We start from the raw sequence: 57,671 nt of genomic DNA, 5'->3' as shown, positions 1-57,671 counted from the left end.
TGACCAGAAGGTAAAAGTTTCTGTGCGAGTTCATAGTCTGAGTAAATACTACTTGGTTGAACAAGAACACTTTTACCCAGACTACGAATATTATCAACGCTCTGTAGCGTTACTTATTCCAACTGCCTATGCTTTCGCTGATCCGGAGGCTTCTGGTTTTATCTTGCATCGAATCACATTCTGGAAAGCAGATAGAACTGTTACCCACGGGAAACTTCAGATTGAAGACTTTGGTGCTGAGAGTATGAACATCAAACGTTTACTCGAAGCCAAAGCAGGCAACCTAAAATCATTTGATCGGGGAATGAGCTATCTACCAAAAACTCAAGAGGAGCTAGTTATTAGTTATTAGTCATGGGTCATTAGTCATTAGTCAACTGACAAATGACAAATGACAAAGGACAAAACATGAAACTCAAACAAATTACTATTACTTTCATCACTTTTTGTGTTGCCACTTTTTCTGAAATGAAAGTTGCGTCAGCTACATCGTTTTCGGTAATCGCTGACGGTCTATATAATGCCGGTGGTCTGAGCTTTGGCCCTGATGGTAATCTCTATGTTACAGAAGCGGGAATCGGGGGAAGTGGAGCTTGTGTTCCACCACCAAGTGGTCAAGGCGATTCTTTATGCTATGGCACAAGTGGTGCAGTTACCAAAATTGAGAATGGTAAGACCAAGCGGATACTTACAGGACTTCCTTCCTTAGCATTACCTGATGGTAGTGGAGGCGCTGGTCCTCGTGATATTCAATTTGATGCTACAGGTAAACCTTATGTTCTGATTGGGTATGGAGCTAATCCAGGCTTTCGCGATCGCAATTTGGGTAACACTGACCTCGGTAAAATCATTGCTCCCGACTTTAATACCAATTCCTGGACGAGTGTTGCAGATTTAGCTAACTATGAACTCGCCAATAATCCCGATGGTGGTGATGTCGATAGCAATCCCTTGGGTTTTGTCATAGATGGAAATAAGTTAGTTGCAGCTGATGCAGGTGCAAACGACTTACTGGGTGTCAACATTGGTGGCAGTAATTTGCAAGCTATTACCACCTTCCCCAAAGACATCTTGACGAATCCAGTCTTTCCACCTTCTGATACTCCATCCAATGAACCGGCACAGGTTCCATCTCAAGGTGAAGTGGGGCGATCGCAGTTTGCAACTCAAGCAGTACCCTCAAGTGTGGCAAAAGGCCCTGATGGCGCTTATTACATCAGCCAATTTACCGGGTTTCCTTTTGCTGAAGGTGGCGCAAAAATCTATCGAGTCGGTGCTGATGGCAAGCCAACAGTCTTCGCCGATGGTTTTACCCAACTCACAGACTTGCAATTTGATTCTGCGGGTAATTTGTATGCTTTGCAGTACGCTAATCAGTCAGCTTGGAAGGGTGATTTTGATGGTTCTGTAATCAAAATAGCTCCCGATGGCACACGCACAACTCTTCTGAGTGGCAATGGATTAGAGTCGCCTAGCGCTCTGACTATTGGTGCTGATGGTGCAGTATATGTCACCAACCGAGGCGATCGCCCAGGAGAAGGACAAATTCTCAAAATTGAGAATACCAAGTCTATTCCTGAACCTGATTCTGCTTTAGGTGTGTTAGCGATCGCTGCCTTGGCCATTGGTTGCACAAGAAGAGAGAGCTACCAAACCTCTCATAAATAGAGTCATGGCGCTCAAATAAAGAGTTTCAAACCAATATCACTGCCTCTCAATAAAGGCATTATTTACCCTGCGTTTTTTGAAGACTAGGATTCGTTGTCTTTAAAACCATAAAAGTTTCCACAAACAAATTATTTAACTCTCAATCTCCAAAGGTATGAAACTCAAGTCATTTGCTCTTACATCTGTTACATTTTGTTTTACCGCTATTTGTGGAACACTATCTGCACAAGCTGCAACATTAACAACTATTGTCGATGGAGTTAGTAATGCCCGGGGTACTAGCTTTGGCCCTGACGGCAGTCTTTATGTAGCAGAGCCAGGTATTGGCGGAAATGGAAATTGCCAACCATCTCCGAGTACGTTGTTTCAGCCTATCTGTGCTGGTAACACTGGTTCACTAGTCAAAGTTTCACCAAACGGTACAAAACAGCGTCTACTTAATAACTTTGAGTCTTTAGCAGAGCAACCCACTGGCAACCAAGGCGCTGGTATTCAAGACATACAATTCGACTCTAAAGGGAATGCTTATCTGCTGACTGGCTTTGCCGGTTATCCAGGAAACCGCGATTTAGCAACACTTAACCTTGGTTCAAAATCCCCACTCCCACCACAGCAACTTGCGACTTTCCCGCCATCAACACCCGATAAAGTTTTGAATACACCGCTTCTAGCACAACTGTCCAAAGTTGACTTGAACACGGGAGCTCTCAGCAGTATTTTTGACTTTGCCAAGAATGAAATCACCAAAAATCCAGATAAAGGGGATGTAGTTACCAATCCCTATGACCTAACTATTAATGGTGATAATGCTTATGTGGTTGATGGGGGCGGGAACACTGCTTACAAAATTAAACTTGATGGAAGCAAATCCCAGGCGATCGCAATTCCGAAAAACATTATTAGTAAGTCAGATTTGCCACCAGGACTACAATTACCTCCTGGGCTATTAGAGGACCTTCCAGGAGGAAAAACAGCAATTCAATCAGTACCCACTGGTGGCGCAATTGGCCCCGATGGAGCTTTATACGTTGGTGAATATACGGGTTTTCCTTATCCACAAGGTAAATCACGGATTTTCCGTATTGGCGACGATCTCAAACCAGAAGTTTTTCTGGATGGATTTACGCATATCACCGACCTAACCTTTGATAAAAAAGGCGATTTGCTAGTTTTACAGTTTAGCGACAAGTCCCAGTTAGGAGGTGACATCACAAATCTACCTGGATCTCTGATCCAAATTGCTCCTGACGGCACTCGTACAACACTCGTTGCCGCAGGTCAAGGGCTAGATTCTGCTGATGGAATTGATATTGGACCTGATGGCAAGATTTATATTACCAATCGCGGTGTCGGTCCAGGACGAGGAGAGGTTGTTCGGGTGGATGGTGTCGCTATCGAAAAAGTCCCCGAACCTAGTTCAGTACTCGGCTTACTAGCACTTGCTAGCGTAGGTGCAACTGCTGCGATCGCCAAGCGCAAACGCCAAGAAAAGTTGGGTGAAGAGTTGCTAGCCAAAGCAGAGACTGTCTAATTCCTGATCTGGCAATGCTTACAGAAGAGGCTGCTGCCTCACACAGAAAGTTGCATTTCAAACAAGAGGCAGCAGCCCGAATTTCAAGGTTCCCAAACTGGGACTGGGAACAAAATTAGTCTAGGAAAGAGTATACACTCATACAACTAGGACTTCAAACTCATGGGGTTAGTCAAAAATTTCTCAATCAGCATTCTCGGTACTGGATTCATGGTGCTGGCAACAGTAGCCCAAGCCAAGGCTGTAACATTAAATTACGACAGAAGTATCGGCAGTCCTGGCTTCGGTCCTGGGCAACTGTTTGTTCCCCAAGGCATAGCGGTAGATAACCAAGGGAATACCCTTATATCTAACGGACGTGGTGTTAACCCGGATGGTACTCCTAACTACAACCTCGGTGACAAAATTGAAAAATTTAGTCCAAGCGGTCAGTATATTGGAGCAATTGGCTCCGGCGGCACAGGACCCGGACAGTTTGACGAGCCAACAACTGTAGACTTTAATCCTGTAACAGGGGATTTGTATGCAGGTGATGTTTACAACAACCGCATCAATCAATTCGATTCTCAGGGTAACTTTATTAGATCCTTTGCAAATGGAGATTTTACCCCTCGTATAAATGATAGGCTTTTCTTTGGGCCATCTGGTGTTACATTTGACAAAACTGGTAACGTTTACGTAGGTGATTTTAACGGCGAAAGAATCCTTAAATTCACACCTGACGGAAAGCAAATTGGTGTCATTGGTGGTAAGGTGGGCACTGGACTTGGAGAAACTCAAGGTGTAGCAGGTGTAAGAATTTCCCCAGTCAGTGGAAATATCTTTCTAGCTGACCAGTATAACAACCGCGTTAAAGTACTCGATCCAAATGGTAAACCTCTGTACACATTTGGTTCAGCAGGTAGCGGACCTGGACAGCTTCTTCAGCCAATTGGCCTCGAAGTGGACGACCAAGAGAATGTTTATGTAGCTGATTCTATCAACAGCCGCGTTCAGGTATTTGATAAAAACGGTAACTTCTTGACTTCCTACGGTAAACCAGCCCTAGATGCATCAGGCAACCCAGTCCCGCCTCCAGCATTAACTGGCCCTCCTTTTGGCAATCCTCTCGACCTCACACCAGGCAGATTTAACTGGACAGGTGGGACAGCCCTCAAAGATGGCAAGCTTTATGTGGGCGATTTCTTCCAAGGTCGTGTCCAAGTGTTAAACGTAGAAGGCACAAGGAAAGTACCGGAACCTAGTTCAGCATTGGGTTTAGCACTGCTGGGACTTGGAGCTGCTACCGTCACATTGCAAAGACGTAGGCAACAAAAGCCAGTTTTCAGTTTAGAGAAAGAATTGCAAAAACAGTGCTGAGTTCTGATGCTTGAGTAACAGTGCTAGTAGTCTGTCAAGGTGAAATTAATAGGTAAGCAAGTTCGTAGTAAGGACTTTAGTCCTTACTACAAATCTTTAGGACATTAACGATTAATGCACATTCTGATTTATTCATACAACTATCATCCAGAACCAATTGGTATTGCACCTTTGATGACTGAACTAGCAGAAGGGCTGGTGAAGCGAGGGCACCAAGTGCGGGTAATCACAGGTATGCCTAACTATCCTCAGCGTCAGATTTACGATCGCTATCGGCGTAAGCTATACGTTACTGAAAAGAAAAATGGTGTCAAAATTCAGCGTAGTTATCTGCGGATTAAGTCTAAACCTAACCTTGTAGATCGGCTACTACTAGAGTTGAGCTTTGTCTTTACAAGTTTGCCACAAGCTCTTAAGGGTGAGCGACCTGATTTAATTCTCTTAACAGTGCCACCGTTACTCGTTTGCTTACCTGCAACCTTAATAAGTTGGTTATACAACTGTCCAGTAGTCCTGAATGTGCAAGATATCCTCCCAGAAGCTGCTGTGCGTGTTGGGCTAATTAAAAATAAGTTAATGATTCTCGCTCTAGAAGCTTTAGAAAAATTTGCCTACCGAAATGCACATACCATTAGTGTGATTGCTGATGGCTTTGTGGATAATTTAATAAATAAAGGTGTACCTGTTAATAAAATTGCCTGCATTCCAAATTGGGTAAATCTAAATTTTATCTGCCCTTTACCAAAAAAGAATAACTATTGGAGAGCTACATATCAACTCGATGGTAAATTTGTAGTACTTTATTCAGGTAATATTGCTCTCACGCAAGGTTTGGAGACAGTAATAGAAGCAGCAGCTTGCTTGCGCCATATTAATGATATTGTCTTTGTTGTAGCCGGCGAATCCCAAGCTCTTGAAAGGTTGCAAAAACATTGTCTTGCTTGTGGTGCAGATAACGTATTGCTTTTACCATTGCAACCGCGAGAAAAACTACCGCAAATGTTAGCAGCTGCTGATGTCGGGTTGATTGTGCAAAAGTGCAATGTGATTTCTTTCAATATGCCTTCTAAAATACCATTGTTGTTAGCCAGTGGTCGCCCAATTGTGGGTTCAGTTCCCGCCACTGGTACTGCTGCCAAAGCTATTCGAGAAAGTGGCGGCGGTATTATCGTTAAGCCAGAGTCAGCAGATGCTTTAGCCACTGCGGTATTGGATTTATATAATCAACCGGAACTAGCAGCAAAATTAGGGCGTGAAGGAAGAAAGTTTGCGGTAGAAAACTATTCCTTTGAGCAAATGCTAGATCGGTATGAAGAGTTATTTTTTAATATGATTCCCAAAAGAGCAACAACTTTGGATATGTTGCCCAAATTGAGTTCTCAGGAATCACTTGTTGATATTTGAAAATTGGAAGAAAAATGCCTTTGAAATCCTCTTATTCAGATCGGCTAAAAAAAACTGACCAAAGGTTGATCGCTTTATTGAGCGATCGCATATCATTATTAGCAGCATCAGAACAACCTTCTTTAGATGAACAACTGGCTGATGTCGCTCCCCTACTCGCTCAAGCTGGTATTCCTGAGTCTGTTTGGGCAGGTCTGCTAAATAGTTGTCATGCTACTCTGATTCCTAAATATGCAACAAATCATGTCAGTCCCCGACAAATTACCATCATCGGTGGATGCGGCAGGATGGGAAGATTATTTAAAGAGCAACTTTCCCTAATAGGTAGCAATGTTAGGGTTCTGGAACATGATGATTGGGAATATGCGGATCAACTATTAAGTCAAGCAGAATTAGTATTAGTAAGCGTTCCTATTGAACATACAGTTGATATTATTCAGCGTGCAGCTAAATACCTTGCCCCAACTACCGCTTTATGTGACATCACGAGTATTAAAGTACAGCCAACTCAGGCGATGCTCGAACATCATTCCGGGCCAGTCATGGGTTTACATCCAATGTTTGGGCCAAATGTAAAATCGTTTTTTGGACAAAAAGTAGTGGTGTGTCCAGGTCGAAACGATGATTCATTTCAATGGTTTTTAGACTTTTTTAAAAGTCAAGGGGTCGAGTTAGTTGCTTGCACACCTGAAAAACACGATCAAATGATGGTAATTATTCAAGCGACTCAACATTTCTGTAGATTTAGTCTTGGCGTTTTTTTAGCAGAAGCAAAAATTGACATAGAGCATAGTTTAACAATGTCAACTCCTAACTACCGTCAAGAAATTGACGTTGTTAAACGTTTGTTTTCCCAAAACCCTCACTTATGTGTAGATATTATGCTAGCTACAGAAGAAAGGTGTGATGCAATTAGCTTTTTAGCTGATACTTACAGCAGTTTGGCAAGACTGGTAGCGATGAAAGATAGAGACGCATTAATTCAAGAGTTTGAAAAGGCTCAAAGCTTTTTTGAAGAGAAAATCAACACTTTTCTACAACCTTTAAACACAACTGTTAAAGCGGCTATTTAATAAGATTTTCAACCAAAGATGCACATAAAGAAAAATATGTTAGTTAACATCAAGCAAAAAAGTAGATTAATTAATCAACGTGTTTCGGTGACTTTTAACTACGAGATTTACTTCACCCAAAATTTATTTGAGTTGAAAAATCCCACTTTAGCCCAAGTAACTGGTGCGGATGAGGAGACAAAGCCGAAGAGATTAGTTGCAGTGGTAGACGCAGGAATATTAAAATATCAACCTGAGTTGGTGAAGCAATTAGTCGCGTATACCAAGTTTTATGGAGAGGTACTAGCGATCGCAGCCCAACCGATGATAATTTCCGGAGGAGAAGCTGCTAAAAACGATTCCACTTTAGTAGAGCAAATCCACCAAGTAATAGAAGCTGCCGGATTATGTCGCCACTCCTACATATTAGCGATCGGCGGCGGGGCGGTGTTGGATTTAGTAGGATATGCAGCCGCAACTGCTCACCGGGGAATTCGCCTAATTCGGGTTCCAACAACGGTGTTAGCGCAAAATGATTCTGGGGTTGGCGTCAAAAACGGCATTAATGCCTTTGGTAAGAAGAACTTTCTCGGCACATTTGCGCCACCTTATGCAGTTATAAATGACTCTGCCTTTTTGACAACTCTAGACGATCGCGATTGGCGTTCTGGAATTGCAGAAGCAGTCAAAGTGGCGCTGATTAAAGATGCTAGCTTTTTTGATTTTATCGACTCTCACACCGCAGCTTTGAGGCGGCGAGATATGGACACTATCCAACAAGTTATTTATCGTTGCGCCCAGTTGCATTTAGAACATATTGCCAATGGCGGCGATCCTTTTGAAATGGGTTCGTCTCGTCCCCTGGATTTTGGACATTGGGCGGCTCATAAACTGGAACATTTGACAAATTATCGCTTGCGTCATGGCGAAGCAGTTGCGATCGGTATCGCTTTAGATAGCACCTATTCTTATTTGGTAGGGCTGCTGGATTGTTCAGAGTGGCAACGGATATTAAATACTTTATTAGCTTTGGGTTTCACGTTGTATGTGCCAGAACTGGCTAAGAATTTATCACAATTGGAAGATCCTCATTGTTTGTTTTGGGGTTTAATTGAATTTCGCGAACATTTGGGGGGAGAGTTGACTTTAACACTCTTACAAAGGATTGGAAAAAGCATTGAGGTTCATGAGGTTAATTTGTCTTTGTATAAGCAAGCAATATCGCTGTTGCAGGAAGTGAAGGTGAATTTTTAAACGCAAAGAAGGCTGAGGGAAGCGCATAGGCGCTTCTCTACGAGACGCTACGCGAACGCCTTCCCGTAGAGTAGGAACGCAGAGGTTTTATGAGATTATTTACTACTTTTGGGGGAGGTAGAGATTTTTAAATCGGATTGTTGGTAAATGTACTAGAAAAACAGTATAAAAAGCGAATAAATTGACATCCAATCGAAAAATTATTCAATGTATTGTTTGCTTGACATCTAGTACTCTTAAATAAGAAGCAAAAAGATTTTTATAACATTTTTTAAAAATCATACAGGAATTAAAATAAGTTGATTTAAATTAACAGCACATTATCTAAGTTTACTACTGCTTGAAAAATAACTACTAATAACCAATAATTGCTTATCGATAATCGACTAATAATTCTTTTAGAGAAATTAATCATGATCTTTGATTCCCGTTCTTACAAAACCCTTGGTGGTATAAGTGTTTCTCGCTTTATCACTGAAATTAAGATGGACACTGCCCTCGAAGATATTCTGTTCCATTTAAATTCTCAGCGTGGAGGCTTGCTAAAGAGTAGCTACGAATATCCAGGCAGATACAAAAGATGGGCGATCGGATTTGTCAATCCACCGTTAGAATTGACTACACAGGAAAATGCTTTTACTTTGATAGCATTGAATGAACGCGGTCAAATACTTTTACCATTTTTGTTAGAGCGCCTATCCCAGTCAGAGCAACTTGAGAACGTCACCCAAGAAAATAACAATATCGTCGGCTTTATTAAAGCTACAAAAGAATTATTTCCTGAAGAGGAACGTAGTAAACAGCCTTCATCATTTACAGTTGTCCGCGAAATCCTATATACTTTTTCCAGTCAAGAAGATGAGCATTTAGGCTTGTATGGTGCGTTTGGTTATGACTTAGTTTTTCAGTTTGAACCAATTACCCAACATTTGGATCGTTCTACAGATCAACGCGATTTGGTGCTTTACTTGCCAGATGAATTGATTGTTGTTGACTACTATCAGCAACGTGCATTTCGTCTACAATATGATTTTCAAACAGCGCACGGCAAAACAAAGAATCTTCCTAGAACAGGTGAGTCTGTAGATTATCGCGGCAAACATCTTCTACCGCATCAAACTGCTGACCATAAAGTAGGCGAATATGCGAAAAAAGTTGAGGTTGCACTCGATTATTTCCGCAGAGGCGATTTGTTTGAAGTTGTTCCTAGTCAAAACTTTTTTGAAGGCTATGAAGACGAACCCAGCAAACTATTTAACACTTTAAAGGAAATCAATCCTAGTCCTTATGGGTTTATTTTCAATTTAGGTGGAGAATATTTGATTGGTGCATCTCCAGAAATGTTTGTGCGGGTTGAAGGTAGGCGAGTAGAAACTTGTCCTATTAGTGGCACTATTAGTCGGGGACAAGATGCTCTTGACGATGCGGTGCAAATTCGTCAATTACTCAACTCTCACAAAGATGAAGCTGAGTTGACTATGTGTACTGATGTTGATCGCAATGACAAATCCCGAATCTGCGAACCTGGTTCAGTACAAGTCATTGGTCGTCGCCAAATTGAATTATACAGCCACCTGATACATACAGTAGATCATGTTGAGGGTACTCTGCGATCGCAATTTGATGCTTTAGATGCTTTTCTATCGCATACATGGGCAGTTACAGTCACCGGCGCACCCAAAAAAGCAGCAATAAATTTTATTGAACAGCACGAAAAGAGCGCCCGACGTTGGTATGGTGGAGCAGTCGGCTATTTAAATTTCAATGGGAATTTAAATACTGGCTTAATTCTGCGGACAATCCGATTAAAAGATTGCATTGCAGAAGTGCGAGTTGGCGCTACTGTCCTTTATGACTCTATACCCAAAGCAGAAGAACAAGAAACAATTACCAAAGCTGCTGCTTTATTTGAGACGATTCGGCGTGTAAAGCAAACGAGTCAGAAAATTGATGAGTCCAGTTCTCTAAAATTAAGTAATCAAGTTCCAGGTGTAAAAGCTGGCAAACGCATCTTATTAATAGACTACGAGGACTCCTTTGTTCATACCCTAGCTAATTACATTCGCCAAACTGGTGCAAGCGTTACCACACTCCGTCATGGTTTCTCAGAATCGCTATTCGATACAGAACGCCCTGACTTAGTTGTTTTATCTCCTGGCCCTGGTAGACCAAGTGATTTTGGAGTTCCCCAGACTATTGGTGCCCTTCTGCATCGCCAAATTCCTATTTTCGGAGTTTGTTTAGGATTGCAAGGCATCGTTGAAGCTTTTGATGGGGAGTTGGGAGTTCTCAACTATCCTCAACATGGTAAATCTTCACGGATTTTCGTCACCGATTCTAATTCTGTCACCTTCAAAAACTTACCGGAATCTTTTACAGTAGGTAGATATCACTCATTGTTTGCCCTACCGCAACGTTTGCCAAAAGAACTCAAAGTAACAGCGATTTCTGATGACGACGTAATTATGGGCATTGAACACCACACACTTCCGATCGCAGCCGTTCAGTTTCATCCAGAATCGATCATGACTTTAGCGGCAGAAGTCGGTTTGGAAATAATTAAAAATGTCGTGCGTGCATATACGCAGGTTGAAGAGTCATTAGTCATTGGTCATTAGTCATTGGGCATTAGGATGGAGAAGAGACAAGGTAGACAAGGAAGATGGGGGAGACTTGGAAGAGACTTACTTGTTCAATAATTCCCCCTTGTCCCCCTTGTCCCCCTTGTCCCCTTGTCCCCTCTACCTCCCCTGCTTTCCCTGCTACTTAACAAGTTTATGACTAACCAAGTTGCCCCTTCCCGCCATATTCTCGAAGATATTGTGTCGCACAAAAGGCAAGAAGTTGCAAAAATGCAGCAAGAACTGCCTTTAGCCTCCTTGCGACAACAGTTAAATGCAGCCCCGACTGTACGAAATTTCTTGACTGCTTTGCAGTCAAATACTAACCAACCGAGCTTAATTGCTGAAGTAAAAAAAGCATCACCTAGCCGGGGGATTATCCGCGCAGATTTTGATGCAGTAGCTGTTGCTCAAGCTTATGAACGAGGCGGTGCAGCTTGTTTATCAGTCCTGACTGACCAAAAATTCTTTCAGGGGAGTTTTGAGAATCTGCGGAGTGTGCGATTAAAAGTAGCATTACCCCTACTGTGCAAGGAGTTCATTATTGATCGCTATCAAATTTATTTAGCACGAACAGCAGGTGCAGATGCAGTCTTGTTGATTGCCGCCATTTTATCAGATCGAGAACTCCAGGCTTTTTTGCGAGTAATTCACGATTTGGGCATGAATGCACTGGTAGAAGTCCATACCTTAGCTGAACTGGATCGAGTGCTAAAGCTTGACAACTTACATTTAGTAGGAATCAACAATCGCAATTTAGAAGATTTTAGCCTTGATTTAGGAACAACCCAGCAACTTTTAGCAGAGCGTCAACAACAATTACAAAGCTTAGATATCACCGTTGTCAGCGAATCTGGACTGTATACACCTGCTGATTTATCTCTTGTCGCTGAGGCTGGTGCGCGTGCAGTTTTGATTGGAGAATCTTTAGTTAAACAAAGCGATGTAGAACAAGCTGTGCGTACTTTGCTAAAACTTGCTCCTGCTTAACCCAATAAGCTTAGGTCAAGCTTTATTCTCTCCCCCTGCCCCTCTGCTTCCCCTGCCTTCCCTGCCCCCCTATTCCCTATCACACCAATTTGAAAAAAGAATGCGACAGATACATACTCTCAAACCTTTGTTCTGTCTAGTTTCTTAATTTTGAATTTTGAATTTTGAATTGGTATCACCTATTCCCTATTTTGCTTTGAGGCAATTGTATGAAAGCAATGGCGATTGCAAACTTCGGAAGTCCAGAAGTCTTTGTAGAAACGTTTCTGCCTTGCCGTAAAGCATTAGCTATAACTTAAATCCCAAACTTAAAAAAATGAGGTTCAAAAACTCATTCACGAGTATCAAAGACTCGTTAACGGAGATAAAAGCCTCATTCACGAGTATCAAAGACTCATTAACGGAGATAAAAGCCTCATTCACAAGTATCAAAGACTCATTAACGGAGCTAAAAGACTCATTCACGAGTATCAAAGACTCATTAATGGAGATAAAAGCCTCATTCACGAGTATCAAAGACTCGTTAACGGAGATAAAAGCCTCATTCACGAGTATCAAAGACTCGTTTACAAAAAATTTAGCATGGGCATCGCTAATTGCTAAGTGTTAATTATTTCAATACTATTAACCAATCATTAACTATTTTTCAGTATGACCTCTATCTCCGATTCCTTTCAAATTTTACGCGATCGCCAACAGTGTGCTTTTATCCCCTTTATCACAGCAGGCGATCCTAACTTAGAAACTACTGCCGAAGCCTTACGTATCTTAGATCGCAACGGTGCTGACTTTATTGAGTTGGGCGTTCCCTACTCCGATCCTCTTGCAGATGGGCCTGTGATTCAAGCAGCAGCAACCCGCGCTTTGCAAAAAGGTACGAAATTAGAGCAAGTGCTAGAGATGTTGCATATAGTGATTCCTAGCCTAAAAGCGCCAATAATTTTATTTATGTATTACAATCCCATTTTGCACCGGGGTATTAAGTCGTTTTTGGCGCAAATTGCCGTTGCTGGGGTAAAAGGATTGGTAGTACCAGACTTACCCTTAGAAGAAGCAGGAGAATTAATTAAAACTGCTGCATCTTTCGGAATTGAGGTAATTTTACTCGTAGCTCCTACCAGTTCTCAAGATAGGATTGAAGCGATCGCTCGTCAATCTCAGGGTTTTATCTACTTGGTCAGCGTTACAGGCGTTACAGGTATCCGCGCTCAACTCCAAAACCGTGTAGAGCATTTAATTACCGAGTTGCGAAGCGTCACCAATAAACCCATTGGCGTTGGTTTTGGTATCTCAGCACCAGAACAAGCACATCAAGTAAGGGAATGGGGAGCAGACGCAGTGATTGTTGGTAGCGCTTTTGTGAAACGTTTAGCTGAAGGTAGCCCAACTGAGGGATTGCAAGCCGTAGAAGAATTTTGTCAGCAACTGAAAGCAGCCATTACACCAGTATCCCTGCAACAAGTTGGTTCCGCAAAATAAAAAAGCTCTTTTTTCTCTCTCTGCGTTCTCTGCGCCTCTGTGGTTCGATAAAAAATAACAAACCGCAAAGGGGAGGCAGCGCGGTCTTGGGGGTATCCCCCATGAGCGACTGCCGTCGCAAAGGTCGCAAAGGAAGAAATACAAAGGAAATCTTGGCTATGAAACTCCTGTTGAAATCCGTCAAAATATTAATCTATAGCGTACTTCTAGTTAGTGCTTGTGTGCTTACAGTCTTCGCCCACGATCGCGTTGACCACGGACAAGATAAGTACCACTGGCATTACAATTTACCAGGACAACAGGGTTATTTAACTGTAAGAAAGAACGTAACTGACCTGACACAGACAGAAAAAACAGCCTTTGTCAAGGCGATCAAAACCTTAAAAACTATAATTCCCGCAGGTAGCAAGCTCAGTATTTATGACCAATTCGTTGCCATACATCTAGGAGCAACACGCTTAATTCATAACCATAAAGGACATTCCGATGGTTCCGTCCAAGAACTTGCTCATGAAAATGCCGCATTTTTCCCTTGGCATCGAGAATATATCCGCAGATTTGAACAGGCTCTGCAAGCAGTAGACCCAACTGTTAGTCTGCCATACTGGGATTGGACAGACTCCAAATCACTTAATGTAATTTTTAATGATGACTTTCTTGGTTCCAACGGTCAAGGAGTAACCATCAAAATTCCAAATCAGGGAAACTTTACAGGTGGCGCTGTGCCTGGGGCTTTTTCGGCTGCAAATGGCTGGGTGATGAATCCAGCATTAAACATTGACCCAGATACTGGCAAATCTTTAGGCGCATCACTTGTCCGCTTTCTAAGACTACCTCCTGCCAGTGATTATCCTGTGCCCAAAAAAGATGTTCAGCGTGCCCTGAGTCTTAATAACTATTCTCTATTTCGCGCTGCTATGGAAGGATTTATCTCTGTAGATGAGCAGGGTAAAGTCACCTCCGGAGGATTCATCCACAATTACATTCATGGCTTAGTCGGTGGGGTACAAATAGATGCAAGCACGACACCGATAAAGTTTAAGGGTTTGGGGACTATGGGCAATATACCAAGTTCGCCTTATGACCCAGTATTTTGGTTGCATCATGCGAACGTAGACCGCCTCTGGGTTGAATGGCAAGAAAACGGTCATCAAGGTAGCGATTTTTATCCTCCCGATGGTCATAGTCAGCCTTACGGACACAACCTTAAAGACCTAATGTGGCCTTGGGACGGCGGTATGTCTACCCCCAAAGCTACGGCGTTAGGAGATTTACTATCGCTATTACCAAATTTTGACTCTAACGATTTGGTGCGCCCTATAGATGTTTTGAATCACAGGGAACTGGGCTATACCTACCAAACCGGGGAAAAGAAAACGCAAAGATGATTCCAAGTTATATCAATTTGAAAAAAGAATGCGACAAATAGACCATTTGTAGAGATGTGATGAATCGCGTCTTTACCCAAAGATGTGTTGCAATCATTAATTGAATTGGTATTAGAACGAAAGTAAAAAATACTTGAACATAAAAGGATTTTAACCAGTGGTAAGCATACTAAACATCAAAACTGCAACTGTGCAACCAGATTCTTTGGGCAGGTTTGGAAAATTCGGCGGTAAATATGTCCCGGAAACCTTAATGCCTGCATTAAGTGAATTGGAAGCGGCGTATCAACAATATCGCAATGAGCCGAGTTTTCAAGCAGAACTGCAAAACTTAATGCGTGATTATGTAGGACGACCCAGCCCATTATATTTTGCTGAACGCCTGACAGCAAATTACGCTAGACCAGATGGCACGGGAGTGCAAATTTATTTAAAGCGCGAAGATTTAAATCATACAGGCGCTCACAAAATTAATAATGCTTTGGCTCAGGTTTTGTTAGCCAAGCGCATGGGTAAGCAACGGATTATTGCGGAGACAGGTGCAGGTCAACATGGCGTAGCAACTGCAACTGTGTGTGCGCGATTTGGTTTAAAATGTGTGATTTACATGGGCGTCCAAGATATGGAACGCCAAGCCCTGAATGTGTTTCGCATGAAATTAATGGGTGCAGAAGTTCAACCAGTGGAAGCAGGTACAGGAACTCTCAAGGATGCGACTTCTGAAGCAATTCGGGATTGGGTGACGAATGTAGAAACAACTCATTACATCCTGGGTTCGGTTGCTGGGCCTCATCCCTACCCGATGATTGTGCGTGACTTTCATGCTGTAATTGGTGTAGAAACTCGCGCTCAATGCCAAGAAAAATGGGGAGGACTACCAGATATTTTACTGGCTTGCGTGGGTGGAGGTTCCAACGCGATTGGCTTATTCAATGAGTTTGTGCATGAACCTTCGGTGCGTCTAATCGGAGTGGAAGCTGCGGGTGAAGGTGTAAATACAGAAAAACACGCTGCTACCTTGACAAAAGGAAAAATAGGTGTATTGCACGGTGCAATGAGCTATTTACTGCAAGATGATGACGGTCAAGTAATCGAAGCTCATTCAATTAGTGCCGGATTGGATTATCCCGGTGTTGGGCCAGAGCATAGTTATTTAAAGGATTATGGTCGCGCCGAGTATTACAGTGTTACCGATAAACAGGCTTTAGATGCATTTCAGAGGCTTTCGCAATTAGAGGGGATTATTCCAGCCTTAGAAACGGCTCATGCGATCGCTTATCTAGAAACCCTTTGTCCCCAGTTAACAGGCAATCTCCGCATCGTCATCAATTGTTCCGGCAGAGGTGACAAAGATGTGCAAACCGTCGCCAAAGTCTTAATTCCTTAATTTTTTCTTCTTATCGTCATTTGTCCTTTGTCCTTCGTAAATGACCAATGACCAATACAACTCTTGGAGAGGCTGCGCCAACAGGTTCTCTACAAGGGGCTGTTCGCTTTCTCTCAGTACAAATGACCGATAACCAATGCCCAATGCCCCATGCCCAATAAATATGATAGCTTTAACTCAAATTCCACCTGAAAACATTTCCATCCTTCCTGATCTCTATAACTGGCCAGCTTTATTACAACAGTTGCTAAATCGGCAATCGTTGACGGTTTCCCAAGCTGCGGATTTAATGCAAGGTTGGCTCACAGATGCCATTCCCCATGTTCTATCAGGAGCGATTTTAGCCGCAATTCAAGCTAAAGGCGTATCCGCCGAAGAATTAGTTGGCATGGCCAGTGTCTTACAATCCCAATCTCCAGTACCCAGTACCCAATTCCCAACTCCCTTAATTGACACTTGTGGAACTGGTGGAGATGGCGCTTCAACTTTTAATATTTCCACTGCTGTCGCCTTTGTTGCTGCTGCTGCTGGGGTAAAGGTTGCTAAACATGGCAATCGTTCGGCATCTAGCAAAGCTGGTTCGGCTGATGTGTTGGAAGCTTTGGGTATAAATCTCAACGCCACTCCAAAAAAAGTTCAGGCAGCAGTTGGTGAAGTCGGAATCACCTTTTTGTTTGCTCCAGGCTGGCATCCGGCACTAAAAGCGATCGCTACTTTGCGAAAAACTTTGAAGGTGCGGACTGTTTTTAACTTGCTCGGCCCGCTAGTAAATCCGATGCGACCAACGGGGCAAATTATTGGTGTGAATGACCCGCTTTTACTGGAAGAGATTGCTCAAGCTTTATCCCAACTGGGATGTCAGCAAGCGATCGCCCTCCACGGACGGGAACGTTTAGATGAAGCTGGTTTGGCAGATGTCACTGACTTGGCTGTACTTCAAGATAAAAAAGTGCGTTCTCTAACGCTCAATCCTCAAGAATTAGGTTTGAGTTTTGCACCGACTGCGGCGTTGTGTGGTGGAGATGTCCTAGAAAATGCCCAAATCTTGAAGGCAGTTTTGCAAGGTAAAGGTACGCAAGCGCAGCAGGATGTAGTTGCTTTGAATACAGCCTTGGCCCTGCAAGTTGGTGAAGCCATTCATGGGGAAACGGATGTTTTCGCAGGCTGTGTTAAAGGTATTACCCTTGCCAAAGAAATTCTGCAAAGCGGTGCTGCTTGGACAAAACTAGAACAACTTGCAGAATTTTTGCGCTAAACGAACCTCTCCTATGAGGAGCTACGGTGTACACGCAAGTCTTTTAAAGCTGCCCTACACCTTGACCTGCTGCAATCCCAATGCATCGACTCGCAATGCCAATGCATCGACTCGCAATGCCAATGCATCGACCTGCAATGTTAATGCATCGACCTGCAATGTTAATGCATCGACTCGCAATGTTAATGCATCGACCTGCAATGCCAATGCATCGACCTGTAAAGATTAGCCCACCCAAACTATACACAAGGAAAAACAGATGATTATCATACTTAAGATCGGTACGCCTGTTGAGGAAATTACTCGCATTAGCCAAGAACTGAGTGCCATTTGGGGAGTGACAGTAGAAAAAAGCATTGGCACTCATAAAATTGTGCTAGGGCTAATTGGTGATACCACTAGCATCGATAAATTACAGGTTCAGGAATTTAGCCCTTGGATTGAGCAAGTAGTACGAGTGCAGCAACCTTTCAAGCGGGTAAGCCGAGAATTCCGACATGGAGAAGCTAGCGAGGTCGTTGTACCGACACCTAACGGTGATGTCTATTTTGGCGAACATCATCCGATTGTGGTGGTAGCCGGGCCTTGTTCCGTCGAGAATGAAGCGATGATTGTCGAAACGGCAAAGCGGGTAAAGGCAGCAGGAGCACAGTTTCTGCGTGGCGGAGCCTACAAACCTCGTACTTCACCTTATGCCTTTCAAGGTTATGGTGAAAGCGCTTTAGATTTGTTAGCAGCAGCGCGGGAAGCTACGGGTTTGGGTATTGTCACAGAACTCATGGATGCTGCCGATTTATCAGCAGTAGCGAGAGTAGCTGACATCATCCAAATCGGAGCTAGGAATATGCACAATTTTTCGTTGCTCAAAAAGGTAGGCGCTCAAGATAAACCCGTGCTGCTGAAGCGGGGAATGTCTGCCACAATTGACGAGTGGCTAATGGCAGCAGAATATATTTTGGCATCTGGAAATCCTAATGTAATTCTTTGTGAGCGGGGAATCAGAACCTTTGATGGCAAATATGCTCGGAATACTTTAGATTTGTCGGTGCTTCCGGTGTTGCGATCGCTAACCCATTTACCGATTATGATTGATCCCAGTCATGGTACGGGTAGGTCTGAATATGTTCCATCAATGGCAATGGCTGCCTTAGCAGCTGGCACAGATGCCTTAATGATTGAAGTTCATCCCAATCCAGCTAAAGCTTTATCTGATGGTCCCCAATCTCTCACCCCTGAAAAATTTGACCGCTTGGTTCAAGAAATGTCAGTCCTGGGCAAAGTTGTTGATCGCTGGCCTACACCTGCATTTGATCGCATTAGTGAAAGCCAAATTCTCCTCACACCAGAACTTTCAAAGTAGATAGACTATAAACCTGATTGTAGAGACGCGATTTATCGCGTTTTAAAAGACCAATTATCTACACTCAAGCGTATTGGACTAGAAACCGATTTTTTGCAAATGGCTTAACCCGATCAACAGATTCTTTCATCTGAAAAATCCGTTGGTCGGGTCTTCTTAAAAAGAGTATAAAATCTCAAACTACCTATTTTTTTTAAGTTCGTGCATACTTCTAACAACCTTTGTGACTAAATTTCTGGGCGTAAATCTGACGCTTTCAGTCAATATCTTATTTCTCATCCCAGGAACAACAACAGTTTTGTTTTTCATTAAGCTCCGATAACCAATCCTAGCGACAGTTTCCGTATCCATCATTCTGTTAACGCTAGCAATCTTTGAATCTTCCATTGCAGCATTTTGTTGGAATTTCGATGCTGTTGGCCCTGGACAAAGAACAGTCACGTTGACACCTGTACCCTCTAATTCATTAGCGATCGCTTCTGAAAATGACAAAACATAAGCTTTCGTCGCAAAATAAACTGCCATTAAAGGCCCCGGTTGAAAAGCAGCTGCTGAAGCTACATTTAATATTTTTCCATATTTTTGCTCGACCATATCTTTAAGGAACAATTTGGTTAAATGAGTCAAGCTGACCATATTTACTTGAAGCATTTTCAGTTCAATGCTCAAGTCTGTTTCGTTAAATACTCCATAAGTACCAAAGCCAGCATTGTTAACCAGCACATCAATCTTAATGGATGCTTGCTGTAGTTCTGTGAAAATTTCTTCTGGGGATGTTGGTATAGATAAATCCTTAGCAAAAATTTTCACAAAAATGCCAAATTTTTGGGGGAATTCATCTAGAATTTCAATAAGTTTTTGTTCATTCTTATCTACTAACACAAGATTATAACTATGACGAGCAAATATTTGGGCTAATTGATAGCCTATCCCACTAGCCGCTCCTGTAATGAGAGCAGTTTTTTTTTGCCGACTTTCAGATGTTTTATTCATGTTCAAAAAATGACTAAGTTAAATTAGTTAATTGAAATTTTATAAATTTAGCTACAGCAATATATAATGTTTGCTGTAGCTCTTTTGATGGAGACAGTAAATGATGCTATCCACCTGAAATAAGTATGCTTCAATAAAGCATATTAGGTGCAAATATAAAAATCTGTATCTATATAAACAAGAGCAATAATATTTAATAGCGTCATCTATGCCACAGCATAATTCCGTTGCGATAACTGACGTGCAAGCAGCACAAAAGCGAATTTTGGGGATTGCCCACCGCACACCCGTGCTGACTTCTAGAATCGTTAACGATCGCACCAATAGCCAAGTATTCTTTAAATGCGAAAACTTTCAACGCACGGGGGCATTTAAATTTAGAGGTGCGTACAACGCCCTAGCCCAACTATCGGTAGCAGAAAAACAAACAGGCGTTCTCACTTATTCATCAGGAAATCATGCCCAAGCGATCGCTTTAGCAGGACAATTACTCAATATTTCCACCACTATTGTCATGCCTGATGATGCACCTGCTGTCAAACAAACTGCGACTCGTGGTTATGGTGCAGAGATAATTTTGTACAATCGCCAAGAAACAAATCGAGAAGAATTAGCTCAAAATTTAGCATATAATCGCTCTTTGACACTCATTCCCCCTTACGATCATCCTCATGTAATTGCTGGACAGGGAACAACTGCTTTAGAACTGATCCAAGAAGTTGGTGAATTGGACTTGCTATTAGTTTGTTGTGGTGGTGGCGGATTACTTTCAGGGTGTGCGATCGCAGCCAAAGCACTTCTACCCAATTGTAAAGTAATCGGCGTAGAACCAGCCCTTGCCGACGATGCTACCCGCTCTTTTCACACCAAAACCCTGCAAACAGTCAAAAATCCTGATACCATCGCTGATGGTGCGCGGACTCCTAGCCTTGGTCAAATTACTTTTCCCCTAGTGTTGCATTATGTTGATAATATGGTGACGGTATCGGAAGAAGCGATTCTTCACACCATGTTTTTCTTGTGGGAACGTCTGAAAATTGTAGTTGAACCCACTGGAGTACTCGCCGCCGCCGCTTTACTCGAAGGTGTAGTGAAAGCACCAGAGGCGAGAATTGGCATCATCATTAGCGGTGGAAATGTAGATTTGGCGCAAGTTTGTAAATTATTTTCTTTGTAAGATTGTAATTAAAAACATCGTTTCCAGGTTCATTATGCATGGTTCTGCCGTGAATTTGATTGGCGGGGCTTCTAAATAGTTCCATATTTAATTGATTATCCTGGATAAAGAACTTATTTTATAACGTTGCTTAATTACTAAACTTGCTCCAATTAAACCGATACCAATTAAACTTGTAGTCGCCGTTGGTTCTGGAACCTCTTGAGGAGTTTGCAAGGTGAAATTCAGTTTAGCTAAACCTTGAGAAGGGGTTCCAGAGGAATTAAGTTGGTCTTGTTCAGTAAAAGTGATTGTGCCTGTAGCATTTTGGAATAAACCTGTTCCCCCAAAAATGGTAATAGTACCACCACCTTTGATAAAGCCTTCAGCAAAATTAATTTCAGCGTTGTCACTTGCTTTGCCAAATAATTCATTAGCACCACCATAATACCTATCAGAAAATGCGGGTTCTCCCTCTAAACCAAACACGCTTGGGTTTGAGTTAAAGGTATATTTATTAATCGATGGATTTTCAATAGGCTCAAGTTTGCCATAGTCATCACTAAGAAAGAAATCTAACCCATAAGGAGCCTTTTTGGTACTTTCACCTTTGATAGTTGCTCTAATAATTCCTAAGTCTGGTCTGAAAGTTGGGTCAAAAGTGACAAATGTCTTGTAGTCAATACTAAACGTATAATTATTATAATTATCTTCTGCTTTTGCAGTTTGCATATATGAGCCTAAACTGACTATAGTTAAGGTCACAGGAATCAGCCAGCTTATAGGTGAACCAAACATAATTGTCCTTTTTTAATTAAAATAACAAAGTTATCTATTAGAAAAATTAGATTTAACTTTTTTAAAAAAATAAGTATTTTATAGTGGTAATACTCTAAAACCATTGAAATAGGTATGTATTCCCACCATACAAACAAGTTAAAAAGTATAGATTTACTTGATAAACAGCCTCTAACATTGATTAAAAAAGTTTCTCTAATGTGAGTTAATACACTTTTTTAATAACTCCTAAAAATTAGGATAAATTTCTTTATTTACGATTTCAATGATTTATTTATTGATATTGAATGAATTATTTTTCTATCTAGTTGCATAAAATCTTGGAGAAATAGTGATAAATAAGGTGTTTGAAAAGTTTTGAGGAGTCAACTCTTATGTCAGTCACCTCGCTATAAGACGGATCATGACAAGGTAGATAAAAGTCTCTGATGTTTCGGGGATGTTTCGGGCAATAACTTATAGTCTCTGATGAATTGATGACACCCCATCAGCCAACCAAAAGTACGCTCGACTACAAGGGCGTTTTTTTTGAGCAACACAAAGACCTTGGTTTGCTCTGGTCGCAGAATCACTGCACAATCCAACGGCACTCATTCTATCACCCACTGCATGAACGGCTCATAGTCATTGCCGCCATCAACGAGCAAGGGTTTCAAAACGAGATACCTATCAGGGTTTTCGTAAAGAATAAAAGAATATTTACATATTATTTACATATGTTAATATTAACTTCTTGGTTTAAGTACGGATATTCACTATGGTTCTTATAAAGACTGTTCTCCAAGATTCAGAGCAAGTCACTCGCTTGTTTTCTCATCTCGAATTTGATGGAAACAAACTCAATCATCAACCAGGTAGTGTATTTGGGAGTACTGCATTGATTGCAGGAACCACTGTTGGGGCTGGGATTCTCGCTCTACCAGCCGTTACGCTGCCATCTGGTATTGTGCCATCCACATCTGGACTAATTGCTGTTTGGCTCTACGCTTTAGTGTCAGGGTTATTGGTTGCAGAAGTTACCTTAAACACGATGCGAACAAAAGGGCATCCGAGTATAGGTTTTTTGGGAGTTGTTGAGAAAATCCTTGGTAAGCTGGGAGCGCAAATTGCTGGCGGTGCATATTTATTCATGCACTATGCTTTGTTGGTGGCATACATCACCGAAGGCGGAGAGATTTTAAGAGCGGCGGCGGCAAAAGTCTGGGGTATGCAGATATTGCCTACATGGGTGGGCACAATGGCTTTCACGCTCTTATTTGGTGGCATTATGTATCTTGGGCGAGAAAAGTTTATTGAGAAATTAAACAGCGCCTTTGTTGGAATTGTCATTGTTTCTTTCTTAGGACTATTATTTCTGGGAGGAAGACATATTCAGAGTACCCAACTGTTATTTCAAAACTGGAGTGCCCTCGGCAGTGCCATTTCAGTGATGTCTGTGGCGTTGTTTTTCCAAAACGTTGTGCCGCTAGTTGTGAAGCAACTCGAAGGGGATGCCTGCAAAATTCGTCAGTCCATCTTTATTGGTTCTGTAATTCCTCTAATTATGTTCTTGGCGTGGAATGCCGTAATTTTAGGAAGCGTCAGTCCCGATATGCTACATAGCACTTCTGATGGTACAAGGGTTTTTGATCCACTACAAATTCTCCGAGGAGGTGGTGCCGGGCAATGGTTAGGAGTGCTAGTATCCATTTTTTCAGAATTTGCGATCGTCACATCATTCATTGGATTTGTGTACGGGTTGCTGGATTTGTTCAAAGATATTTTCTTACCTGCACAGTGGCAACTTTCTAGCCGCTTACCCCTCTATTCGCTGGTTCTTTTCCCTCCGATGACTCTCGGAACGCTTAACCCCAGCATCTTTTTTACTGCCCTAGATTACACTGGAACATTTAGTATTTCAGTTCTAGGTGGAATTATTCCGGCATTAATGAGTTGGAAACAACGTCAAGAACAAGAAAACTCAGATAGCGTAAATCAATCACTCGTTCCTGGCGGAAAGGTGACACTCATTATAATGATTGGAGTGGCATTAGCGATGATGGGTAAACAAATTCTGTCAATTTATATAAAATAAAACCATCAATAAAAGTTTTGTTGTATTATAAAAGAATTTAATTGTAGTATAAATGCTAACCATATCAAATGAGTGATTCTCGACTCGTCAAAATCAGTAAATATCTCAGCAAATATCTGCGACATACACCACATGCCATTGGAATTAAACTTGCTCCTGGTGGTTGGGTTGCTATTGATGACTTACTTACCGCTTGTGCTCAAAACAAGTTTCCAATTACCCGCCAGGAATTACAAGTGGTAGTTGAATTCAACGAGAAACAACGATTTTCTTTTGATTCTACAGGTACTCTGATTCGTGCGAACCAAGGACATAGTATAAAAGTTGATTTACAATTAGAAGCTGTTGTTCCTCCAGATCAGCTTTATCACGGCACGGGACGCAAATCTGTAGAATTAATTCTGCAAACAGGACTTTGCAAAATGTCACGACATCATGTCCATTTATCAAAGGATATAAAAACAGCACAAACTGTTGGTGCCAGGCATGGAAAACCAGTGGTTTTTGCTGTAAATACTGCGGCAATGCATCAGGCAGGTTATATCTTCTATTGTTCTGCTAATGGTGTTTGGTTAGTCGATCGTGTGCCACCTGAGTATCTACAAAAAATTTGAATTTTAACAAAACAAAATATTGAAACGATATTTGCAAAGAAGTTACATAATGCGGAAGTTGCAACAATTACTGCATGTTGAAATTGAACTCAGATTGATGTACCCATAGCGCTTGTACTCTTAATATTGTATTCTCTGATAGATTAACGTTTGCAAAAACAGGGATTAGCAGTAATTCCATTGCGGTTTACACCGGAAAAAGTAACTTTGTAGATTTGTCTATAAAATTACAAACTCTCAAGAGTAAAAATACGATCAATCTCTTAGCCTACTTACCCAATGTAGGTTAAAAATTTCACTAAACAAGCATTTTAGACCTATCCAAACCCCAAGATGTCTTCTAAGCGAATCTTGTTTATCAGTAACGGCCACGGAGAGGACAACCACACCTCTCATGTTATTCAGACCCTGCGCCAATTGTGTCCTTCTATTGAAATGGCGGCAATGCCGATTGTAGGAGAAGGAAAAGCTTACCGTAGCTTGGATATTCCCATTATTGGGCCCACACAAACAATGCCCTCTGGGGGATTCTTTTACATGAAGCGCCTCTATTTGCTCAAAGATTTTCAATCGGGATTGATTGGGTTAACGTGGCGACAATTACAAGCGGTGTTGCAGTATGCTCCCAACTGCGATTTAATTATGTCTACTGGAGATTTCGTCTCCCAAACATTTGCTTACTTAACAAAGCGCCCCTTCGTCTCGTTTATTTCTTGTCTTTCTGCCCTCTATGAAGGGCGATTGCGTCTCAATCCACTGCTGTGGCACGACCTTAATTCTTCTCGATGTCTGACAGTTTTCACCAGAGATTCCTATACGGCTTTCGATCTTCAACGGCAAGGTATAGCTAAGGCTCAGTTTGGTGGGATTCCGGCTTTAGATCGCCTCGTCCCCACTGGCAAAGACTTGTACCTGAAACCGGACATTCCGGCGATCGCACTCTTACCAGGGTCGCGGATGCCGGAAGCCGCACGAAATTTCTGTTTGCAGTTGCAACTGGTGATAGAAATTGCCAAGGTGATGCCTGAGTTAGGATTCCAGTTTCGTGCCGCCTTACTACCAAATTTGATGGAGCAATTAGACGACATTGCTAAAAGTCAAGGTTGGCAACTGAATCAAGGCATACTCACTTATTCTCCTTTAGGAAGTTCTGCTGAGGAATCACCACTTGTAGAAGTGAGATGTTACTCAGATGCCTTCAGTGATATCCTATATTACTCTACCCTCGTCATTGGTATGGCAGGGTTGGCAGCGGATTTAGCTGTAGCGATCGGCAAACCGATCATTCAGATTCCTGGAGAGGGCCCTCAATTTACCTATCAATTTGCAGAAGCGCAAACGCGGCTGTTAGGCATTTCTGCCCAAACCATCGGCACTAAGCCAGCAACCCCTGAGATTCTCAAGCAAGCAGCTAAACGAGTAGTTGAAACTTTACAAGATTCAGACTACCTCGCTAAGTGCAAAGAAAATGGCCCTGAGCGATTTGGCCCACCCGGCGCATCTGAGAGAATTGCCCGCTTTCTACTAAACTCTCTAGGAGAAACTGAGTAGAAATTGCGTCAGAATTCAGAAGTCAGCATGGTGTGGTAGGCTAACGCCGTAATACACTTTACTTCTAAATTCTCAATTCTGACGCCTTGGCGGAGCGTCTTTGGCTCTGCTCCTGAGTCCTGAATTCTTACTTACTGCTGCCAAATTTTCAATTTGGTGGGGGTCTTAACCCAAGACCTGTCTAGTCGTCGTGGCAGGAAAAAGAGCAAAGCCGGAACCTCTTGACCTCTGGGATAGTCTTCCTCTTGCCTTGTCTACGACACGCTGCGCGATCTGCTGCCTGCCTCCTACCTCCTGCCTGATTTGATAACAATACAGAATTGAACTATGAAAGTCCGCTCTAGTTACTGGCAACTGTTGCCTTATCTGTGGCCCCAATGGCCGCTGTTAATTCGGGGATTGGCTTGTATCTTAGGATTTGTGTTATTTACCCTAGCAGTGCCCTATTTAGCAGGTCAGGTCGCTTTTTTTCTTGGTCAGGGAAATGTTAACCAGATTGCCTACTGGCTCGGACTAGCCACTTTAGTATTTTTGATTCGTGGGCTTTGTCAATACGGGCAGAATGTCTTTATGATCGCTGCTGCTCTGAACATGGTTTTAAACTTGCGTAAGCGCGTTTATGCTCACCTGCACAAACTTGGATTAGATTACTTTGAAACGACACAGACGGGAGACTTGACTTATCGCCTGACTGAAGATATTGATCGCGTCGGCGAGATTGTAGATAAGTTATCCCATCAGTTTCTTTCCAATTTGTTGCAGTTAATTGCAATTCCCATTTACATGCTCTACCTGAATTGGCCCCTGACTCTTGCGGGTTTGATTTTGGCTCCTTTAATGGCTTGGTTGATTGGGCAATTTGGTCAGCGATTGCTCGTGCTATCTCGCCAGAGCCAAAATCAGGTTTCCAATTTGTCGGCGATGCTAACTGAAGTATTTAGCGGCATTCGCGTCGTTCAGGCTTTTGCAGCCCAAGAATATGAAGTGAAGCGATTCAATCAAGAAGCAGAAATCAATCGCCAAGCTAAGTATCGCGCTCTACAACTTAAATCCATTCAGTTTCCGGTTGTTGGTTTTTTGGAAGCAGTTAGTATTATGCTGCTGTTTTTATTGGGAGGATGGCAGATTTCTCAAGGACGGCTGACAGCTCAAGGGTTTATCAGTTTCTTAGCTGCTGTGGCTTTACTGATTCAGCCAATCGACCTGATGATTAGCAATTACAACGAGTACAAACAGACTGAAGCTTCTGTCGAACGCATCTTTGAACTGATGGCGAAGGAACCTAGTTTAAGTGAAAAATCGAATGCTCAGACAATGCCAAGAGTTATGGGCAAGGTAGAATATCGTCATGTCAATTTCGCTTACAATCCCAGCCAGCCAGTTCTTAAGGATCTCTGCCTAGATGCTTCTCCTGGTGATGTCATTGCCTTGGTTGGTTCTTCTGGAGCAGGCAAATCGACGTTAATTAACCTTTTACTTCGCTTTTATGACCCTCAGATGGGTCAAATTCTAGTTGATGATATTGATATCCGTGATGTCACACTTACCAGCCTGCGCCATCAAATTGGGATTGTTCCCCAAGATGTTACTCTTTTTTCAGGAACGATCGCTGAAAATATCGGTTACGGTCAGGAAAAATTAGATTTAGGAGCGATTCAGTCAGCAGCAAAGATTGCCAATGCTGACTCTTTTATCAGCCAGTTTTCTCAGGGTTATCATACTTGGGTAGGCGAACGTGGAGTTAATCTATCAGGAGGACAACGCCAAAGATTAGCGATCGCTAGAGCAGTTGCCAACGATCCTCGAATTCTCATCCTGGATGAGGCCACCTCTGCCCTAGATTCTGAATCAGAAGCACTAGTTCAAGAAGCACTTGAGCGAGTGATGCAAAACCGTACCGTGTTTATTATTGCCCATCGCTTGAGCAGCGTTCGTCGGGCTGACTGCATTCTCGTAATCGAACAAGGACAGGTGGTTGAAGCTGGTACCCACACCTCCCTCCTGTCTCAGGAAGGACGGTATGCCCGTTTTTACGCCCAACAGTTCTACTCTACAGATGAGTAGGGCATTGCCAAATTACTGTCGGTTCGCTCATTTTATAAAATCTATAATTAGAGAATTCTTTTTCAAATCAACATCCCAGCAATACAAGCAGTGATAAAACCCGCTAACAATCCGCCAATCATTAGACCTGACACCTATGCGAGCTAAGTCATGCTGGCGATTAGATGCTATGCCAGTAATACCGCCAATTGAACCGATATTTGCAAAGTTACATAATGCGTAAGTTGTAATAATTACTGCACGTTGGGAGATTTTTCCACTCTCAATTATGTGTAGGATATACCAATAAAAATTAAGATTCCCAACGCAGAAATGGCGCCTTCCATGTTTGCTCCTGGAAATGTATTGCTAAGGCACTTAGTCACAGAACATACACGAAAATTCGCCTTTTTGTGGTTTTGTAGTCAATTACTAAAGTTTTGATAGTGTGATTAAGAATTTCGCGATCGCACATTTTCCAGGTGCAGTATCTGAGTAAGGCAAAGATGGTGAGCGTAGGATTGGCAAATCAGTCAGTGGAAAATACTGAATTACCAGCTATGGACAAGTTACTGATTTCATAAACTTCTTGCAGAAGTCTATGGCATTTTTTTCCTGAACTGATAAATATTTTATAGCTCTGCAATCATAGTTATTTATAATTATGATTTATTTCAAGGATGCAATTGCTGTTAAATACGTCTTGCTAAAAATATAGAACAGAAGCTAAAGTAATATTTACTCCTTACTTTTGTTTGAGCTTAATTTGTGAATTATCCGTTTGCATTAAAAGGATTTTACAGAACTATGCCAATTAAAAAACACATTAATCTTAATCAAGGATGTTTCCTAAATCCCGCAAATCAAAAGATAGTTGTCAATTTAGCCAGTGAAGATATTTTAAATTTAATCACGCAAGAATTAAAAACCCTTTACTCACCAGAAAATCAAAAAAATCTACTTGAGGAAAATTCAAAGTTATTACCTAATTTTGTATTTCAAGAATTATTACAACGCCAACACCAGGTACTAGATATTAACCCAGATAGTTTAATTATCGTTAGCTGTCAGATAGCAGAGGCAGAAGTCGATGATTTGGGATTTGATTTAAACGTCGAAGTATATTTTGTAGTTGGAGATACAAAAGGTCAAAACCATTTTCGGGCTAATCAAATAGTCCTTTGGTCGAATATATGGGGTGATGAAGAACAGCCTTTTGATTTAGAAGATGAACTAGGTGAACAATTCTGGACAAGTTATCAAATTCAATTGCTTTTTGATGAAAAAGATCAGCAAACAATTGAACTGGAACTATCACAAACAGATGATTATGCCGCAAAGTTAGAATTTTCCCCATCACTAAAAAGATTTTCACCATCCATAGTTTCCTTTGCGGATAATGACTTCTAAAAAGTATTATCTGCACATATAATGAATGCAAATTAATCATTTACAGCAGAATTCAGGAATAAAACACGCTTTATACCTGGGTAACAGACTTATACCAATTCAAAATTCAAAATGACGCTCGCGGACTCGCTAACGCTGTGCTAACAAAATTCAAAATTAAGAAAGCCGACACGAACAAAGGTATGTCCGTATGTATCTGTCGCATTCTTTTTTCAAATTGGTATTAGCTTGTGTACCTCACCAACTTGAAATCTGCTGTATATTCACTGAGGATTTTATTTTTTGGAAGTTCCCGATTAAAAAGATTAAGTCTTCAATCCCTCTTGCCTCCTCATTGTGGTTCGATAATTGAACCCATAAACAAAACGTTTCCTGTCTGATTATCTCTAATGACACAGAAGAAGGGACGATTGACAATCATTCGGAATGGTTCTGGTTCTTGTCTCAAAGATGTTGCTACTATTCCCACTGAAGTAGCAGCAGCTGCTTCAGTGCCTTCTTCATTTACTTCAACAAAAGTTTTATGCTTAACTTGGCTAATGGCAAAATTTTTACCCATGCCAGAAAAATTGGCTTTATTGCTGAAAGCCTCTCCCATACCTAAAGTTTTTAAAGCATCATTGAGTGTAATATCGTAATCTGTTTTGAAGCGAGGTAGGCGAATAAATCCTTTTTGATTATTGAACTGAGTCATCCATTTTTCCCAGTTCTCAACATTCAAGTTTTGATAAAACTCTTTGAGGTTAGAATTATTTTTAGGTAAGAATATATAAAAACTTATTTTACCATCTTTCCCGTAAGGTAAACTAACTGCCTGAAATTTTTCGCTTTCATAGTATCTATAATTACCCTCTTGTGACATCATTGGGTGTTGTTTTTGTCTACCAGATGTGATGTAAAAAGGGTATAGAGCAGTTTGTTTTTTGTCAAACTCGTTACTCCAATTACCTTTAAAATATATGGCATTAATCAGAAATAACACCTGATCTGGTTCAATTTTTTCTACTATTTTAGTAATTTTGCCGTTAGTATTTTCTTTGACCCAGTTATTAATAATACTAGGTGCCGCGGCATCTTGAAAGTTTAAATTGCTGACTTTAGCTTGATAGAAGTCCTGGGTTCTATTGAGAAAGTCTGGCGCAAAGCTAACATCTTGATTTGCCCAAAGTGAGTTAGCAATTTTCAATTGCACTTTCGTATCCGAATTATCTAAAAGCTGTTTTAAAATCACCGCGTAAGAAGAGTTAATTTCTGGTAGATTCATCCCCTGTAATTCCAGGGTTTTTGCCATTGCTTGTTGAGTCGAGCCGCTAGCGCCGTTATAAGTCATAGCAAGAGCGATCGCAACACTCGAAGGTGAGATAAAAATATTCTTCTCACCTTGATCGTTTTTCAGAACTTCTGAAAATAGTTTAAAGCCAAACTTATTGCTAGACTCAATGATTTTTGTATTAGTTTTGGCTGTTTTTTTTTGCAATGGAGTTTCTGGCTGAGGTAAACTAGATTGGGCAAGGGCACTTTTATTACTATCGACTTGAGAACACCCTAAGACACTGAATAGAACAACACTTGCAGCAGCTAATGCATAACGTCTGCCCAAGCTAACACCGTAACGTCTTTGCAGGAAATTTTCTTTCGCATCACTCAATTTATGGCGATTCATTCTGCTACCTCACTTGGCAAAGATTCCCAATTGTTCTCAGAGTTGACGCAGATACTGTGTCAATGACTAACTATTGCATTTACTCCAATAGAAAAATAGGACTGTTACAGTTTTCGTAACAGCAAATTAGTAGCTTACAGGAATTAAACACAACTTGTGGAGTTGCTAATTCCTTATTGAGAAGGCTATAGAGACGAGTTATAAAAAATTTTGATTTATAAGAATTTTTATTTTTATGTATAAACGTATTGTAAACTACGTAATTATAAAATAATACATGTCCGGTTGATTAGTTATGATTCTTGCATCTGTGCAAAAATCTGAAAACTCTTTCTTTCTCTGCTCCCAGCAAGAACTGCCTTCTTAATGATAAGTCTCAACCGCACATGATATAACTACTTTTGTTAGGTTTTATAGATCGAATAACGTTTCTCTAAGGCACGAAATCTCGTTCCCATGCTCCGTATGGGAACGAGAAAAACGCTGTAATTTTACACAGATCTTTGTGTTGCCCTATTTCAATTAATAGGTACACTCCACCAAGCTAAACTGTAGGGTTGAGTCGCTTCATTGAACTTTTGACGAAACTGGACACGGATTTTGTAATTGCCAGTAGCACTAACGGGGCAGAAAATATGTTCTACATTATCAACTTGGCTGATTGAGGAGCAAACAGCACCAGTATTAGAATTTTGAGCATCAGCTTTTACCAAATAGAGATCAAGATTATTCAAACCGCGATCACGAAAATTTTCACCTACGTCATATTGCTGATTTTTATTTTTATCGTTGAGTTCTACCAATCGATCCCAACTCAGGGTGACAGCAACAAAACTTCCCTGCTTTAACGGTTTTGCTAATATATAGTCAACAGATGCTCCAACATCAACTGTGCGATAATCCCAACCAATAGCTGGCACCGCAGCTGATGCCTGCCATTGACCAGCATTAAACTGCTGATAAGCGCGAAATGCATTCAAATGACCCGCTCCCATTTGGGCATCCAAGGGAATCTTTGGATCTTTGTAAGCATCAGAATCTAGCCAGTTTTGATTTTGTTTATCAATTAGCGTCCGAGTCATTCCCAACCGTAAGCCATCGCCGCTATCTAGAAGTTTGTCTGCTGAATTCAGCAATACAGCTTTCATCACTTGATGACGCCGAGAATCGACGCTCCAGTGAAGTTGTTTTGTCCGCATCTGTCGGTCTGCAAGTTCCTGCAACAAAGCAACAGTAGCTGTAACTTGAGGTGTTGCAAAACTTGTACCTGTAACCTTGTTCAATTTGCCATCTGGATTGAGTAAAGGAATATTATTACCAGGAGCAACCAAACTGATAGCGCGACGCCCATTAAGGTCAAATTCCCTTCCAGCTAGTCTTCCATTCACCCCTTGGTTAACACCCGCCAGATTAGCCACGTCTACTTTGTTAAAAACTCCCCCTCGGCGGGATGAAAAAGCCACGTTTATTCCGTTAAAATTGTCGGTAGGAATAGGAATACCGCCTTTTCCCTGGTTGCCAGCGATCGCATACAAAACATCATGAGCGCGACTAGACCAGTCAACACATAAAGTTAGTAAAGCATTGCCGTCTAAAGTAGCTTCCGGTCGAGGATCGCGGCTCAGAGGTTCCCCAAAGCTAAAGTTAATCGCACGGACATCCCCACCATTTTGGAGCGCTATGTGCTGTGCCGATAAGCACTCTTCTGGTTGACCCATATTTTTAGTCGAACCCACCGCTGATGAATACAATCGTGCTCCTGGAGCAACTCCTGGCAAAGCTTTGTCTTGACTCACCATCACACCAGCAACATTGTAGGCGTGGGAGTCAACACCGCTATTAGACTTAGCTGGGCCATCGCGTAAGAAAACCGCAGCTACAGATATAGCACGATTTTTAGACACCGCCTTATCCCACCCAAACATTCCTGGCCGACCAATTTCCACTTGCCCAATAGCAATCTTACGGCCGATTAAATTATAAGGAGGTTTGTGTAGCTTTAGAGCATCAATGCCGTTAGTTCCTAGTCCAGATTCTAAAGCTGAAGCAATTACCGGTACACTTACACAAGAAGCAGTTAATCCCCAAAATATCCAGGTTAATTTTTTAGTCATTAGTTATTAGTCATTAGTCATTAGTCATTGGGTATTAGGCATTGGGCATTGGTTATTCTCCTTGTCCCTGCCTCCCTAGTCTCCAAAAAACCGGGATCAAAATTATGAGTCTTGCTCAATGTTTTGTTACAATGCGTACAGACGAGGACGCTTAAAAATCCACTAGCCATGACCCAAAACCACCTATCTCAAAAGCCCATTGTAATTGCTCCATCTATCCTATCAGCCGATTTTAGTCGTCTGGGTGATGAAATTCGCGCCATAGACGCGGCTGGAGCAGATTGGATTCATGTTGATGTAATGGATGGTCGTTTTGTACCTAATATTACGATAGGCCCTCTGATTGTGGAGGCGATTCGTCCGATTACAACCAAGCCCCTGGATGTCCATTTGATGATTGTGGAGCCAGAAAAGTATGTAGAAGATTTTGCTAAGGCGGGTGCAGATCATATCACCGTACACTGCGAACATAATGCTTCTCCACACCTGCACCGCACCTTGGGGCAAATTAAAGAGCTTGGTAAGACAGCTGGAGTTGTACTTAATCCTGGTAGCCCTCTAGAACTAATTGAATACGTTTTAGATTTGTGCGATTTAGTACTAATTATGAGTGTTAACCCTGGTTTTGGTGGTCAAAGCTTTATCCCTGGTGTGTTACCCAAAATCCGCAAGCTACGCCAAATGTGTGATGAACGTGGTCTTGACCCGTGGATTGAAGTAGATGGGGGACTGAAGGCAAATAATACCTGGCAAGTTTTAGAAGCAGGAGCTAATGCGATCGTCGCCGGTTCAGCTGTGTTTAAGGCTAAAGATTATGCTGAGGCTATTACAGCAATTCGCAACAGCAAGAGTCCTACTCCAGAATTAGCTAAGGTTTAATTCATTTTTGAATTAACCATTAAACAAGAGATGTAGCAGTGCTACGTCTCTACAAGACTTCTAGATTAATTTCACTAGATATCTATTCTCCACAAAAAATAAGGTGGGCAATTTGCCCGCCTTATTTTTTTCTATACAGATAAAAAACTGGAAGATATTCAAGTTTTGAACTTCCAGTCTTGCTATATAAATTGAAAGTTTAGAAACCAAAGATAATCCAGATTGGGAGGACTAGGATTACAATAGTCGAAAGAGAAGGTATAAGCTACTAGTTCTACCAGCCAAAGACAACAATTAATTTCACCGTAACTTTTCTATTTCTGTTCCTGGAATTGGTGTTAAGCGTTTGCTTTATTAACTAAAGCAACACCAACCACGAAATCGAAAGTTTTATCAGCATTACTCGCACCGTCTGCAGTCAGTGAAAGCTGTGTAAAAATTGGCTTGGGGGAATCCACCTCCTCAAATTTTCTTTGCTCAGACTTTCTCAGAAAAAGAACCACCAGTAGCAACGGTTGGATTATTGGTCTTGGTCTAGGAGTTATTTACTCCATGAAATGCTGACTACTTTTGTAATCAGTTTAATTTATTTCATAGTCAGAACTAATAGTCGATTTTATTTTTTAAATTAACTTGCTTGCCAAATCACCTCTATTTTAGTTTAAATTGTACTTGTTATTAGTTTACCAATATCATTAGTATATATTTGCCATTTTGGCAGATTTTTGCAAAAAAATATCAAATTAATGACTGCTATAGAAAACCTGCCATGCTATAAATTTTCAATTAGCATTGCAGGCTTTCAGATAATCAACTTTAGAGCAGAATCTATTGATTCTAAATACTTTTTAATTGAATCCACAAGATTTCAAGGAAACGTCTTGAACATTTTCTGGTTTTAATGGCTATTTGCTGTGTCAATCTCTGGTCTAAACTTCCACCAAGGATTTATAAAAAAGTTAGGTTTAAAACCTCGTATTCGTGGGCGAAAAAATCCTTGTCTCACTCGGTAGGTGGAAACCCCACAAGAAAGTGGGTGGCTGTATTTAATTTTGAATTTTGAATTTTGAATTGATTCATGCTTTTTGCTTTCTAACTACTTCTAGATAAGTAACGTCTTTAATTTTGCTTAAGCAGCTTGATGACACATTATTATCAGACCGGGAATCATGAGTATGTTTCAACATTTTTAGATTTTCACTTTGCTGTTGTTTTGTCCTATCTGCTTGAGAGTTCTCTTTGAGCAATCGATTGTAGGTGCGATATGGAATGTAATGGAGAGGATTATAACCACCAAATCGCAGCATTAAAACACATGCCCAGGAATACTTTCCAGCAAGAATTGCTTCAACTACTTTGTCAAATTGTTGAGCTTTTACTGTCTTATCTAAGTTACTACTAATACCAGCAATGTCTTGATTCATCATAGTGTTTAGTTATTTTAGGTGAAGTAAACTATTTTCTTCTCTGCGATTGTTGATGTTTTAATTGAGGTGTACGGACTGCACTAGCCTTTTTTGCAAATTTGGAATTGCTTATGGCAAATTATCAGCAATGGAGCGGTGTTTGATGTTTACAATGGATAATAAACCATAAGTAAATAAATTTTCTTGGTTCACATGCTTATATTTCTTACTACTGTTGAATTAGGCAATTTCCGGGAAGTTTGCATATTTTTTAGACTAATAGAGAAAATATATTTATCTTTGAGCATTAACAACACCATTCGGATTTATACTATTTTTTGTCGTTAATGTCATCTACTAATATAGTATATTTATAGGTCAAATTTACTGAATATATTCCGATACTTACTTGTGTGTTGTGCAGCTTTTAGTTTTGTCCCCCTTTATAATTTTTGAGGGGTGTTACCCCTCACCCGATATCATTTTAAAACCTTTATTATTGTCGAGTAACTAGAAAACAATACCACTAAATAGAATGTAAAACAACTTGTAAAAATATTATTTGATAGAGAAAAAAACCGTTCAAAGCAATAGCATTGAACTTATTTTTCAATAAGTTAGATTAGATAATAAGACTCATTAGACTTGTCTTGATTGGTTTGCAAAAACTACAGCTTTAGCTTATCTAACTAAATATAATCGCTGTCAACCACCCGTAAATATTTCATAACGATCAGCCAGTAATTATAAAATATATCAGTTGAAAAATAAAATTACTGATTAGTGATAATATAGATAGTTATAAGAGCCTTAGCTGAGTCAATAGAAAAAGCCACAAATGGATAACTTTACTCAAAAAATGTAGCAAGCTAAGTCTGTACAATATTAGAGAATTTAAGAATAGATAGAAAGCTAATTAACACAGAATGTGATTAAGTTAATTCAGCAGTAGTTTATATATGTATAAATATCTAACAAATTTATAAAATTGAGATTACAAATGTAGTATAGGACTTACGCAAAAATCGCCAAAAAGCTTAATTTATCGAACCGCCAAGACTTCCAAGAACGCCAAGAATCGTAGAGTGTGCGTAAGTCCTATAGTAATTGGGCTAAATGGTTGTACAAGATTAAAAATCAATATGCGATCGCCTTTATCTCTCAAGACAACTACATAATGAATTACTTGACAATGAGCTATCCAAGGGTTATAGTATGAGTCCACCTTACTAAGATAAGTCCTCACTGATACCGCTTCACATCTTGAAAGTTTGGGCTGTTTCTACTAAAGGCTGGTGAAATGCACCTGTAAGATTTACTGGTGTTAAGTTACGCAAGCTGTAAGGGTTTAAGCCTATGCCCCAGTGTTGGCCAATCATTGCTAAACACACAGCGCCACAATCTGATAAACTTTGCTGTTAAGTAAAGGAATAGGCATGTCATAACCTAGCTTTTGATTGTAAACGTAGTCTGGGAACTATCAGCAATATTTATAGCTAAAGCTAGTAATATTTGCATTTTTTGAAACATTAGTCTTAAATTCTCAATGCTTCAACTCTTACCATTACTGAAATTTTCCTTCGCTTCCGGAAACACTCGGAAAATAAAATCGCAAATCTAAACTTTGCTTTTCCAAATGAAGACAGGTTAAATTTGGTAGGTGGAACACGATCGTTCGTAAGGGTGCACATCTGTCATAGGTGTCAACTTAAAGTAGAAGTTATACCATTTCACTTTCAGGTTGATGTAAATAGGCAGCAGGGGAATAGAGAAGTAGGGAATAGGAGAGAAAAAGTTAGAGACAAATCATTTGTATTAAGTATTTTGTGAAATGGTATTAGGTAAGAGTAAGGGTTCTTATGCCCTCATTCCCTAACCCCTTCTCCCAATATGGGAGAAGGAGAACTGGAGAATTTAATCCCTTCTGCCAATTTTGGAGAAAGGGCAAAACTCATACAATCAGAAGATTTCAGCTAAAGTTGACACCAATGACATCTACGTGTGTTGCATCAAAACGAGAACCACTTTGATAGTCAATCAATTAATAACTAAGTAAATTCCCCAAATCGCCATTGCCCGTAAGTAAGTGCTAGCGCGAAAAGTACCAGTTGCGGTGATAGCTTCCGGCGTGCGAAATTGCAGACCATTGTTATAAATTTGCTGTACCACAGCTTGCGTCAACCTCAACGCTTCATCCTTCATTCCCATCTGCACGAGAAAAGACGCCAGCCCAAAGTTTATCCCCGTCCAAACTTCTAAAGGATGAGTAGCTTTGGGATTTTCTGGTGAACCATCACGACGAACACCATTAGCAGCACCAAACTCACCATTGCAGAATTTCAAAAAGCAAGCATCATAAACAGTTTTCAGAGCAGAAAGAGCGCGATCGCTCGGTACAATATCAGGTAAATCCAGCAGACGGGCGTAGAATTGTCCGCACAATTGATCTGCCATCACTACATCGGAACCACTTTTACTATCAAGTCGGTAATATTCCCCATTCCAGAGTTTTTCTTGGTAAATAGGAAGAGATTGTTGTAACCAATTTTCATAAGTGGATTTTTGCGCCGCCAACTCTGCTGTGTTACTTGTCTGGTAAGTTAATAAAATATCGCTAATTGCGATCGCAGCTTCTAACGCCGCCAACCACAACCCCCCACAATAGGCGCTGACACCCTGTAATCGCCAATCATCAAAGGTTTGATCGGGTGCGCCAGAATTTTCAGGAATCCCATCGCCATCAAGGTCAAAAGTTTTCAGGTAGTCGAGGGTTTGAACGATCGCATTCCAGCAATCTGCCAGGAATTCCACATCGTCAGCCCCCGTGAGCAAAAAATCACGGTATACTTGCAAAACAAAATCACTACCTAAATCTTTCCATAAATTACAGTCTTGATAGCTGGTGTAATTAGTTTTCTCCCAGACGTGTTCATTGGGTGCGCCTAAATCGTGGGGTGTTGCACCTGCAACTTTGCGAACTGCAATTGGGCTTTCTGCCTTAATTGTCATGTAATAGCCAATTATTCGGGGAGTATCATCACCTTGAGGAATCGCCCGTGCAAATGCCCGCATTACCGACTTTTCTAATTCTGGAAATAGCATCAGCAAGGCAAAAGAGCCATATAACCGCACATCTAGACTTTCATACCAACGGTAATCTAAGCACTCTAGCACTGCAAACTGACCGATGGGGTCAAGTTCTGATGCTGCACTCCAGAGAGTACCGCCGCTAGTGAGGTCATAAAGCTCATTAAATAAAGCCATTTTAAACCAGTTGGGTAAATCTTCTCGGTCGAGAATGGGTTTTTGCCAAGTTTGAATTTGCGATCGCCAGGTTTGGTATTCTTGTAACGCAGTGGATGCGATCGCCCAGGCGTTGTTTCCATTTCTATTAAAAAAGTCTGTATATCTGCGGTAATAGTTAACTCCAGCCGCAAATTCTGTGATCGGCAAATCCCAAGCGACGACAAAGGGGATTTCCAGAGTTTCGCCTGGTTGGAGAGTGAAACGGAGTGCGATCGCAGCCCCTAATTGTGTATTCTCTGTTGCTGGAGTAGTATCAACATAATTAAGCAAAGACCCATCTTGGGCAAAGCTTTCCCATATTTCCTCACCCGTACCTTCAGGATTCCAGCGGCTCTGGTGAAATACTTCTACTTGGGGATGTTTCAGCGTCGCTATACACCAAGTTCCGTCGCCTTCTTGCAAAGGTTGATCGCTACCAACCCGACCTAAAACACAGCCAACCTGTTGTGTATTTTCAACTATCTGGTTGTAGTTTTCTTGACTTTTACCCCAGCGCGGTTGGTATTCGTAAACTGGACTACCATCATCGCGTACCTGCACTTTGGGAGATTTGAGAGCATTTGTAAACCAGCCCACCATATTTTGCCAAGTGAGCATAATACTGAGAGTAATCGGTGTATCTGTCGGGTTGTGGGTATTCCAGAGGAATATTGCCACAGGGTAGCTAGTTTCTTGGTAATTGCCTGCCCAGACCGGGGAAAATTGCTCACAAGTCAACTGTGCTTGAAATACATTTTCATACACAAACCAGCTACGTGGATATAGCGCATGATAATTGCCCGTCCCCTTTGTGTCTGCAGGTGTCGGATACCATTGCCAAGCCTTGAGAGTGCCATCATCGGGCGCTTGGGTAGATAAAGCATAGGCTTGGGAAGATGTACTATTGGATTCAAATACACTGAATTGACAAGCGGGAACATTTTTGAAGGTATGCTCACCGCCGTCGATGTGCCACAGGTTAAAGTCTCCCCGTGAAGAACGACCGATGCAACCTGCACCAAAGCCGCCTAAAGGCATACCATGCCAAGGGCCATCATCAATATTACTTGCATAGCGGACTGTATAAGGTTTGTCCCAGTCTAAGCCGATGGGACGGCTCCAAGTGCAAGAGGGAATTTCTGGAGAGAGTTGATTTGTCATCGCCTAATGTTACAGCGTGCAGTTACGTCAATGAAGACTAGCGCGATGTGAGATTTTTCTCAAGGTAGTAGCACGGTAATGGCCATTGGTGTCAATTTCAGCTGAAATTTTTTAACTAGTCGTAGCCCGCCTTTAGACATCGCTCCCGTAATTACTACCAAATCATAAGGTATAGAGCTTATCCCAGTCACTAAAACTTTAATATTGTGCTTCTACCGTGTATTACTCAACCGCTACTTGAATTTTAAATCTAGAGTTTTTAACTCTAATGGGTAAATTACTAGTAAATTTGGGTATTTTAAAGCACAGAGGTAATTTCTCAATAGTTTTAGCAAAAAAGATGACACAATACGCCCTTGTGGTTGAAATTGCTCAGAATGACAACAGTTTCGGCAGCCTGACTAAACCTATCAATGATGCAGAGGCTGTGGCTAACACAGAAAGATTTTTGCTGGTGGTAGATGAGTTTGAGGAAGTATTTACAGTTTGTATAGATAAGGAAGAACGGCAGAGATTTATTGAACTACTGACTGGGGTAGCAGAGATTCATGATTCGCGGTTAGCAGTTGTAATTACTATGCGAGGCGATTTTCTTGAATCTTGTTTAGATAATCCTTCTCTGACTCACCTGATTCCAACCCAGGCAGCAGTTATGCTGCCTTTAACTGGAGTTGATTTAAAGGAGGCGATCGCCAAGCCTGCCAAGCTTCAGGTTCATAGTGTTGAAGAAGCAGGAGCAGGAGTATTAAAAATTCTCCCAAATCTTCAACAAGAACCAAGGAGTTTGCCATTGTTAGAGTTTGCCTTAACTAAACTCTGGGAGAAACGTGAGCAAAAGAAACATCAACTAACCCAACAAGAGTATGAGAAGTTGGGAGGATTAACTGCGGTGTTAAATCTTCATGCAGAAAATGTTTATCACTACCAAGATTATGAGAAAGAATATCCAACTCAAGAACGCAGTCAGCAAGAAAAAGAATGGATTAAGCAGATTTTTTTGTGGTTAGTGCGAACGGGAGAGGGAGAAAAAGATACCCGACAGCGCCAACCAAAAGCCACATTATTAAATATTGCAGGTGATGATGCCAATCAACAGCAACAACTTAGTGAGTTGCTAGATGGTGAAGCGGGATTGGTTAAGGGACGCTTATTAGTTACTGGGAAAGATGAAAAAGGAGAAATCTGGATTGATTTAGCCCATGAAGCTTTAATTGAAAGTTGGCAGCAGTTTGCCCAGTGGCGACAACAAGACCGAGACTTGCGACCGTTGAGCGATACATTAGAAAATACCCGACGGGAATGGTTGAACGAAAGGCCAGATGACAAATATTTAATGCAAAAGGGATTGTTGGCCCAAGTGAGGGATAGCTGGCAACAATTGCAATCACCCCAACAAGATGAAGATTTTTACCAGCGCAGCAATGCCGATGACAAAGACCGCATTGCCGAGTTGGAAAGGGCGCTTACTGAATCCCAGTTGCGAGAGAAAACGGCTAGAGTAGAGAATTTATTGCCCTTCCAACCCCTAGATAGTCTAGTTTTGGCAATTCAAGCTATAGGGGAAAATCAAGAGAAACTACCCCAGCAGATTCTTGCATCAGTTCAAAACAGTTTGAATCGGGTGGTGAATAAAGCAAGAGTCTCGATTCCCTTCCGTGGTCATAAGGGTTTGGTCAATTCTGTCAGCATCAGTGGCGATGGGCAGACGATTGTCAGTGGCGGTGTTGACGGCACAGTGCGGTTGTGGAACCTGCAAGGTCTTCCCTTAGCTGAACCTTTACATGGTCATAAGGGTGATGTCTCTTGTGTCGGTATCAGTGGCGATGGGCAGACGATTATCAGTGGCGGTGTTGACGGTACAGTGCGGTTGTGGAACCGCCAAGGACTTCCCTTAGCTGAACCATTGCTTGGTCATCAGGGTTGGGTCTATTGTGTCGCGATTAGCCAAGATGGGCAGACGATTGTCAGTGGCGGTGTTGACGGCACAGTGCGGTTATGGAACCACCAAGGTCTTCCCTTAGTTAAACCATTGCTCGGTCATAAGGGTGATGTTTGGTCTGTCGCCATTAGCCAAGATGGGCAGACGATTGTCAGTGGCGGTCGTGACGGCACGGTGCGGTTATGGAACCACCAAGGTCTTCCTTTAGCTAAACCATTGCTCGGTCATAAGGGTGATGTTTGGTCTGTCGCGATTAGCCAAGATGGGCAGACGATTGTCAGTGGCGGTCGTGACGGCACGGTGCGGTTATGGAACCACCAAGGTCTTCCTTTAGCTAAACCATTGCCTGGTCATCAGGGTGATGTTTGGTCTGTCGCCATTAGCCAAGATGGGCAGATGATTGTCAGTGGCGGTCGTGACGCCACAGTGCGGTTATGGAACTTGCAAGGTCTTCCCTTAGCTGAACCATTGCCTGGTCATCAGGGTGATGTCAGGTCTGTCGCCATTAGCCAAGATGGGCAGAAGATTGTTAGTGGGGGTACTGACGGCACAGTGCGGTTGTGGAACTTGCAAGGTCTTCCCTTAGCTGAACCATTACCTGGTCATCAAGGTAATGTCAGGTCTGTCGCGATTAGCCAAGATGGGCAGAAAATTGTTAGTGGGGGTACTGACGGCACAGTGCGGTTGTGGAACTTGCAAGGTCTTTCCTTAGCTGAACCATTACTTGGTCATCAGGGTTGGGTCTATTGTGTCGCCATCAGCCAAGATGGGCAGACGATTGTTAGTGGGGGTACTGACGGCACGGTGCGGTTGTGGAACTGCCAAGGTCTTTCCTTAGCTGAACCATTGCTTGGTCATCAGGGTTGGGTCTATTGTGTCGCCATTAGCCAAGATGGGCAGACGATTGTTAGTGGGGGTACTGACGGCACGATACGGTTGTGGAACTTGCAAGGTCTTCCTTTAGCTAAAGCATTGCATTGTCATCAGGGTGATGTTTGGTCTGTCGCCATCAGCCAAGATGGGCAGACGATTGTTAGTGGTGGTAGTGACGGCACGGTGCGGTTGTGGAACCGCCAAGGTCTTCCCTTAGCTGAACCATTGCTTGGTCATCAGGGTTGGGTCAGGTCTGTCGCCATTAGCCAAGATGGGCAGACGATTGTTAGTGGGGGTACTGACGGCACAGTGTGGTTGTGGAACCGCCAAGGTCTTCCTTTAGCTAAAGCATTGCCTGGTCATCAGGGTGATGTTTGGTCTGTTGCCATTAGCCAAGATGGGCAGACGATTGTTAGTGGCGGTGATGACGGCACGGTGCGGTTGTGGAACCACCAAGGTCTTTCCTTAGCTGAACCATTGCTTGGTCATAAGGGTTGGGTCTATTGTGTCGCCATTAGCCAAGATGGGCAGACAATTGTCAGTGGCGGTGAAGATGGCACAGTGCGGTTGTGGCGCGGTGACTGGCGTGCATGGTTGCAAGTCTGTTGTGACAGGTTACGTTACCATCCCATCTTCACCAATCCGCAAACAGAGGAAGCAAAAGCCGCCTGCGAAACCTGCCAAAAATATGTTTGGAGTAAAGTAAGCGGGTAAAAACACTCACTATTTAGGCTCAGAACTCCAGTTTTCACCTTCAAAATTTGGAAGTTCATGCTCAAAACTCGGAATTTTATGTTCACAACTGCAATAGCCGAGATCCAAGGGTAATACCAATTCAATTAATGATTGCAACATATCCTTGAATAAAGACGCGATTCATCGCGTCTCTACAAATGGTCTATTTGTTGCATTCTTTTTTCAAATTGGTATAAATTATGGTGAGTGAAAGGCTTAGGCGTAACCCGCACTTTGACAAAGCTCACCTTTTGACGTTGGAATTTTTATTGGTGTTCTTTAAATTCAACTTGTATATGTAGGCACTCTAAAATTAAGCAATATACGAGAGACTAATTTCTATGTCCATAGCCCCAATTAGTGCAACACTAGCGCAATCAGATAGAGATGCTGTGTTGCAAGCGATGTCTACGACAAGCCGCTAGCCTTCGGCAATGCTCCGCGAACGCGTCTACGCCACAATTAAAGACAAATTACCATTTTAGAAGTAGTGGCTACACAAATTAAATCCACCTACGTAGATTTCATCAAAGTGACAGAGGCAGTTTTTGTTAGTGTAGCTGCATCTTTGAGGATGTAAGCGATCGCCTTTGATGACCTCAACACTTTAATCGCTAAATCTCAACTCAGCAGCTTAGTGGTATTGCTCGTGTTGTACTACTAATGTCTGTCTTATTCATCTAAACGGTGTTGTCTCGCCTGTTAATAATGCGATCGCTCCCCTTCAAAACTTCATCATTCCACCTCTGAACTCGAAAGTTGCACCTTTTACCCTCGAAGTTGCACCTTTTACCCTCGAAGTTGCACCTTTTATCCTTGCAGTTGCGCCTTTTATCCTTGCAGTTGCGTCTTTTATCCTCAAAGTTGCACCTTTAATCCTCAAAGTTGCACCTTTTATCCTCGAAGTTGCACCTTTAACCCTCATTATTCTACTTTTGAACTTAAAGCTTGCACCTTAGAACATAAATTGTCTAGTTAAAAGGGCGTAAGTCTAGCTTGTCGGAGACATTGCTCAACCTCTGAGCTTAATTAATAGGTTATTTTTACTCATCTAAACGCTGTGCGATCGCATTCAGCAATGACTCAAAGTCTGATTCGCTGTGAATATTAGGGGTGAGCGTGTTCATATCTTTTAGCAGGTTGGTGAGTTCTGCGATCGTGTTGCGAATCTCAGTGTATTGGTCAATTTCTTCACGAAATCCCTGCAAATTAGCTGCACCAACTTTTTTCATCTCTTCGTCTAATTCTTTAATTTCGTCTTCCCAATGCCTAATATATTTAAGTCTGGCAACAGGTTTATAAATTTGGGCATCGGCTAACACAATCGGGAAAATTCTATTATAAAATTCACCATTTTTAGCAATTTGCACTAGCTCAAACATACAATTGGGAGATTTTAAATACTTATCACTAATAACCGCAATAACACATTTACCGCGTCCAATTCGTTCCATGAAGGCTTTGATTAGGCCTTTGTAGCCCAAATCGCGTTTATCACAGATGATTTTAATTCCTTTTGCCTGCAAAGTTTGATCCAATTTATTGACAAATTGCTCACTTTCTCCGCCCCAAGCATAAGAAATGAAAATTTCCTGACTATTGATCGTCAACGATTCATTTCTCTCTTGCTCCAGTTCGCTTTGCAACTGTGCAATCTGGGGGTTGAGTTCTCTATATGCTCTATCAGATTGCAACATGACATCATCAATTAACCTGCGGACATCTACCATTTCATAGCTGTTTTCACACTCAATTTGATAACGACCAGCGCTCAAACGTTTGTTAAGTTTGTCAAGAGAATAGGAATAAGGTATGAGCAGATTTTTACAAGTTTCGCAGTTACAAGGAACTAGGGTTTGATATTGCAAACGTTCATAAGAGTTATGAATTTTTTCAAGTTCATGGGTGATGACTGCCATCAATTCTTTTGTACGGTTTCCGGCAACACGGATTTTAATCTCCCGTTGATTGTAGTTTTCAATGATTTCAGCACGAGTTTGGTCTTTGTTGAGAACAACACCGTTTTTCCAAACAAGTTTTTGCTGTTCAATCCAAGGGTGCGTCTCGACAATAAAGCGGGTGAGGATGCCTTTGGGCATGAATGTATAGGTGTAGCGCAGGATCAGATTGTGGCGATCGTCCCAGGTATAATCAGCTTTTTCAATGGAAAGCAATTGCGGCGCAATATAGATGTCACGGCGACCAGGAATTTCGTAGCAAAGCTTGAACCGCATCATTAATTGCAGTAGTTCATCGTGCATATCAGCATATTCGCCGCTTTTCCAAATATCTTTGAGGTCGTCTTTGGTAAAACAACCGAGATTTTGGTTAACAGTCTGATTATCCAAAACTTTGTAGACGGCAGTTGTCCCCCATTCTGGTTTGAGGATGACATAGTGTTTGAGTGTAGGATCGTCTTGAAAGTGCAGGCAAACGCCGAGGTCATGTAAATAGCTACTCAAGCGCAGCATGTCTTTACGGTCAGTTAAATTATTGACTCGGCAAAGGTTACAGTATTCTTCAAAGCTGACGTAATTTCGGGAATCGTTCTCTAGAGCGGCTCTGACTCTTACCCAGAGTTTTGGTAGAGGTGTACCAACATGGTCAAGATTACTGATGTAAAGTTGAATAGCCTTTTTTATCTCTGCTAAACCGCGATTAGTATCTAAATTAGTTGGCAGAATTTCCTTCAAGTTGTCAAATTCTCCTCGTAACTGGCCTCCATCGACTACGCACTGACGGTCTTGTTTTTCATTTTTGATGATAAAAACTGGACTTTTGTCGCTAAAGAGTTCGACAACCTTTAGCCACCAGTAAAAATCAGTGTTTTCTTTGCGAGTATCGGCAACTAAAGCATAGAGAGAACGCTTACTGAGGAAAAACTGATGTGTTTGATGGTAGATTTCCTGACCGCCAAAATCCCAGAGATTGACCCGAAAATCTTTGCCATTGGGCAGTGTAAAGTGCCATTGGATTACTTCAATGCCTTCAGTTGATTTTTCATTTGCCTGGAGTTTATAGTTTTCGTTTTTAATTTTCTTAGCTAAAGAGGTTTTACCAGCTCCCCCTTCGCCAACAATCAAGAATTTTGCTTCGTAGAAGGGTTCGGTTTCGGTTGGATCTTGCACCCGAAAATAGAAATCGAGAATTTCATTCACATTGCCGGGATCTTTAGATAAATCCTTCGACCCCAAAATCTCAGGTGGAATGGGGACTGGGTTTCTACGAAGATCCAGCTTTTTCAGGTTTGTTAGTTGCCTAATTTCCGTTGGTAAAGTACTCAGTTGATTATTCTGAAGGTAGAGCGTTTGCAGGTTGGTGAGGTGTCCAATTTCTGCTGGCAGACTGCTCAGTTGATTACCGCGGAGGTAGAGCTTTTGCAGGTTGGCGAGGTGTCCAATTTCCGCTGGCAGACTGCTCAGTTGATTACTGCGAAGGTCGAGGGTTTGCAGGTTGGTGAGTTGGGCTATTTCAGCTGGCAGACTGCTCAGTTGATTACCGCCGAGGTAGAGAGTTTGCAGGTTGGTGAGTTGGACTATTTCCGGTGGTAGACTGCTCAGTTGATTACTGCCAAGACCGAGCGATTGCAGGTTGGTAAGTTGGACTATTTTTGGTGGCAGACTGCTCAGTTGATTGTTGCGAAGGTGGAGGGATTGCAGATTGGTGAGTTGGACTATTTCCGCTGGCAGACTGCTCAGTTGATTGTACCGGAGGTCGAGGGTTTGCAAGTTGGTGAATTGGACTATTTCGGGTGGCAGACTGCTCAGTTGATTGTAACGGAGTCCGAGGGTTTGCAGGTTGGTGAGTTGGACTATTTCGAGTGGCAGACTGCCCAGTTGATTGTTGTAGACATGGAGCGTTTGCAGGTTGGTGAGTTGGACTATTTCCGCTGGCAGACTGCTTAGTTCATTGTCACTGATGTCAAGGGTTTGCAGATTGGTGAGTTGGCCAATTTCCGGTGGCAGGGTTGTTAAGCCTTCCCCAGAAAGGTCTAATTCTGTTACCTTGTCTCTGGCAGCTTGTTCAATAATTTGCAGCAGTTCTTCGTTAGTCATTTCGGGTTTTACAGAGGCGATGCCTGATGACGAGTTGCTGCTTAGACGCGCAGCAGAGAAATTGAGCTAATTAATAATGTAGCCTGTATCAAGGATTGCATTCAGACAATGTGCGTGCGATCGCAGACTCCAGATGACATCATATTTGAAGTTAGAGTATAGTTTTAGACGACATCAATTTTTAAAATGATGTTTATACTTAGAACTCAGTAAATGAAAGCAGGTGCATAATGAAACTACAAGATTTCTTGGGAAAAGATGAGAAATGGTCATTTGATGCGATCGCAGAAGATGCAGACTTAGCTCGTCAGATTCAGATATTGTTAATCGGCTTAGGTTTGCTGGAACCTCCAGCCGATGGTAACTTTGGCCCTGTTTCTGTGATATCTCTCAAAAAATTTCAAGAATTAACCAAGACTGAAGAGAGTGGCTTTTTAGGAGCAGTCACAGCCAAGAAATTAATTGAAACCAAAATAGACGATCTTCCTAAACCCCCCTTAAAACTAGGCAATGACATCGCTAGTAAGATTGTGAAATATATGCTAGCCAAAGGTTATCAGGTATTTACCAATCCCAAAGAATACAACATTGTTTATATAGAGGGCATAGATGCAGACTGGACTCTCAACAGTGATGCACCTAATGAATTTAACGATCGCCGGATTGTGATTGAAGTAGTAAATGGTATTCCCAAAATTGTCGATCACTGGGAAGCGACTACAGAACCAGGGAGGTACTACACTTATAATCCGATGAATCCCAAAGGAGCAGCTAGGATTCAGTTTGGACAATACAAAGCTTGGGCTGTTGGTATTCACGGCACAGCAGAGCCTCACGAAGCATTAGTGCAAGTTGGAGATATCACTGTTTATAGAGATTTCAACCAAGATTTTAAACGGACTGGCGACAAACTTGATACAGGTGATGATTTTTATGTGAATCAACACTACGGCTTTGATTTCCCCAGGAATGATATTCGCCTTGCTAGTGCGGGTTGTTTAGTAGGACGTACCCGTGATGGACATAGGGAGTTTATGGCGATTGTTAAACAAGATCGTCGTTATGTCGCTAATCGCAAATATACTTTTTACACCGCTGTGATTCCTGGGGATGATTTACTCAAAACCTTTCCAGGATGAAGTAATGGTTAATTGATAGCATTTACAGCATTTTGCATCTAAATGAAGTACATCCTTTACCCCCCTAATCCCCCCTTGTAAAGGGGGAAATTCCCAATCTAGTTCCCTCCCCTTTCCAAGGGGAGGGTTAGGGAGGGGTATTTTTGTACTTCATTAACTTGCAATCTGCTGTATTATTGTGATGCAAGATTTAATAAGGTAGCCCAGCTGTGCTACCTTACTTTGTCTAACTTTGTTCTTGTGGTTGCCCTATCTGTGCTGTCAGTTTTTCTTTATCCTGTCTGCGTTTTTTGGCGTAAAGTTGAATAGTGACTGCCATCAAAATAATCATGGCGAAAATAGCCCAAGCAGCGATATCTGTAGGTAGATTATTCTTAAACACAGCCAGCAAGACGATCGCGACTAACATAACTGTAGGTGCTTCATTTAAAGCACGTAATTGCTGACTATTCCAGCGACATTCATTTACTGCTAATTTCTTCATCAGCCGAGCGCAGTAATGATGATAGCCAATTAAAATCGCCACAAACAGCAGTTTGATATGCAACCAACCCTCTTTTAAAACGTCCGGTTCAGTGGTTAATAAACCGATGGCCATTGCGATCGTTACGTACATTCCTGGGTTAGTGATAATAGAGTAAAGGCGCTTTTCCATAATTTGATACTGATTTTTCAGTATCGTTCGTGCTGGTTCCGGTTCTTCGTTAGCTTCAACGTGATAGATAAAAAGACGTACTAGGTAGAATAAACCAGCGAACCAAACTACAAATCCGACAATATGAAAGGCTTTAAACCATGAATAGGCCATGAGTCCTAATTTCCTTTACTTGTGGTTGTGATGCATTTTTAATGGTAATAAAAAGGAGTCAGAATTCATAATCCTCCAACCGTGAAAGGATGGAGTCTTAACAATAAAGAATATTTGAATTTAGCCTCTTCATCTTCCACTTAGTAGTGATTTAGAATCCTCCACTAATTGATTTTGAATTCTGACTCTTGAATTCTGACATTCATTTTTATAATATCGATTTTTGTCAAAGCTATATTGTCAATGAGTATCTTTACGACGCACAAAGGGTAAAAGGTCTTGCAAAATTGTCTCGTGGTAGTGTTCTTGAGGATAATGTCCGACGTTATTAAGTTTTATTAATTCGGCATTTGGTACGGAATTGGCAAAGTTTTCGGCAATGTCTACAGGTAGCCAGGGGTCAATCATACCCCATTGAATCAGAATTGGTTGTTGCCATTCTTTAAAGCCAGTTTGTATTTCTGTCATGGCTGAATCAAGCTGTAAATTGCGAATACTTGCTAAGAGACTTCGACCAGACGAAGAAGCGGTTAAAAATGGTTTTCGATAAATATCTAAATCTTTATCTCCTATACGATAACGGCTTCCACCTTCTAGCGTCCGATCGACTAATAAGGGGTCTTGGGTCATAACTTCACCTGCTAAGGGTAAACCCATTTGTTTAATTTTCCAGGGTAATTTAGCAGCAGTTGAAATTGGTGTATTTAAAATAGCTAAATTAGCAATTTGTTCTGGATGACGCAAAGCATATTGTAGTCCTACAGAACCTAAAAAGCCTTGGACAACTAAAGAAAAATATTCAAGTTCTATGGCTTTAATAAATCCTTCTAAAGCTGTGATAAAAGCATCGGGAGTGTAAGCAAAATCTCGTTTTTCTGGTTTGGCAGAAAAGCCGTAACCAATCCAATCGGGAGCGATCGCTCTTGTACCCTGCTTCGCCAAAGCAGGTATAATATGACGCCAACTGTAACTTTGTGAAACTAAGCCGTGTAGCAACAATACCGGCACTAAGTCACTTCTCCCGATTGGTAAAGATTCCCGATAAAACCATTTCAGTGAATCTACATTGATTTTATGTTCTGTTATTGACACGTTATTTTCCTATATTGGGCATTGGGCATGGGGGCATTGGGCATGGAGAAGAGACAAGGTAGACGAAGAAGAGGGGGAAGACAAGGAGAGAAGTCTGAGCGCCGGAAGCCGGCGCTCAGAACTTCGGAGAGAGACTTGTTCAATAATTTCCCCTTGTCCCCCTTGTCCCCCTGCCTCCCCTGCTCCCCTGCCCCCTCATTCCCCTGCTCCCTGAGAAATAATCATCTCACGAATCGCATAAGCTGTAGCGGGTGCTAGTAAAACGCCGTTGCGATAGTGTCCGGTAGCTAGGAGGACGTTATTAAATCCTGGTAGCTTACCAATAACTGGGGCTGGGCGTCCTTCAGGGCGGGGACGTAACCCCGACCAGGTGCGGAGAATAGTAGCTGTGGCTAATTCTGGACAAAATGCGATCGCTTGTTCTTTAATAGATTCCAGCAGTTCTTGATTTGGCGGTATCTCATCGCCATTGCTAGGAAATTCCAATGTTGCGCCTACCCAATAATCTCCACCGCCCACAGGAACAACATGGATATCGTTACCCGTTATCGCTGGCTGGAAGTCGGGATTGCCTAATAAATGCCCCACACGCATTTGCAACGCTTGCCCAAGTACGGGACGGATATCAATTATCTGATTTAATTTTGCTGTTAGTGGGGTTGAACCTAGCCCCGCTGCAATTACAAACCAATCTGCGGCTATTTTTCCTTCTGTAGTCTCAAGGCGATGTCTACGACGGGCTGCGCCTACGCAAAATTCAGATGTTGAGCTTGGGGCATCCAAAACAGTCACACCAAATTTGAAAGTTACACCATTTTGCTGGGCAGCTTCAACTAAAGCTAAGGTGAGGGCAGTTGGATCGATCTGGCGGTCTTGCGGAGAATAGACAGCGCCAGTCACTTTTTCACGTTCTATTTGAGGACAAATATTCTGGAGTTTAGCCGTGTCCCAAATTTCTAAATTCCAGCCTTGAGAGTGGCGAATTTTTACTAGTTTTTCCCATACTGACATCCCCTCTAGGGAAGAATCAGACAAAAGCATGAGAATTCCCTGACGATTAAAAGGAATTTTGCGACCTGTTAAAGCTTCTAATTCAGGAATCAAAGTCTCATAGCGTTGGATGCTAGTTTGTCGCATCTGCCAAGCTTTGCCCTTGATTTTTTGGCTGATTACGCCCATCAAAACGCCAAGTGCAGCGCCCGTAGAAGCTTGTGCTGGTGGTTGGCGATCGCAAACTGTAATTTTTAGCCCTTTTACTAGACTTAGTTCATAAGCGATCACAGCCCCGACTACACCACAACCGATAATAACTACATGACTCATTGCTGTTTTCAGCCAAAGATGAGAGAGATGCGGGAGATCAGGGAACAGGGGGAGCAATTTTTACTCTCCCTCATCCTCCTTATCCCCCTCAGCTCATCTTACCTTGCGCTTAACTTGCCTCTGCTTCACTGCTGGTATTAGGAAGCAGTTGGAAGAATTTGTCAATCTCTGTGAAAACAGCTTGGGAGTTATTTAAAGCAACTAGAGGATTGCCAGCACTAGTAGCTTTATCAAGTTTAACTAGGTCGTTAAACAAATCTCGCGTTATTTGACGTGCTTTGGGTTGGTCTTTGGGTAGAAGGTTGGAAGTGACATAAGTCAGATTCAGCCTTGCTTCTGTTATGGGCCCATGTATAAAGTTACGCACATTGATCCAATCACCTTTTTGAATTAGGGTTGTCAACTCTTCTGAGCGATCGCGCACAGCCTGAATTTCAGGAACATAAGCCTGAATTTTTTCAAGTTGTACTGCTGTATAAGTCGGAGGTGCCACCGCAACACCAGGGCCACCACAACTAATCAAGAATGTGGCCAATAGTACTAGAAAAAATGAAAAAATCGAGCGTTGACGCACCATATATTGAACTTAATTGCTTTTGGTTTACTGATTAACAGTGTCATTTTAGATCGCTAGCGCAGTTAATCGTTCTTGTCAGCCAAGGATTTTGTAGAAAATCTTGATATTTTCTCTAAAAAGCAGAGTTCCGTCTGCTTTGGAGTAATTTTTAAGTACAATTACTTAATAGGTGTTAGGCAGTCCCAACAAGAAGCGATTTTTGGCTTCTGTTAGTAACCAGGATTGTTAGGAAAATATGATTTAGATTTGCTAAATCTCAAAGCTCTTGATAAGCTGAAACACCAATTATATAAGCCTTCTGGCGGTTTTTCTCTCTTCACATACCCGAAAATGCCGACGCAATATAGGAGTGTTTTTTAGTGAACGCAGCTGAACAGGCAACGAACCTTGAACTCGCCAGCAACATTGCCACAGTAGTTAATTTGTTCAAATTCGAGTTTCCTGATGCCAAATCCGATCTCAAACCGTGGAAAAATGACCCGGAAACCAGGGAATTAGTCGATCCAGATTCTATAGATATCGGCTTTCACTTTCCTGGTATTAGCAAATCTTGGCGAAGTCGCAGTATTTTAATTCAAATCCGATTTTATCAAGATCCCATCAATAATTCTCGCCGGGCGATCGGTGTAGAGGTAGCTGGATTTGATCATCGCGGTGAAGCGTGGCGACTTTCTACGGTAGAAAACTGGAGTATTGTCGGCGCATCTTCGCCTTCTGGTGAAATCGAGGAGAAACTCAAACAGATTTGCCGACAGATTTTAGAAGTTTTTAATAAACAAAGTCAATGAAATCAACTTGTGTCAAAGAAAGTAGTGAGGAATAATACAGAAGAAAGCTTTGCGTAGCCATAGCCCGCCTTATCACAATGACCACCGTAATATTTGTACATGGCACAGGCATTAGGGAACGAGAATACAACGAAACTTTTCAGATAATTGAGCAAAAGATTCACGCCCAATGTCCTGATATCAAAGTTGCTCCCTGTCTTTGGGGTGCATTAGGTGCAAAGTTCAATGATAATCGGGCATCAGTACCCTTGGAGAATGCGACACTGGCTTTATCTCCAGGAGAAGAAAATGCAGATATTGTGTTGTGGGGGCAATTATACCGCGATCCTCTGTATGAATTGCGGCTGTTGTCTTTGAAACCGATTGAGTCAGGAAATCCCTTTGGGGAAGAACCAGGGGATGTTTTACAATCTCGTGTGGCGAGTCTTACTCCGACATTGGAACTGCAAGCTAAGTTGCAAGAGGCGGGAATTGCAAAGGTATTTGAGCCAGCACGAGAGGTTATTATCCGCAGTGAACCGTATTATCAGGCATTGCTCACAGTTTCCAAATCTGATTTGAGTGAATATTATGCACCAATAGCTAGAGCAGTTGTGGCTCAAGCAATGTTTTTTAGCGAACAGCAAGAAAAATTTCCTCTGATACTCACCGATGCCCAATTGCGCGATAAAGTTGTGGAATTGCTGACTCTGGCTTTGGGAGAAGCGGAGTTAGGATTGGGTGGCTGGCTATTAAAGCCAGTTCTTGAATTAGCACAGCACGGCGGAACAAATTATGTCAGAGGAAACCGCTTTGAGTTAACTGATAAAATTTCGCCTATGCCTGGTGATATTTTGTTGTATCAGACGCGGGGTGAAAAAATCAGGGCGTTTATCCAGCAACAAATCGAAGAAGCAGAACCGCCAGTAGTTTTAATCGCCCATAGTTTGGGAGGTATCGCTTGTGTAGATTTGCTCGTGCAGCAGCAGTTGTCTCAGGTGGAATTATTGGTAACAGTTGGTTCCCAAGCACCATTTTTATATGAGATTAACGCCCTCTACAGCTTAGAATATGGGCAGTTATTGCCAGAGCATTTCCCTCAATGGTTGAATATTTACGATTTACGGGATTTTCTCAGTTACGTGGGTAATAGAATTTTCCCTGAGCGTGTGCAAGATGTGCGAGTGGATAGTAAACAACCATTTCCCCGTTCTCACGGAGCTTATTGGACAAATGCCAAAACCTGGGAGGCGATTATTTCGAGGTTGCCATAATGGTTTACCCCACCCTAACCCTCCCCTTGTAAAGGGGAGGGAACAAGATTTCTTTATCTTCCCGCTTTATAAGGGGAGGGAACAAAATTTCTTATCTCCCCCCTTTCCAAGGGGGGATTAAGGGGGGTAATTCAAGTGTGTAACCGTAGATTCCCTGCTAGGGAAGGAGGTTAGGGGATTAGGGGGTTAGGTCATTTTCCATAGGAGGTGAGAAACCAAGTCATCATGCAGTTGACGGCTAAACCTGAGCGGACATTTGGGTTAATTGTGGGTATTGAAAAGTACCATGAATCTGCTTGGAATGTGACGGGTGGAGGGCAAGCCGATGACGCGCTGAAATTTGCTGATTGGCTGCATCGGCGCGGTGTACCGAGAGAGAATATCCGGTTATGTTTATCAGCACTGGAAGAAAATCATCAGTTAATTGGGGAATGTGAGTTAACTGTAGAGCCAGCGACAGAGCAAAATATCTCCGACATTGTGACTAACTTTTTATCTCCAAAGTCGGGGGATTTGCTCTACATTTTTTGGGCGGGACATGGTGTGATTACTTCAGAACGAGAGCGTCGGTTGCTTTGTGCTGATGCCAATAAACAGAATTGGCAGAACTTAGATTTGAATTCTTTATTAGTTTTGTTGGGTTCCGATAAATTTCAGATTCGCAATCATATTTGTATTATCGATGCCTGTGCCAATTATGTTTTAGAGGCGAAGGGAAGACCAACGAATTTAGGTGGCAAAGCTTTTTTGAGCGGTCAGCCAAGGCAAGATAGTCAACAATTTGTATTACTGGCTACGCGGGAAGGAGAGCAAGCTAAGGTAAATTCTGAAAATAAAACAGGATACTTTTCTCAAGCGGTGAGAGAGGCTTTTGCAGCAGCTAATGGGACTTTCCCACCGAATATGAGGGAAGTTACTGAGGCAGTTAAGCAGCGATTTACTAACTTAGATAAAAAACAACTGCCGACTTATTTTTATTCCCATAGTTGGGATGGAGATATCGAAAAATCTCATTTCAACCCATTTGATATTCCGCATAATATTCAACAGAGTCAAGCGCGTAAGTTTGTTGGCAGGGATGAGGAAATAGAAGAATTGCGTCAGCGATTGCAAGTTAATGATGTTGTAGCTATTACCGATGTGACTGGACAAGGTGGCGTGGGTAAAACAGAATTAGCTATTCAATACTCATGGCAATATTTAGAAGATTATTCTGGTGGATGTTGTTGGTTAAATCCCCAAGGAACTGATTTAGGAACCCAGTTAATCAACTTTGGAATGATTCATTTCTCTAACTTCAATCCTCCTGAGCAATTAGATGCAACAGGTAAAGTTTTATATTGCTGGAAAAACTGGCAAGCAGGCAAAGTTTTATTAATATTTGATGATGTTAAAGACTGGAAACAAATTCAACCATACCTACCACTCAAAAGTTCTCGGTTTAAGGTGTTAATTACCACTCGTCAAAACACAGGGTTAGTATATCCATCACTGCCGTTAGGTCAATTATCAACAGATGAAGCTTTAGAATTATTAACAACTCTGCTGGGAAAATATAAAGTTGAGAAAGAATTAGAGTTTGCTAAAGGTCTTTGCCGATTTGTGAATTATGTACCTATTGGACTTTACCAAATAGCAGCACAGTGCCGAGAGCCAGGGAGAGTATTATGCTAGCAGACATCCTCGCACGGCTACAGAAGCAAGCATCAACAGGCGAGTCTGGTGTAGCAGCAGCTTTTGAGTTGAATTGGCAAAGCTTAGAACCAGAAGCGCAAAAATTGGCTTGTCTGTTGAGTTTGTTTGCTTTGGCTCCTATTCCTTGGTCTTTAGTAGAATCAGCAGCAAGTTCTAGCGATTTGGAATTTGACCTCAAAGCTAACTGCACTATTTTAGTTGAGCGTTATCTGCTGCAAGAATTGGCAGATGATATCCACCAAGTTCATGAACGCATTCAGGAATTATTGCGGCAGAAGTTAGAAGAGTTAGCTGAAGCTGACAAACTCAAGCGCGGCTTTTGTCAAGCAATGGTAGCCGTAGCACAGGATATTCCTGAGACACTCACATTGATAGAAATTGCTCAAGCAACTCTTGCCATCCCTCACCTTGCCGGAACTGCTACAGTTTACCAAGCTTGGTTAAGCGATGATGATTTAATCTGGCCTTTTGTAGGCTTGGGTAGATTTTACGAAGGTCAAGGAGCCTACACGCAAGCTTTACCTTGGCGTGAACAAAGTTTATCAGTTGCTAGAAAACGTTTTGGGGATAAGCACCCATATGTGGCAACTAGTCTGAACAATTTGGCAGAACTCTACTACTTCCAGGGAAGGTACAGCGATGCCGAACCTTTGTACATCCAAGCTTTGTCCATTAGAAAATGCCTGCTGGGGGATGAACACCCGGATGTGGCAACTAGCCTGAAGGATTTAGCATTACTCTACGATTCACAGGGAAGGTACAGCGATGCCGAACCTTTGTACATCCAAGCTTTGTCCATGAGAAAACGCCTGCTGGGGGATGAACACCACGATGTGGCATTTAGCCTGAGCAATTTGGCAGCACTCTACAAATCACAGGGAAGGTACAGCGATGCAGAACCTTTGTACATCCAAGCTTTGGCGATGACAAAACGCCTGCTGGGGGATGAACACCACGATGTGGCATTTAGCCTGCACAAATTGGCAGGACTCTACTATTTACAGGGAAGGTACAGCGATGCAGAACCTTTGTATATCCAAGCTTTGGCGATGACAAAACGCCTGTTAGGGGATGAACACCCCGATGTAGCAGCTAGTCTGAACACTTTGGCATTACTCTACTATTCACAGGGAAGGTACAGCGAAGCCGAACCTTTGTACATCCAAGCTTTAGCGATGAAAAAACGCCTGCTGGGGGATAAACACCCCTATGTGGCAACTAGCCTGAATAATTTGGCATTACTCTACTATTCACAGGGAAGGTACAGCGATGCAGAACCTTTGTACATCCAAGCTTTGGCGATGAGAAAACGCCTGCTGGGGGATGAACACCCGGATGTGGCAACTAGCCTGAACAATTTGGCAGGACTCTACTTTTCACAGGGAAAAGACAGCGAAGCCGAAGCTTTGTACATCCAAGCTTTGGCGATGAGAAAACGCCTGCTGGGGGATGAACACCCGGATGTGGCAACTAGCCTGAACAATTTGGCAGGACTCTAC

Annotated in this window: 41 protein-coding genes and 1 pseudogene (1 of these 42 running past the window's edge); 27 read left to right on the top strand and 15 right to left on the bottom strand. The window is 42.0% G+C overall.

Translation table 11 applies throughout. The annotated features are described in order from the left end of the window. The 13 genes from scyC to trpD all read left to right on the top strand — a co-directional run. Nucleotides 1–352 carry the final stretch of a scytonemin biosynthesis cyclase/decarboxylase ScyC gene (gene scyC, locus V7K56_RS01175; protein WP_334906796.1) on the top strand. 620 nt of this gene lie to the left of the window's left edge, so the window shows 352 of its 972 coding nt (coding positions 621–972); its start codon lies beyond the left edge, outside the window; the stop codon is at nucleotides 350–352. Nucleotides 353–408: 56 nt separating this feature from the next. Beyond that, nucleotides 409–1,668 carry a ScyD/ScyE family protein gene (locus V7K56_RS01170; RefSeq protein ID WP_334906908.1) on the top strand — a complete coding sequence of 420 codons (1,260 nt, stop codon included), beginning with the start codon at nucleotides 409–411 and terminating at the stop codon, nucleotides 1,666–1,668. 154 nt (nucleotides 1,669–1,822) lie between these two features. Then, entirely contained in the window at nucleotides 1,823–3,199 is a 1,377-nt protein-coding gene (locus V7K56_RS01165; RefSeq protein ID WP_334906794.1) for a ScyD/ScyE family protein, read from the top strand. 162 nt (nucleotides 3,200–3,361) lie between these two features. After that, nucleotides 3,362–4,558 carry a scytonemin biosynthesis PEP-CTERM protein ScyF gene (scyF, locus tag V7K56_RS01160; protein ID WP_334906793.1) on the top strand — a complete coding sequence of 399 codons (1,197 nt, stop codon included), beginning with the start codon at nucleotides 3,362–3,364 and terminating at the stop codon, nucleotides 4,556–4,558. A gap of 114 nt (nucleotides 4,559–4,672) precedes the next feature. Then, nucleotides 4,673–5,962 (top strand): glycosyltransferase family 4 protein, encoded by a 1,290-nt coding sequence (locus V7K56_RS01155; RefSeq protein ID WP_334906791.1) that lies wholly within the window; start codon nucleotides 4,673–4,675, stop codon nucleotides 5,960–5,962. A gap of 14 nt (nucleotides 5,963–5,976) precedes the next feature. Then, nucleotides 5,977–7,035 (top strand): bifunctional chorismate mutase/prephenate dehydrogenase, encoded by a 1,059-nt coding sequence (tyrA, locus tag V7K56_RS01150; protein ID WP_334906789.1) that lies wholly within the window; start codon nucleotides 5,977–5,979, stop codon nucleotides 7,033–7,035. 36 nt (nucleotides 7,036–7,071) lie between these two features. Next, entirely contained in the window at nucleotides 7,072–8,268 is a 1,197-nt protein-coding gene (locus tag V7K56_RS01145) for a 3-dehydroquinate synthase (protein ID WP_334906787.1), read from the top strand. A gap of 413 nt (nucleotides 8,269–8,681) precedes the next feature. After that, the gene (locus V7K56_RS01140) at nucleotides 8,682–10,886 is read left to right on the top strand and encodes an anthranilate synthase (RefSeq protein WP_334906785.1); all 2,205 of its coding nucleotides are present in this window, start codon (nucleotides 8,682–8,684) and stop codon (nucleotides 10,884–10,886) included. 159 nt (nucleotides 10,887–11,045) lie between these two features. Beyond that, nucleotides 11,046–11,879, top strand: coding sequence for an indole-3-glycerol phosphate synthase TrpC (trpC, locus tag V7K56_RS01135; RefSeq protein WP_334906783.1), 834 nt, complete (start codon nucleotides 11,046–11,048; stop codon nucleotides 11,877–11,879). Nucleotides 11,880–12,530: 651 nt separating this feature from the next. Then, nucleotides 12,531–13,358, top strand: coding sequence for a tryptophan synthase subunit alpha (gene trpA / locus V7K56_RS01130; RefSeq protein ID WP_334906781.1), 828 nt, complete (start codon nucleotides 12,531–12,533; stop codon nucleotides 13,356–13,358). Between the two features lie 158 nt (nucleotides 13,359–13,516). Beyond that, nucleotides 13,517–14,746, top strand: coding sequence for a tyrosinase family protein (locus V7K56_RS01125; protein ID WP_334906779.1), 1,230 nt, complete (start codon nucleotides 13,517–13,519; stop codon nucleotides 14,744–14,746). Nucleotides 14,747–14,903: 157 nt separating this feature from the next. Beyond that, nucleotides 14,904–16,133 carry a tryptophan synthase subunit beta gene (trpB, locus tag V7K56_RS01120; RefSeq protein WP_334906777.1) on the top strand — a complete coding sequence of 410 codons (1,230 nt, stop codon included), beginning with the start codon at nucleotides 14,904–14,906 and terminating at the stop codon, nucleotides 16,131–16,133. A 163-nt stretch (nucleotides 16,134–16,296) separates the two neighbouring features. Beyond that, nucleotides 16,297–17,388, top strand: coding sequence for an anthranilate phosphoribosyltransferase (gene trpD, locus V7K56_RS01115; RefSeq protein WP_334906775.1), 1,092 nt, complete (start codon nucleotides 16,297–16,299; stop codon nucleotides 17,386–17,388). Between the two features lie 54 nt (nucleotides 17,389–17,442). Here trpD and V7K56_RS01110 read toward each other — a convergent pair whose 3' ends face one another. Further along, a complete protein-coding gene (locus V7K56_RS01110) occupies nucleotides 17,443–17,595 on the bottom strand; it encodes a hypothetical protein (RefSeq protein WP_334906772.1) in 153 nt (50 codons plus the stop codon). Between the two features lie 52 nt (nucleotides 17,596–17,647). On the opposite strand from V7K56_RS01110, the gene aroF reads away from it, so the two are divergent. Beyond that, on the top strand, nucleotides 17,648–18,748 hold the full coding sequence (gene aroF, locus V7K56_RS01105) for a 3-deoxy-7-phosphoheptulonate synthase (RefSeq protein ID WP_334906770.1): 1,101 nt from the start codon (nucleotides 17,648–17,650) through the stop codon (nucleotides 18,746–18,748). Between the two features lie 180 nt (nucleotides 18,749–18,928). Here aroF and V7K56_RS01100 read toward each other — a convergent pair whose 3' ends face one another. After that, nucleotides 18,929–19,741: an SDR family NAD(P)-dependent oxidoreductase gene (locus tag V7K56_RS01100; RefSeq protein ID WP_334906768.1), complete on the bottom strand. Its 813-nt coding sequence runs from the start codon at nucleotides 19,739–19,741 to the stop codon at nucleotides 18,929–18,931. Nucleotides 19,742–19,949: 208 nt separating this feature from the next. Between V7K56_RS01100 and V7K56_RS01095 the strand changes: the two genes are divergently transcribed. After that, complete coding sequence (locus tag V7K56_RS01095) at nucleotides 19,950–20,918, top strand: threo-3-hydroxy-L-aspartate ammonia-lyase (RefSeq protein ID WP_334906766.1); 969 nt, start codon at nucleotides 19,950–19,952, stop codon at nucleotides 20,916–20,918. An 87-nt stretch (nucleotides 20,919–21,005) separates the two neighbouring features. Here the strand turns inward: V7K56_RS01095 and V7K56_RS01090 are convergent, their stop codons facing one another. Further along, on the bottom strand, nucleotides 21,006–21,662 hold the full coding sequence (locus V7K56_RS01090; protein ID WP_334906765.1) for a hypothetical protein: 657 nt from the start codon (nucleotides 21,660–21,662) through the stop codon (nucleotides 21,006–21,008). A gap of 790 nt (nucleotides 21,663–22,452) precedes the next feature. Here V7K56_RS01090 and V7K56_RS01085 point away from each other — a divergent pair. From V7K56_RS01085 to V7K56_RS01070, 4 genes are all read left to right on the top strand, one after another. After that, nucleotides 22,453–23,769 carry an amino acid permease gene (locus V7K56_RS01085; RefSeq protein ID WP_334906763.1) on the top strand — a complete coding sequence of 439 codons (1,317 nt, stop codon included), beginning with the start codon at nucleotides 22,453–22,455 and terminating at the stop codon, nucleotides 23,767–23,769. Nucleotides 23,770–23,837: 68 nt separating this feature from the next. Continuing rightward, entirely contained in the window at nucleotides 23,838–24,383 is a 546-nt protein-coding gene (locus tag V7K56_RS01080; protein ID WP_334906761.1) for an RNA 2'-phosphotransferase, read from the top strand. Between the two features lie 333 nt (nucleotides 24,384–24,716). Then, a complete protein-coding gene (locus V7K56_RS01075; protein ID WP_334906759.1) occupies nucleotides 24,717–25,934 on the top strand; it encodes a lipid-A-disaccharide synthase-related protein in 1,218 nt (405 codons plus the stop codon). 327 nt (nucleotides 25,935–26,261) lie between these two features. After that, complete coding sequence (locus tag V7K56_RS01070) at nucleotides 26,262–27,998, top strand: ABC transporter ATP-binding protein (RefSeq protein ID WP_334906757.1); 1,737 nt, start codon at nucleotides 26,262–26,264, stop codon at nucleotides 27,996–27,998. Nucleotides 27,999–28,060: 62 nt separating this feature from the next. Here the strand turns inward: V7K56_RS01070 and V7K56_RS01065 are convergent. Next, a pseudogene (locus tag V7K56_RS01065) lies at nucleotides 28,061–28,268 on the bottom strand (nucleoside transporter C-terminal domain-containing protein); the annotation flags it as partial. 477 nt (nucleotides 28,269–28,745) lie between these two features. On the opposite strand from V7K56_RS01065, the gene V7K56_RS01060 reads away from it, so the two are divergent. Beyond that, nucleotides 28,746–29,387 (top strand): hypothetical protein, encoded by a 642-nt coding sequence (locus V7K56_RS01060; protein ID WP_334906755.1) that lies wholly within the window; start codon nucleotides 28,746–28,748, stop codon nucleotides 29,385–29,387. 331 nt (nucleotides 29,388–29,718) lie between these two features. Here V7K56_RS01060 and V7K56_RS01055 read toward each other — a convergent pair whose 3' ends face one another. Both V7K56_RS01055 and V7K56_RS01050 read right to left on the bottom strand, forming a co-directional pair. After that, nucleotides 29,719–31,050, bottom strand: coding sequence for a serpin family protein (locus V7K56_RS01055; RefSeq protein ID WP_334906753.1), 1,332 nt, complete (start codon nucleotides 31,048–31,050; stop codon nucleotides 29,719–29,721). A 518-nt stretch (nucleotides 31,051–31,568) separates the two neighbouring features. Then, the gene (locus V7K56_RS01050; RefSeq protein WP_334906751.1) at nucleotides 31,569–33,164 is read right to left on the bottom strand and encodes a S8 family serine peptidase; all 1,596 of its coding nucleotides are present in this window, start codon (nucleotides 33,162–33,164) and stop codon (nucleotides 31,569–31,571) included. Nucleotides 33,165–33,332: 168 nt separating this feature from the next. Here V7K56_RS01050 and rpe point away from each other — a divergent pair, with 168 nt between their 5' ends. After that, nucleotides 33,333–34,043 (top strand): ribulose-phosphate 3-epimerase, encoded by a 711-nt coding sequence (gene rpe / locus V7K56_RS01045; protein ID WP_334906749.1) that lies wholly within the window; start codon nucleotides 33,333–33,335, stop codon nucleotides 34,041–34,043. A gap of 1,076 nt (nucleotides 34,044–35,119) precedes the next feature. Here rpe and V7K56_RS01040 read toward each other — a convergent pair. The 3 genes from V7K56_RS01040 to V7K56_RS01030 form a co-directional block, all read right to left on the bottom strand. Then, a complete protein-coding gene (locus V7K56_RS01040) occupies nucleotides 35,120–35,467 on the bottom strand; it encodes a HetP family heterocyst commitment protein (RefSeq protein ID WP_334906906.1) in 348 nt (115 codons plus the stop codon). 1,238 nt (nucleotides 35,468–36,705) lie between these two features. After that, nucleotides 36,706–36,828: a hypothetical protein gene (locus V7K56_RS01035; RefSeq protein ID WP_334906747.1), complete on the bottom strand. Its 123-nt coding sequence runs from the start codon at nucleotides 36,826–36,828 to the stop codon at nucleotides 36,706–36,708. 658 nt (nucleotides 36,829–37,486) lie between these two features. Then, nucleotides 37,487–39,895 (bottom strand): GH116 family glycosyl hydrolase, encoded by a 2,409-nt coding sequence (locus V7K56_RS01030; protein WP_334906744.1) that lies wholly within the window; start codon nucleotides 39,893–39,895, stop codon nucleotides 37,487–37,489. A gap of 340 nt (nucleotides 39,896–40,235) precedes the next feature. Here V7K56_RS01030 and V7K56_RS01025 point away from each other — a divergent pair, with 340 nt between their 5' ends. Continuing rightward, complete coding sequence (locus V7K56_RS01025; RefSeq protein ID WP_334906742.1) at nucleotides 40,236–43,421, top strand: WD40 repeat domain-containing protein; 3,186 nt, start codon at nucleotides 40,236–40,238, stop codon at nucleotides 43,419–43,421. A 745-nt stretch (nucleotides 43,422–44,166) separates the two neighbouring features. Here V7K56_RS01025 and V7K56_RS01020 read toward each other — a convergent pair. Further along, on the bottom strand, nucleotides 44,167–44,367 hold the full coding sequence (locus V7K56_RS01020) for a hypothetical protein (RefSeq protein ID WP_334906740.1): 201 nt from the start codon (nucleotides 44,365–44,367) through the stop codon (nucleotides 44,167–44,169). Between the two features lie 118 nt (nucleotides 44,368–44,485). After that, on the bottom strand, nucleotides 44,486–47,497 hold the full coding sequence (locus V7K56_RS01015; protein WP_334906738.1) for a leucine-rich repeat domain-containing protein: 3,012 nt from the start codon (nucleotides 47,495–47,497) through the stop codon (nucleotides 44,486–44,488). Nucleotides 47,498–47,727: 230 nt separating this feature from the next. Between V7K56_RS01015 and V7K56_RS01010 the strand changes: the two genes are divergently transcribed. Beyond that, on the top strand, nucleotides 47,728–48,636 hold the full coding sequence (locus V7K56_RS01010) for a peptidoglycan-binding protein (RefSeq protein ID WP_334906736.1): 909 nt from the start codon (nucleotides 47,728–47,730) through the stop codon (nucleotides 48,634–48,636). A 226-nt stretch (nucleotides 48,637–48,862) separates the two neighbouring features. Here the strand turns inward: V7K56_RS01010 and hemJ are convergent, their stop codons facing one another. The 4 genes from hemJ to psbQ all read right to left on the bottom strand — a co-directional run bounded on the left by hemJ (nucleotide 48,863) and on the right by psbQ (nucleotide 52,436). Then, a complete protein-coding gene (hemJ, locus tag V7K56_RS01005) occupies nucleotides 48,863–49,444 on the bottom strand; it encodes a protoporphyrinogen oxidase HemJ (protein WP_334906734.1) in 582 nt (193 codons plus the stop codon). A 240-nt stretch (nucleotides 49,445–49,684) separates the two neighbouring features. After that, on the bottom strand, nucleotides 49,685–50,536 hold the full coding sequence (locus V7K56_RS01000; protein WP_334906732.1) for an alpha/beta fold hydrolase: 852 nt from the start codon (nucleotides 50,534–50,536) through the stop codon (nucleotides 49,685–49,687). Nucleotides 50,537–50,731: 195 nt separating this feature from the next. Next, a complete protein-coding gene (locus V7K56_RS00995; protein ID WP_334906730.1) occupies nucleotides 50,732–51,859 on the bottom strand; it encodes an NAD(P)/FAD-dependent oxidoreductase in 1,128 nt (375 codons plus the stop codon). Nucleotides 51,860–51,968: 109 nt separating this feature from the next. Next, nucleotides 51,969–52,436, bottom strand: a complete 468-nt coding sequence (gene psbQ, locus V7K56_RS00990) for a photosystem II protein PsbQ (RefSeq protein ID WP_334906728.1) — start codon at nucleotides 52,434–52,436, stop codon at nucleotides 51,969–51,971. A gap of 359 nt (nucleotides 52,437–52,795) precedes the next feature. On the opposite strand from psbQ, the gene V7K56_RS00985 reads away from it, so the two are divergent. The 4 genes from V7K56_RS00985 to V7K56_RS00970 form a co-directional block, all read left to right on the top strand. Next, nucleotides 52,796–53,224, top strand: coding sequence for a hypothetical protein (locus tag V7K56_RS00985; protein ID WP_334906726.1), 429 nt, complete (start codon nucleotides 52,796–52,798; stop codon nucleotides 53,222–53,224). A 77-nt stretch (nucleotides 53,225–53,301) separates the two neighbouring features. Continuing rightward, nucleotides 53,302–54,477: a hypothetical protein gene (locus V7K56_RS00980; protein ID WP_334906724.1), complete on the top strand. Its 1,176-nt coding sequence runs from the start codon at nucleotides 53,302–53,304 to the stop codon at nucleotides 54,475–54,477. 207 nt (nucleotides 54,478–54,684) lie between these two features. After that, nucleotides 54,685–56,151, top strand: a complete 1,467-nt coding sequence (locus tag V7K56_RS00975) for an NB-ARC domain-containing protein (protein WP_334906722.1) — start codon at nucleotides 54,685–54,687, stop codon at nucleotides 56,149–56,151. After that, nucleotides 56,145–57,671, top strand: a 1,527-nt coding sequence (locus tag V7K56_RS00970; RefSeq protein ID WP_334906720.1) for a tetratricopeptide repeat protein, incomplete at its 3' end; no start/stop codon positions are given. The genes V7K56_RS00975 and V7K56_RS00970, both read left to right, overlap by 7 nt.

Origin of the sequence: Nostoc sp. (assembly GCF_036917535.1) — a bacterium.
Lineage (GTDB): Bacteria > Cyanobacteriota > Cyanobacteriia > Cyanobacteriales > Nostocaceae > Nostoc.
This window is presented reverse-complemented; position numbering and strand designations above follow the sequence as displayed.

Coding starts and splice junctions, on each gene's coding strand:
- trpD (WP_334906775.1), top strand. CDS start 16,297: ATGATAGCTTTAACTCAAATTCCACCTGAAAACATTTCCATCCTTCCT.
- V7K56_RS00995 (WP_334906730.1), bottom strand. CDS start 51,859: ATGAGTCATGTAGTTATTATCGGTTGTGGTGTAGTCGGGGCTGTGATC.
- V7K56_RS01125 (WP_334906779.1), top strand. CDS start 13,517: ATGAAACTCCTGTTGAAATCCGTCAAAATATTAATCTATAGCGTACTT.
- V7K56_RS01055 (WP_334906753.1), bottom strand. CDS start 31,050: ATGAATCGCCATAAATTGAGTGATGCGAAAGAAAATTTCCTGCAAAGA.
- V7K56_RS01080 (WP_334906761.1), top strand. CDS start 23,838: ATGAGTGATTCTCGACTCGTCAAAATCAGTAAATATCTCAGCAAATAT.
- V7K56_RS01100 (WP_334906768.1), bottom strand. CDS start 19,741: ATGAATAAAACATCTGAAAGTCGGCAAAAAAAAACTGCTCTCATTACA.
- V7K56_RS01010 (WP_334906736.1), top strand. CDS start 47,728: ATGAAACTACAAGATTTCTTGGGAAAAGATGAGAAATGGTCATTTGAT.
- V7K56_RS00980 (WP_334906724.1), top strand. CDS start 53,302: ATGACCACCGTAATATTTGTACATGGCACAGGCATTAGGGAACGAGAA.
- rpe (WP_334906749.1), top strand. CDS start 33,333: ATGACCCAAAACCACCTATCTCAAAAGCCCATTGTAATTGCTCCATCT.
- V7K56_RS01015 (WP_334906738.1), bottom strand. CDS start 47,497: ATGACTAACGAAGAACTGCTGCAAATTATTGAACAAGCTGCCAGAGAC.
- trpC (WP_334906783.1), top strand. CDS start 11,046: ATGACTAACCAAGTTGCCCCTTCCCGCCATATTCTCGAAGATATTGTG.
- tyrA (WP_334906789.1), top strand. CDS start 5,977: ATGCCTTTGAAATCCTCTTATTCAGATCGGCTAAAAAAAACTGACCAA.
- V7K56_RS01165 (WP_334906794.1), top strand. CDS start 1,823: ATGAAACTCAAGTCATTTGCTCTTACATCTGTTACATTTTGTTTTACC.
- V7K56_RS01035 (WP_334906747.1), bottom strand. CDS start 36,828: ATGATTGGCCAACACTGGGGCATAGGCTTAAACCCTTACAGCTTGCGT.
- psbQ (WP_334906728.1), bottom strand. CDS start 52,436: ATGGTGCGTCAACGCTCGATTTTTTCATTTTTTCTAGTACTATTGGCC.
- V7K56_RS01085 (WP_334906763.1), top strand. CDS start 22,453: ATGGTTCTTATAAAGACTGTTCTCCAAGATTCAGAGCAAGTCACTCGC.
- V7K56_RS01155 (WP_334906791.1), top strand. CDS start 4,673: ATGCACATTCTGATTTATTCATACAACTATCATCCAGAACCAATTGGT.
- trpA (WP_334906781.1), top strand. CDS start 12,531: ATGACCTCTATCTCCGATTCCTTTCAAATTTTACGCGATCGCCAACAG.
- V7K56_RS01070 (WP_334906757.1), top strand. CDS start 26,262: ATGAAAGTCCGCTCTAGTTACTGGCAACTGTTGCCTTATCTGTGGCCC.
- V7K56_RS01030 (WP_334906744.1), bottom strand. CDS start 39,895: ATGACAAATCAACTCTCTCCAGAAATTCCCTCTTGCACTTGGAGCCGT.
- V7K56_RS01075 (WP_334906759.1), top strand. CDS start 24,717: ATGTCTTCTAAGCGAATCTTGTTTATCAGTAACGGCCACGGAGAGGAC.
- scyF (WP_334906793.1), top strand. CDS start 3,362: ATGGGGTTAGTCAAAAATTTCTCAATCAGCATTCTCGGTACTGGATTC.
- V7K56_RS01095 (WP_334906766.1), top strand. CDS start 19,950: ATGCCACAGCATAATTCCGTTGCGATAACTGACGTGCAAGCAGCACAA.
- aroF (WP_334906770.1), top strand. CDS start 17,648: ATGATTATCATACTTAAGATCGGTACGCCTGTTGAGGAAATTACTCGC.
- V7K56_RS01145 (WP_334906787.1), top strand. CDS start 7,072: ATGTTAGTTAACATCAAGCAAAAAAGTAGATTAATTAATCAACGTGTT.
- V7K56_RS01140 (WP_334906785.1), top strand. CDS start 8,682: ATGATCTTTGATTCCCGTTCTTACAAAACCCTTGGTGGTATAAGTGTT.
- V7K56_RS01040 (WP_334906906.1), bottom strand. CDS start 35,467: ATGAATCAAGACATTGCTGGTATTAGTAGTAACTTAGATAAGACAGTA.
- V7K56_RS01050 (WP_334906751.1), bottom strand. CDS start 33,164: ATGACTAAAAAATTAACCTGGATATTTTGGGGATTAACTGCTTCTTGT.
- V7K56_RS01025 (WP_334906742.1), top strand. CDS start 40,236: ATGACACAATACGCCCTTGTGGTTGAAATTGCTCAGAATGACAACAGT.
- hemJ (WP_334906734.1), bottom strand. CDS start 49,444: ATGGCCTATTCATGGTTTAAAGCCTTTCATATTGTCGGATTTGTAGTT.
- V7K56_RS01020 (WP_334906740.1), bottom strand. CDS start 44,367: ATGAGGGTTAAAGGTGCAACTTCGAGGATAAAAGGTGCAACTTTGAGG.
- V7K56_RS01170 (WP_334906908.1), top strand. CDS start 409: ATGAAACTCAAACAAATTACTATTACTTTCATCACTTTTTGTGTTGCC.